The sequence below is a fragment of the Isoptericola cucumis genome, assembly GCF_014635665.1.
Lineage (GTDB): Bacteria > Actinomycetota > Actinomycetes > Actinomycetales > Cellulomonadaceae > Isoptericola > Isoptericola cucumis.
Genome location: NZ_BMDG01000003.1, coordinates 226,371 through 282,287 on the forward strand (window position 1 = coordinate 226,371; position 55,917 = coordinate 282,287).

The 55,917-nt window shown below is 74.4% G+C and carries 54 protein-coding genes (2 of these 54 running past the window's edge); 28 read left to right on the top strand and 26 right to left on the bottom strand.

The features are described from left to right. On the top strand, position 1 holds a 1-nt sliver of the coding sequence (doeA, locus tag IEW03_RS05285; RefSeq protein ID WP_188522610.1) for an ectoine hydrolase. The gene continues 1,232 nt to the left of window position 1, outside the view; just 1 of its 1,233 coding nucleotides falls inside the window; the start codon falls outside the window, past its left edge; only part of the stop codon is in view: it crosses the left edge, with 1 base visible at position 1. Between the two features lie 53 nt (positions 2-54). Then, entirely contained in the window at positions 55-1,437 is a 1,383-nt protein-coding gene (locus IEW03_RS05290) for an NAD-dependent succinate-semialdehyde dehydrogenase (RefSeq protein WP_229737515.1), read from the top strand. A gap of 30 nt (positions 1,438-1,467) precedes the next feature. Here the strand turns inward: IEW03_RS05290 and IEW03_RS05295 are convergent, their stop codons facing one another. Then, the gene (locus tag IEW03_RS05295) at positions 1,468-2,466 is read right to left on the bottom strand and encodes a LacI family DNA-binding transcriptional regulator (RefSeq protein WP_229737523.1); all 999 of its coding nucleotides are present in this window, start codon (positions 2,464-2,466) and stop codon (positions 1,468-1,470) included. A 236-nt stretch (positions 2,467-2,702) separates the two neighbouring features. Between IEW03_RS05295 and IEW03_RS05300 the strand changes: the two genes are divergently transcribed. The 5 genes from IEW03_RS05300 (at position 2,703) to IEW03_RS05320 (ending at position 11,807) form a co-directional block, all read left to right on the top strand. Beyond that, entirely contained in the window at positions 2,703-4,022 is a 1,320-nt protein-coding gene (locus IEW03_RS05300) for an ABC transporter substrate-binding protein (RefSeq protein ID WP_188522612.1), read from the top strand. Next, entirely contained in the window at positions 4,019-4,975 is a 957-nt protein-coding gene (locus tag IEW03_RS05305; protein ID WP_188522613.1) for a carbohydrate ABC transporter permease, read from the top strand. The genes IEW03_RS05300 and IEW03_RS05305 overlap by 4 nt, the downstream gene beginning before the upstream one ends. After that, positions 4,972-5,925 (top strand): carbohydrate ABC transporter permease, encoded by a 954-nt coding sequence (locus tag IEW03_RS05310; RefSeq protein ID WP_229737525.1) that lies wholly within the window; start codon positions 4,972-4,974, stop codon positions 5,923-5,925. Before IEW03_RS05305 ends, IEW03_RS05310 begins: the two co-directional genes overlap by 4 nt. Further along, entirely contained in the window at positions 5,922-7,733 is a 1,812-nt protein-coding gene (locus IEW03_RS05315; protein WP_188522614.1) for a glycoside hydrolase family 35 protein, read from the top strand. Before IEW03_RS05310 ends, IEW03_RS05315 begins: the two co-directional genes overlap by 4 nt. Positions 7,734-7,808: 75 nt before the next feature. Further along, a complete protein-coding gene (locus IEW03_RS05320; RefSeq protein ID WP_188522615.1) occupies positions 7,809-11,807 on the top strand; it encodes an endo-alpha-N-acetylgalactosaminidase family protein in 3,999 nt (1,332 codons plus the stop codon). 30 nt (positions 11,808-11,837) lie between these two features. Here IEW03_RS05320 and IEW03_RS05325 read toward each other — a convergent pair whose 3' ends face one another. Beyond that, complete coding sequence (locus IEW03_RS05325; RefSeq protein WP_308808198.1) at positions 11,838-12,044, bottom strand: helix-turn-helix domain-containing protein; 207 nt, start codon at positions 12,042-12,044, stop codon at positions 11,838-11,840. Positions 12,045-12,198: 154 nt separating this feature from the next. Between IEW03_RS05325 and IEW03_RS05330 the strand changes: the two genes are divergently transcribed. From IEW03_RS05330 to IEW03_RS05345, 4 genes are read left to right on the top strand one after another with little or no spacing between them, the layout of a single operon-like run. Next, complete coding sequence (locus IEW03_RS05330; protein WP_229737534.1) at positions 12,199-13,113, top strand: SIS domain-containing protein; 915 nt, start codon at positions 12,199-12,201, stop codon at positions 13,111-13,113. After that, positions 13,110-14,081 carry an ROK family protein gene (locus tag IEW03_RS05335; RefSeq protein WP_229737541.1) on the top strand — a complete coding sequence of 324 codons (972 nt, stop codon included), beginning with the start codon at positions 13,110-13,112 and terminating at the stop codon, positions 14,079-14,081. The genes IEW03_RS05330 and IEW03_RS05335 overlap by 4 nt, the downstream gene beginning before the upstream one ends. Next, a complete protein-coding gene (locus IEW03_RS05340) occupies positions 14,078-15,121 on the top strand; it encodes a 1-phosphofructokinase family hexose kinase (protein ID WP_188522616.1) in 1,044 nt (347 codons plus the stop codon). The genes IEW03_RS05335 and IEW03_RS05340 overlap by 4 nt, the downstream gene beginning before the upstream one ends. Next, positions 15,112-15,948 carry a class II fructose-bisphosphate aldolase gene (locus IEW03_RS05345; RefSeq protein WP_188522617.1) on the top strand — a complete coding sequence of 279 codons (837 nt, stop codon included), beginning with the start codon at positions 15,112-15,114 and terminating at the stop codon, positions 15,946-15,948. The genes IEW03_RS05340 and IEW03_RS05345 overlap by 10 nt, the downstream gene beginning before the upstream one ends. Before the next feature lie 31 nt (positions 15,949-15,979). On the opposite strand, the gene IEW03_RS05350 is transcribed toward IEW03_RS05345, so the two are convergent. The 5 genes from IEW03_RS05350 to IEW03_RS05370 form a co-directional block, all read right to left on the bottom strand. Continuing rightward, positions 15,980-16,324, bottom strand: coding sequence for a cupin domain-containing protein (locus IEW03_RS05350; RefSeq protein ID WP_188522618.1), 345 nt, complete (start codon positions 16,322-16,324; stop codon positions 15,980-15,982). Between the two features lie 21 nt (positions 16,325-16,345). Further along, a complete protein-coding gene (locus IEW03_RS05355; RefSeq protein ID WP_188522619.1) occupies positions 16,346-17,182 on the bottom strand; it encodes an HAD hydrolase family protein in 837 nt (278 codons plus the stop codon). A gap of 97 nt (positions 17,183-17,279) precedes the next feature. Next, positions 17,280-18,929, bottom strand: coding sequence for a fucose isomerase (locus IEW03_RS05360; RefSeq protein ID WP_188522620.1), 1,650 nt, complete (start codon positions 18,927-18,929; stop codon positions 17,280-17,282). After that, positions 18,926-20,440, bottom strand: coding sequence for an FGGY-family carbohydrate kinase (locus IEW03_RS05365; RefSeq protein WP_188522621.1), 1,515 nt, complete (start codon positions 20,438-20,440; stop codon positions 18,926-18,928). The genes IEW03_RS05360 and IEW03_RS05365 overlap by 4 nt, the downstream gene beginning before the upstream one ends. A gap of 99 nt (positions 20,441-20,539) precedes the next feature. Next, a complete protein-coding gene (locus IEW03_RS05370; RefSeq protein WP_188522622.1) occupies positions 20,540-21,517 on the bottom strand; it encodes a LacI family DNA-binding transcriptional regulator in 978 nt (325 codons plus the stop codon). A 238-nt stretch (positions 21,518-21,755) separates the two neighbouring features. Between IEW03_RS05370 and IEW03_RS05375 the strand changes: the two genes are divergently transcribed. The 7 genes from IEW03_RS05375 to IEW03_RS05405 all read left to right on the top strand — a co-directional run bounded on the left by IEW03_RS05375 (position 21,756) and on the right by IEW03_RS05405 (position 29,870). Then, on the top strand, positions 21,756-22,856 hold the full coding sequence (locus IEW03_RS05375; RefSeq protein WP_188522623.1) for a glycoside hydrolase family 172 protein: 1,101 nt from the start codon (positions 21,756-21,758) through the stop codon (positions 22,854-22,856). Positions 22,857-22,873: 17 nt separating this feature from the next. Beyond that, positions 22,874-24,262 (top strand): ABC transporter substrate-binding protein, encoded by a 1,389-nt coding sequence (locus tag IEW03_RS05380; RefSeq protein ID WP_188522624.1) that lies wholly within the window; start codon positions 22,874-22,876, stop codon positions 24,260-24,262. Next, positions 24,259-25,209, top strand: coding sequence for a carbohydrate ABC transporter permease (locus IEW03_RS05385; protein ID WP_188522625.1), 951 nt, complete (start codon positions 24,259-24,261; stop codon positions 25,207-25,209). Before IEW03_RS05380 ends, IEW03_RS05385 begins: the two co-directional genes overlap by 4 nt. Next, complete coding sequence (locus IEW03_RS05390; RefSeq protein WP_229737550.1) at positions 25,202-26,095, top strand: carbohydrate ABC transporter permease; 894 nt, start codon at positions 25,202-25,204, stop codon at positions 26,093-26,095. The genes IEW03_RS05385 and IEW03_RS05390 overlap by 8 nt, the downstream gene beginning before the upstream one ends. 160 nt (positions 26,096-26,255) lie before the next feature. After that, on the top strand, positions 26,256-27,794 hold the full coding sequence (locus IEW03_RS05395; RefSeq protein WP_188522626.1) for a sugar ABC transporter ATP-binding protein: 1,539 nt from the start codon (positions 26,256-26,258) through the stop codon (positions 27,792-27,794). After that, a complete protein-coding gene (locus tag IEW03_RS05400; RefSeq protein ID WP_188522627.1) occupies positions 27,791-28,804 on the top strand; it encodes an ABC transporter permease in 1,014 nt (337 codons plus the stop codon). The genes IEW03_RS05395 and IEW03_RS05400 overlap by 4 nt, the downstream gene beginning before the upstream one ends. 67 nt (positions 28,805-28,871) lie before the next feature. After that, positions 28,872-29,870 carry an ABC transporter substrate-binding protein gene (locus IEW03_RS05405; protein ID WP_188522628.1) on the top strand — a complete coding sequence of 333 codons (999 nt, stop codon included), beginning with the start codon at positions 28,872-28,874 and terminating at the stop codon, positions 29,868-29,870. Between the two features lie 3 nt (positions 29,871-29,873). Here the strand turns inward: IEW03_RS05405 and IEW03_RS05410 are convergent, their stop codons facing one another. Then, a complete protein-coding gene (locus tag IEW03_RS05410) occupies positions 29,874-30,275 on the bottom strand; it encodes a VOC family protein (protein WP_188522629.1) in 402 nt (133 codons plus the stop codon). 80 nt (positions 30,276-30,355) lie between these two features. Between IEW03_RS05410 and IEW03_RS05415 the strand changes: the two genes are divergently transcribed. Then, complete coding sequence (locus tag IEW03_RS05415; RefSeq protein ID WP_188522630.1) at positions 30,356-30,943, top strand: TetR/AcrR family transcriptional regulator; 588 nt, start codon at positions 30,356-30,358, stop codon at positions 30,941-30,943. Between the two features lie 53 nt (positions 30,944-30,996). Here IEW03_RS05415 and IEW03_RS05420 read toward each other — a convergent pair whose 3' ends face one another. Together IEW03_RS05420 and IEW03_RS05425 are read right to left on the bottom strand one after the other, a co-directional pair. Then, positions 30,997-32,640 (bottom strand): UxaA family hydrolase, encoded by a 1,644-nt coding sequence (locus IEW03_RS05420; RefSeq protein ID WP_188522631.1) that lies wholly within the window; start codon positions 32,638-32,640, stop codon positions 30,997-30,999. Beyond that, positions 32,637-33,668, bottom strand: coding sequence for a LacI family DNA-binding transcriptional regulator (locus IEW03_RS05425; RefSeq protein WP_188522632.1), 1,032 nt, complete (start codon positions 33,666-33,668; stop codon positions 32,637-32,639). The genes IEW03_RS05420 and IEW03_RS05425 overlap by 4 nt, the downstream gene beginning before the upstream one ends. A 228-nt stretch (positions 33,669-33,896) precedes the next feature. Between IEW03_RS05425 and IEW03_RS05430 the strand changes: the two genes are divergently transcribed. From IEW03_RS05430 to pntB, 3 genes are read left to right on the top strand one after another with little or no spacing between them, the layout of a single operon-like run. Further along, positions 33,897-34,346: a TIGR03618 family F420-dependent PPOX class oxidoreductase gene (locus tag IEW03_RS05430; protein WP_188522633.1), complete on the top strand. Its 450-nt coding sequence runs from the start codon at positions 33,897-33,899 to the stop codon at positions 34,344-34,346. Positions 34,347-34,355: 9 nt separating this feature from the next. Next, positions 34,356-35,918 (top strand): Re/Si-specific NAD(P)(+) transhydrogenase subunit alpha, encoded by a 1,563-nt coding sequence (locus tag IEW03_RS05435; protein ID WP_188522634.1) that lies wholly within the window; start codon positions 34,356-34,358, stop codon positions 35,916-35,918. After that, the gene (pntB, locus tag IEW03_RS05440; RefSeq protein WP_188522635.1) at positions 35,915-37,324 is read left to right on the top strand and encodes a Re/Si-specific NAD(P)(+) transhydrogenase subunit beta; all 1,410 of its coding nucleotides are present in this window, start codon (positions 35,915-35,917) and stop codon (positions 37,322-37,324) included. Before IEW03_RS05435 ends, pntB begins: the two co-directional genes overlap by 4 nt. Before the next feature lie 3 nt (positions 37,325-37,327). On the opposite strand, the gene mqo is transcribed toward pntB, so the two are convergent. The 5 genes from mqo to IEW03_RS05465 form a co-directional block, all read right to left on the bottom strand. Next, entirely contained in the window at positions 37,328-38,890 is a 1,563-nt protein-coding gene (gene mqo / locus IEW03_RS05445; protein WP_229737556.1) for a malate dehydrogenase (quinone), read from the bottom strand. Positions 38,891-39,002: 112 nt separating this feature from the next. After that, a complete protein-coding gene (locus IEW03_RS05450; protein WP_229737558.1) occupies positions 39,003-39,707 on the bottom strand; it encodes a maleylpyruvate isomerase family mycothiol-dependent enzyme in 705 nt (234 codons plus the stop codon). After that, on the bottom strand, positions 39,698-40,417 hold the full coding sequence (locus tag IEW03_RS05455; RefSeq protein WP_188522636.1) for a pyridoxine/pyridoxamine 5'-phosphate oxidase: 720 nt from the start codon (positions 40,415-40,417) through the stop codon (positions 39,698-39,700). The genes IEW03_RS05450 and IEW03_RS05455 overlap by 10 nt, the downstream gene beginning before the upstream one ends. Further along, positions 40,414-40,998: a TetR/AcrR family transcriptional regulator gene (locus IEW03_RS05460; RefSeq protein ID WP_188522637.1), complete on the bottom strand. Its 585-nt coding sequence runs from the start codon at positions 40,996-40,998 to the stop codon at positions 40,414-40,416. The genes IEW03_RS05455 and IEW03_RS05460 overlap by 4 nt, the downstream gene beginning before the upstream one ends. A 71-nt stretch (positions 40,999-41,069) precedes the next feature. Next, positions 41,070-41,528 carry a hypothetical protein gene (locus IEW03_RS05465; protein WP_188522638.1) on the bottom strand — a complete coding sequence of 153 codons (459 nt, stop codon included), beginning with the start codon at positions 41,526-41,528 and terminating at the stop codon, positions 41,070-41,072. A gap of 74 nt (positions 41,529-41,602) precedes the next feature. On the opposite strand from IEW03_RS05465, the gene IEW03_RS05470 reads away from it, so the two are divergent. Continuing rightward, positions 41,603-41,800 carry a hypothetical protein gene (locus IEW03_RS05470; RefSeq protein ID WP_188522639.1) on the top strand — a complete coding sequence of 66 codons (198 nt, stop codon included), beginning with the start codon at positions 41,603-41,605 and terminating at the stop codon, positions 41,798-41,800. 1 nt (position 41,801) lies between these two features. Here IEW03_RS05470 and IEW03_RS05475 read toward each other — a convergent pair whose 3' ends face one another. Next, the gene (locus IEW03_RS05475) at positions 41,802-43,040 is read right to left on the bottom strand and encodes a GNAT family N-acetyltransferase (RefSeq protein WP_188522640.1); all 1,239 of its coding nucleotides are present in this window, start codon (positions 43,038-43,040) and stop codon (positions 41,802-41,804) included. A gap of 155 nt (positions 43,041-43,195) precedes the next feature. Between IEW03_RS05475 and IEW03_RS05480 the strand changes: the two genes are divergently transcribed. Then, positions 43,196-44,539 carry an MFS transporter gene (locus IEW03_RS05480; RefSeq protein ID WP_188522792.1) on the top strand — a complete coding sequence of 448 codons (1,344 nt, stop codon included), beginning with the start codon at positions 43,196-43,198 and terminating at the stop codon, positions 44,537-44,539. Here the strand turns inward: IEW03_RS05480 and IEW03_RS05485 are convergent. Then, entirely contained in the window at positions 44,523-44,993 is a 471-nt protein-coding gene (locus IEW03_RS05485; RefSeq protein WP_188522641.1) for a GNAT family N-acetyltransferase, read from the bottom strand. The genes IEW03_RS05480 and IEW03_RS05485 overlap by 17 nt on opposite strands. A gap of 149 nt (positions 44,994-45,142) precedes the next feature. Here IEW03_RS05485 and IEW03_RS05490 point away from each other — a divergent pair, with 149 nt between their 5' ends. Beyond that, positions 45,143-46,153: a Rossmann-fold NAD(P)-binding domain-containing protein gene (locus IEW03_RS05490; protein ID WP_188522642.1), complete on the top strand. Its 1,011-nt coding sequence runs from the start codon at positions 45,143-45,145 to the stop codon at positions 46,151-46,153. A gap of 185 nt (positions 46,154-46,338) precedes the next feature. After that, on the top strand, positions 46,339-47,106 hold the full coding sequence (locus IEW03_RS05495; protein ID WP_188522643.1) for an SDR family NAD(P)-dependent oxidoreductase: 768 nt from the start codon (positions 46,339-46,341) through the stop codon (positions 47,104-47,106). Between the two features lie 59 nt (positions 47,107-47,165). On the opposite strand, the gene IEW03_RS05500 is transcribed toward IEW03_RS05495, so the two are convergent. From IEW03_RS05500 to IEW03_RS20320, 3 genes are read right to left on the bottom strand one after another with little or no spacing between them, the layout of a single operon-like run. Continuing rightward, a complete protein-coding gene (locus IEW03_RS05500) occupies positions 47,166-47,678 on the bottom strand; it encodes an SRPBCC family protein (RefSeq protein WP_188522644.1) in 513 nt (170 codons plus the stop codon). Continuing rightward, on the bottom strand, positions 47,675-48,040 hold the full coding sequence (locus tag IEW03_RS05505; RefSeq protein ID WP_188522645.1) for an ArsR/SmtB family transcription factor: 366 nt from the start codon (positions 48,038-48,040) through the stop codon (positions 47,675-47,677). The genes IEW03_RS05500 and IEW03_RS05505 overlap by 4 nt, the downstream gene beginning before the upstream one ends. Positions 48,041-48,071: 31 nt before the next feature. Then, complete coding sequence (locus tag IEW03_RS20320) at positions 48,072-48,935, bottom strand: DUF2599 domain-containing protein (RefSeq protein ID WP_229737560.1); 864 nt, start codon at positions 48,933-48,935, stop codon at positions 48,072-48,074. Positions 48,936-49,007: 72 nt separating this feature from the next. Between IEW03_RS20320 and IEW03_RS05515 the strand changes: the two genes are divergently transcribed. Beyond that, entirely contained in the window at positions 49,008-49,850 is an 843-nt protein-coding gene (locus IEW03_RS05515) for a siderophore-interacting protein (RefSeq protein ID WP_229737562.1), read from the top strand. A 28-nt stretch (positions 49,851-49,878) separates the two neighbouring features. On the opposite strand, the gene IEW03_RS05520 is transcribed toward IEW03_RS05515, so the two are convergent. The 3 genes from IEW03_RS05520 to IEW03_RS05530 form a co-directional block, all read right to left on the bottom strand. After that, positions 49,879-51,018 carry a M24 family metallopeptidase gene (locus IEW03_RS05520; RefSeq protein WP_188522646.1) on the bottom strand — a complete coding sequence of 380 codons (1,140 nt, stop codon included), beginning with the start codon at positions 51,016-51,018 and terminating at the stop codon, positions 49,879-49,881. Positions 51,019-51,087: 69 nt separating this feature from the next. After that, positions 51,088-52,011: an NADP-dependent oxidoreductase gene (locus IEW03_RS05525; RefSeq protein WP_188522647.1), complete on the bottom strand. Its 924-nt coding sequence runs from the start codon at positions 52,009-52,011 to the stop codon at positions 51,088-51,090. Positions 52,012-52,096: 85 nt separating this feature from the next. Further along, entirely contained in the window at positions 52,097-52,849 is a 753-nt protein-coding gene (locus IEW03_RS05530; RefSeq protein ID WP_229737564.1) for a DUF981 domain-containing protein, read from the bottom strand. Between the two features lie 68 nt (positions 52,850-52,917). Between IEW03_RS05530 and IEW03_RS05535 the strand changes: the two genes are divergently transcribed. Then, positions 52,918-53,553 (top strand): TetR/AcrR family transcriptional regulator, encoded by a 636-nt coding sequence (locus tag IEW03_RS05535; protein WP_188522648.1) that lies wholly within the window; start codon positions 52,918-52,920, stop codon positions 53,551-53,553. Between the two features lie 46 nt (positions 53,554-53,599). Here IEW03_RS05535 and IEW03_RS05540 read toward each other — a convergent pair whose 3' ends face one another. From IEW03_RS05540 to IEW03_RS05550, 3 genes are all read right to left on the bottom strand, one after another. Further along, positions 53,600-54,451 (bottom strand): alpha/beta fold hydrolase, encoded by an 852-nt coding sequence (locus IEW03_RS05540; RefSeq protein ID WP_229737565.1) that lies wholly within the window; start codon positions 54,449-54,451, stop codon positions 53,600-53,602. 117 nt (positions 54,452-54,568) lie between these two features. Beyond that, positions 54,569-55,801 carry an amidohydrolase gene (locus tag IEW03_RS05545; protein ID WP_188522650.1) on the bottom strand — a complete coding sequence of 411 codons (1,233 nt, stop codon included), beginning with the start codon at positions 55,799-55,801 and terminating at the stop codon, positions 54,569-54,571. Further along, positions 55,798-55,917, bottom strand: partial view of a YncE family protein gene (locus tag IEW03_RS05550; protein WP_188522651.1) — the end only. It continues 1,083 nt past the right edge of the window; 120 of the gene's 1,203 nt are visible here — the last part of the coding sequence; its start codon lies beyond the right edge, outside the window; it ends in the stop codon at positions 55,798-55,800. Before IEW03_RS05550 ends, IEW03_RS05545 begins: the two co-directional genes overlap by 4 nt.

Genomic DNA, 55,917 nt, shown 5'->3' on the forward strand with positions numbered 1-55,917 from the left:
ACCCCGCGGCACCGACCTGACGACATGACGACCTGACGACCCGAGGAGGTGCACGTGCTGACCGTGACCGATCCGAGCACCGGCATGGTGGTCCGCGAGCTGCCCGCCGCGAGCCCCGCCGAGGTGGAGGCCACCCTGTCCGCCGCGGAACAGGCCCGCGGGCCGTGGGTGGCGCGCGGCGTCGCCGGCAGGGCCGAGGTCCTGCACGCCGTCGCCGCCCACCTGCGCGCGCACGTCGACGAGCTCGCCCCCCTGATGACGCTGGAGATGGGCAAGCCGGTCAAGGAGGCCCGGGGCGAGGTCGAGAAGGCGGCGTGGTGCGCCGAGCACTACGCCGAGCACGCGGCGGCGTACCTGGCCGACGAGGTCATCGCCTCGGACGCGACCCGCAGCTACGTGCAGCACCTGCCGCTCGGCACCGTGCTCGGCATCCTGCCGTGGAACGCGCCGTTCTGGCTGGCGCTGCGGTTCGCCGCCCCGGCGCTGATGGCGGGCAACACGTGCGTGCTGAAGCACGACCCGCACGTGCCGGGCTGCGCGGCGGCGATCGAGGAGGTCTTCGCCCGCGTGCTGGAGCAGGCAGGGGCGCCCGCGGGCGTGTTCGGCAGCCTGCCCATCGAGACGCCGGCGGTCGCCGACGTCATCCGCGACCGCCGGGTGCAGGCGGTGTCGTTCACGGGGTCGTCGCGCGGCGGCAGCGCCGTCGCGTCCGTCGCCGCGGGGGAGATCAAGCCCGCCGTCCTGGAGCTCGGCGGCTCGGACCCGTGCATCGTCCTGGCCGACGCGGACCTCGACGCCGCGGCCGACACCATCGCCCTGTCCCGGATCATCAACGCCGGGCAGTCCTGCATCGCGGCCAAGCGGATCATCGTCGAGGACGCGGTCTACGAGCCGATGGTCGCGCGCCTCACCGAGCGCCTCGCGGCGCTGAAGGTGGGCGACCCGAACGACCCGGCGACCGACGTCGGCCCGATCGCCCGCGCCGACCTGCGGGACAACCTGCACCGGCAGGTGACCGAGACGGTGGCCGCGGGCGCGCGGCTCCTGCTCGGCGGCGAGCTCCCGGAGGGGCCGGGGTTCTTCTACCCGCCGACGCTGCTGGCCGACGTCACCGACGAGATGACGGCCGCGTGCGAGGAGACGTTCGGCCCGGTGCTCGCGGTGATGCGGGCGGCCGACGCCGACGAGGCGCTCGCGACGGCCAACGGCACCGAGTACGGGCTCGCCGCGAGCGTCTGGACGACCGCCGAGCGCGGGGAGGCGATGGCCCGGGAGATCGCCGCGGGCCAGGTGTCGGTGAACGGCATCGTGAAGACCGACCCGCGCCTGCCCTCCGGGGGGATCAAGCGGTCCGGGTACGGGCGCGAGCTGGGCCCGCACGGCATCAAGGAGTTCGTCAACGCCCAGCAGGTCTGGGTCGGCCCCAAGCGGGGGTGACGACGGGCGGCGGGTGCCGCCCGGCTGCCGTCAGCCCCGCGGCGCCGTGGAGGACCGCTCGACGAGGCGCGGGAGCACCACCTCGGGCTCGTGCACCGTCTCGGGGTCGGTGACCAGCGCGAGCACGTGCTCGACGGCGCGCCGCCCCATGTCGCGGAACGGCTGGCGCACGGTGGTCAGCGGGGGAGCGGCGTAGGGGGCGAGCGCGATGTCGTCCATCCCGACGACGGACACGTCCTCGGGCACGCGACGCCCGAGCTCGGCCAGGGCCCGGATCACGCCGAACGCCATCTCGTCGCTGGCGACGAACACCGCGGTGACCTCCGGCATGCGGCCGAGGATGGTCCCGTTGCGGTGCCCGGACGCGGGGGTCCAGTCGCCGTACAGCACGGGCGGGACGAGGCGGCCGGCGTCCTCGAGGGCGGCGCGCCAGCCGGAGGTGCGGCCCATCGCGTCGTTCCACGTGTCGGGCCCGGCCACGTGCCACACCGTGTCGTGGCCGAGGCCCAGGAGGTGGTCGGTGGCGACGCGCCCCGCCTCGACCTGGTCGACGGCGACGACCTCCGTCGCGGACGAGCGCATGCCGTCGACGACGACGGTCGGCAGGTCGTGGGTGAGGTCGCCGAGAGAGACGTCCTCGCGGACCGGCACCGCGAGGACGAGCCCGTCGACGCCCTGGTCCATGAGCCGCTCGACGGCGGTGGCGATCGCGTCGAGCGACAGCGACGGGGTGGTCGCCGTCGACACGAAGTAGCCGCTCGCGCGGGCCGCGGTCTGGATGCCGAGCAGGATCGCGGAGGCGGAGTAGAAGTCGGTCTCGTGCGTGACCACGCCGATGGTGCGGCTGCGGCCGGTGACGAGGGCGCGCGCGAGCCGGTTGCGGCGGTAGCCGGTCTGCTCGACGGCGGCCCGGACCCTGGCGCGGGTGGCCGCGCCCACGTTCGGGTGGTCGGAGAGCACGCGGGACACGGTCTGCGCGGAGACGCCGGCGACGCGCGCCACGTCGCTCATCGACGATGCCCTGGACACGGGTCACCTCCTGGTTCGTCGCCCGGTGCGGCCGGCTCGCCGCGACCGTGCATCGGATGCACCTTACCGCCCGGGATGGTGACGATCACATGATGGTGTGCCACGGATCGCCACGATGGCCGTGGATCTGGCGACCACGGGGCTTGTTATGGATATCAACTCGTGTCTAGAGTGTGCGCCATCCCCGCGGCGTCGGCGCCGCTCCTCAGCACAGAGTGGTCAGAAGGAGTTCGACAATGAAGCGTTCGACGGTGCGCGTCCCCGTCCGTGCGACCGGAGCGGCGTGCGTCGCCGCCCTCGCGGCGGTGGGCCTGACCGCCTGCGGGTCCCCGGCCGAGGGAGGTTCGTCCGCCGGTGGCGACGGCGGTCCCGTCGAGATCGAGGTGTGGACCTGGGCCCAGGGGTACGACAAGGCCGCGGAGGCGTTCAACGCCGCCCACGACGACGTGCAGGTGACGTACACGGAGATCGAGCCCGGAGCCAAGGGCGGCTACGACAAGATCCGCAACGCCATCAAGGCGGGTAGCGCGCCCTGCCTCGCACAGGTCGGCTACGAGACGATGCCCAGCTTCGCCTCCGAGGGCAACCTGCTCGACGTCACCGAGTTCGCCGCGGCGGACGCCGACGCCTACGCGCCGGCGGGCTGGTCCGGCGTGACGGTGGGCGACCGCGTCTACGCCGCGCCGCAGGACCAGGGCCCGATGGTCCTGTTCTACAACAAGGACGTGTTCGCCGAGCACGGCATCGAGGTCCCCACCACCTGGGACGAGTACCGCGCCGCGGGCGAGAAGCTCAAGGAGGCGGGCGTCGCGCTCACCGGGACCTACGAGGACTTCGACTACACGGGCTTCGCCTGGCAGGCGGGCGCGCCCTGGTACGCCGTGGCCGACGGGCAGTGGTCGATCACGAACGACTCGCCCGAGAACCAGGAGGTCGCCGCCTACTGGCAGGGGCTCGTCGACGACGGCCTCGTCGGCGCCGGCATCTGGAGCGACGAGTGGGCCGCGGGCCTGTCGGACGGCAGCATCGCGACGATCGCGGGAGCCGCCTGGTTCAAGGGCATCCTCAAGGACTCGGCCGCCGGCGCCGCGGGCCGGTGGGCCGTCGCGCCGTTGCCGACCTGGGAGGCGGGCGAGACCGTGACGGGCAACGTCGGAGGCAGCGGCACGGCGGTCCTGGCCGGCTGCGAGAACCCCGAGGCCGCGTGGGAGGTCGCGCACTTCATGTCGACGGACCCCACCGCCGTGGACGCCGTCATCGAGGGCGCGGGCATCCTGCCGGCGTCGGTCGAGGGGCTGAAGTCCGACCTGCTGACGCAGGGCGACGACTACTTCGGCGGGCAGGTCGTGGACGAGGTCGCGATCGCCGCCTCCGCGGACGTCGCCGAAGGGTGGGTGTGGGGGCCCGGCGTCTCGACGCTCATCGACACCTTCGCGGCCGACATGAAGAAGGCCTACGACCAGCAGGGCACCGCCACCGTCGCGGACGCCCTGACGAGCTCCCGGACCGCGGCCGTCGACGGTCTGGCCAAGCAGGGCATCACCGTCGGCGAATGACCTCCGTGACCTCCTCGACCCCCGTCCTCACGCCCGCCGGCCGGCGCGACTCCCGCGCCGCCCGGAGGGCCCCCGGCCGGCCCCGCACCGCCCGGTACGCGCTGTGGTTCGTCGCCCCCTTCGTGGTGCTGTTCGTCGGCGTGTACGTCGCGCCCATCTGCTACGCGATCTACCAGAGCCTGTTCCGCATCGAGCGCGACCCGCTCGGCCTGACCCCGCCCACGGAGGTCCTCGACCCGCTGTTCAACTACGCCGCGGTCCTCCAGGACGCCGCGTTCGTGGCGTCGCTGGGGCGCGTGCTGCTGTTCGGCGCGGTCCAGGTGCCGCTCATGCTCGGGTTCGCCCTCGCGCTGGCGCTGCTCATCGACTCCGCCTCGGCGCGCGGCAAGGGCTTCTTCCGGCTGGCGAGCTTCGCGCCGTACGCGGTGCCGACGGTCGTGTCGGCGCTCATGTGGTCGTTCCTCTATTCGCCGACGAACAGCCCGATCAACCGGCTGCTCGAGCCCGCGGGGATCACGGTGGACTTCCTCGGCGCCGACCTCACGCTCTGGTCGGTCGCGAACGTCGTGACCTGGGGGTGGACCGGCTACAACATGATCATCATCTACGCCGCGCTGCAGGGGATCCCGGGCGAGGTGCTGGAGGCCGCCAGGCTCGACGGCGCGTCCCCGTGGCGCACCGCGTGGCACGTCAAGGTGCCGCTCGTGCGGCCGGCGATCCTGCTGACCGCGGTGTTCTCGATCATCGGCTCGGCGCAGCTCTACAACGAGCCCTTCGTGCTGTCGTCGAGCACGGGGACCATCGGCCCGCAGTACACGCCCCTCATGGCGGCGCAGTCGTCGATCACCGCCGCCAACTACCCGTACGCCGCCGCCCAGTCCGTGGTGCTCGCCCTCGGCGTCGCGGTGCTGTCCGTCCTCTTCTTCCGCCTCACCTCCCGGAGGTCCTCGTGAGCGCCGCCGCGCCCGCCCTCGCCGATGCCGGCGCCCGACCCGACGGAGCGGCGCCCGGCGCGCCGGCCGGCGGGGGCCCGCGCCGCGCGGTCCGGCCCCGCCGCGACACGGTGGAGTCGACCGTCGGGAGCCGCGTGCTCGTCACCGGGGTCCTGGTGCTGACGAGCGTCTACTTCCTGCTCCCGCTGTGGTGGCTGCTGGTGGCGGCGACGAAGGACGCCGGCCACACGTTCGCCGGCAGCCCGCTGTGGTTCAGCCACTTCGACCTGTTCGGCAACATCGCCGACCTGTTCGCGTACAAGGGCGGCATCTTCGCGCTGTGGCTCGGCAACGCCGGCCTGTACTCGATCGTGGGCGCCGGGGTCGGCACCCTGGTCGCGGCGGCCACCGGGTACGCCGTCGCCAAGTACGAGTTCCCCGGGCGGCGCACGCTCTTCGCGGTCGTGCTGGGGGCGGTGCTCGTGCCCAAGGTGCTCTTCACGCTGCCACTGTTCCTCATGTTCTCGCAGGTCGGCATCGTGAACACGTATCTCGCGGTGCTGCTGCCGAGCATCGTCAGCCCGTTCGGCGTCTACCTCGCCCGCATCTTCGCGGCGTCCTCGGTGCCCGACGAGGTGATCGAGGCGGCGCGGCTGGACGGCGCGAACGAGGGGCGGATCTTCTTCCGGGTGAGCCTGCGGATGATGTCGCCGGCGCTCGTGACCATCTTCCTCTTCCAGTTCGTCGAGATCTGGAACAACTTCCTGCTGCCCTCGCAGGTGCTGATCGACGAGCAGCTCAAGCCCGTCACGGTCGGGCTCGTCTCCTGGAACGCGCTGGTGCAGTCCGGCCAGATCGAGCGGCACATGGTGCTCGTCGGCGCGTTCGTCGCCGTCGTGCCGCTGATCGTCGCGTTCCTGTCGCTGCAGCGCTTCTGGCGCTCGGGCCTGGCGACGGGGGCGGTCAAGTGACGGCCGCGCCGACGCTCGGCGCGGCGGGCACGACGCTCCTGCGCCGCGGCGTCCCGCACCGGGTCCTGTCCGGCTCGGTGCACTACTTCCGCGTCCACCCCGACCTGTGGCCCGACCGGCTGCGGCGCGTGCGGGCGATGGGGCTCAACACGATCGACACGTACGTCCCGTGGAACTGGCACGAGCCGGAGCCGGGCCGCTTCGACCTCGCCGGCGACCGCGACCTCGAGCGCTTCCTGCGCCTGGTGGGCGAGCTCGGCATGGACGCCGTCGTGCGGCCAGGGCCGTACATCTGCGCCGAGTGGTCGAACGGCGGGCTGCCCGCCTGGCTCACGGCGACGCCGGGCATCGCGCTGCGCACGAGCGACCCGGCGTTCACCGCCCCGGTGGCGCGCTGGTTCGACGAGCTCGTCCCGCGCCTCGCGGCGCTGCAGGCGAACCGCGGCGGACCGGTCGTCGCGGTCCAGGTGGAGAACGAGTACGGCAGCTACGGCGAGGACCACGCCTACATGGCCTGGGTCGAGCGCGCGCTCGCCGAGCGCGGCATCGACGAGCTCGTCTTCACCGCCGACGGACCCACCGACCTCATGCTCGACGGCGGGACGGTCCCGGGCGTGCTCGCCGCGGCGACGCTGGGCTCCCGGCCGGGCCCGGCCCGCGACCTGCTCGCCGCGCGGCGCCCGCCCGGCGAGCCGTTCCTCGTCGCCGAGCTGTGGAACGGCTGGTTCGACCACTGGGGCGAGGCGCACCACACCCGCGACCCGCAGGACGCCGCCCGCACGGTGCGCGAGGTCCTCGACCTCGGCGGCTCCGTCAGCCTGTACATGGCGCACGGCGGGTCGAACCCCGGTCTGTGGGCGGGCGCGAACCACGACGGCGACGTGCTGCAGCCCACCGTGACGAGCTACGACAGCGACGCGCCGGTGGCGGAGGACGGCACCGTCACCGCGAAGTTCCACGCCCTGCGGGAGGTCTTCGCCCCGTACCGGTCCGCCCACCTGCCGGCCGACGCGCTCGACGAGGGGTGGACGGCCCCGCGCCGGCGCCTGGCACCCCGCACGCTGCCGACCGTCCACCGGGCGGCCGTGCCCGCGCTCCGCGAGCTGGCGGGCGCGGGGGAGCGCAGCCCGCGGTCCCGCACCTTCGAGGACCTCGGCCTGGACGCGGGGCTCGTGCTGCACCGCGCGACGACCCGGCTGCCGGCGGGGGAGTCGGTGCTCAGCGTGCTCGGCCTGCACGACCGCGCCGTGGTGCACGTCGACGGCGTCCCGGTCGGCACCCTGGAGCGACGCACGGCGCACGAGGGCCTCGTCGTCGTCGGCACCGGGGCCGAGGTGGAGCTCGAGCTGGTGGTGGAGCACCTCGGCCGGGTGAACTACGGCCCGCGCCTCGGCGAGCCCAAGGGCCTCGTCGGCGACGTCCTCGTGGGCCGCCGCATCGTGCACGACTGGGAGTCCCGGCCGGTCCCGCTCGACCACATCTCCCCGGACGCCCTGTGGGCCGCGGCCGACGGGCCCGTCACCGGCGGCCGCGCCGTCGTCGCCCGCGCGACGCTCGACGTCGACGAGCCGGCCGACACGTACCTCGCGCTGCCCGGCTGGGCCAAGGGCTTCGTGTGGGTGAACGACGTGCTGCTCGGTCGCTACTGGGAGGTCGGCCCGCAACGCACCCTCTACGTCCCCGCGCCGCTGCTGCGGCCCGGTGCCAACACCCTCACGGTGCTCGAGCAGCACCGCGGGGGCACCGACCTCGAGCTGCTCGCCGAGCCCGACCTGGGCCCGGCCGAGGAGTACGTCGAGGAGCTCTGACCAGCAGTTCCGCACGCACAGCACGGACCGCCACGGCGGGTCGTCGTCGACCCGCCCGATCGAAGGAGATCTCGCATGGCACGACGATCCGTCCGTCCGCGCACCGCGCGCAGCGCCGTGGCCCTCGCCACGGCGCTCGCGGCGGGATGCGCCGGCCTCTCGGTGGCCCCGGCGGCTGCCGCGGGCCCCGACCCCCACATAGCGACCGGCACGACGACCGGCACGACCGGCGCCGCGGCCGACGTCGCCACCGCGGCCGACCCGCTCACCCTGCGCTCGGCCGCGCTCGAGGTGCGCGTCGCCGACGACTTCCCCCGCGTCCTGAGCTACACGGACCGGGCCAGCGGGGCGACCCTGACCGGCAGCACCCGCCCGGTGACCTCGGTGACCATCGACGGGACGGCGCACGACGTCGCCGTCGCGCGCACCGGGTCCACCGCCGACACCGCGACGTACGGGCTGACGTTCCCCGACCTGCCGGGCGTGCGCATCGACGCCGCGCTGCGCGTGGCCGGCCAGCAGGTGCGCTTCGAGGTCACGAAGATCGTCGACACGGCCGACCACCGAGTCGGCACCCTCGAGATCCCCGGTCACGACCTGCTCACCGTCTCCTCGTCGGACGCCGGGGCCACGGTGGCCAGCGCGATCATCTCGCCGGACCGTGGCAGCACCGGCGACACGTTCGAGAAGGTCACGGCGGACACGGCACCCGACGCGAAGCCCGTCGGCTCCGCCTACGCGATCGTCAGCGCGGGCGGCCTCGCGGCGTCCGTCGTCACCAACAGCGTCTACGACGAGGCGCAGGGCAGGGCGACGCGGGAGGGCAACCGCGTGCAGCGGCAGGCCTTCGCCGACGGCGACGTGAAGAGGGTCGGGGTGTGGTCCGGCGCCTGGACCTATCGCGCGAAAGGCTCGACCGTCACCGAGGAGCTGCCGTCGGCCACAGTCGTCGTAACGGGGGACGCCAACGACGACGGCGCCACCGACTGGCAGGACGGCGCGATCGCCTACCGTGACGCCGCGCCGAAGGCGCAGGGCGCCGACCAGGTGCCCGACCGGGTCGTCACGCACATCCCGTTCAACTTCGCGTCGCAGGCCACGCACCCGTTCCTGCGCACGCTCGACGACGTCAAGCGCATCTCGCTGGCCACCGACGGCCTCGGCCAGATGGCGCTCCTGAAGGGCTACGGCTCGGAGGGCCACGACTCGGCCCACCCCGACTACGGCGGCCACTACAACGAGCGCGCCGGCGGCCTGGCGGACATGCGCCGGCTCCTGGCGTCGGGCGGCGACTGGAACGCCGACTTCGGCGTGCACATCAACGCCACCGAGGCGTACGCCAACGCGCACGCGTTCTCCGAGGAGCTGGTCGACCCCGACTCCGAGGGCTGGAACTGGCTCGGGCAGTCGTACTACATGGACCAGCGCCGCGACATCACCAGCGGTGACCTCGCGTCGCGGATCGGCCGGCTCGCGGACGAGACCGGCGGCGACCTCGACATGCTGTACGTCGACGTCTACTACAACTTCGGCTGGCAGGCGCGGGCGCTCGCGGACGCCGCGAAGGACTCCGGCTTCGAGCTCGCGACCGAGTGGTCGGACAAGTTCGAGGCGGACTCGCTGTGGAGCCACTGGTCGGCCGACGAGAACTACGGCGGCGCGTCGAACAAGGGGCTGAACTCGCAGATCGTGCGGTTCATCCGCAACGCGGAGAAGGACACCTGGAACCCGCACCCGCTGCTCGGCAACGCCCGCATCGTCGAGTGGGAGGGCTGGACCGGCCAGGTGGACTGGAACGCCTTCTACGAGAACGTCTGGGCGAACAACGTCACCACCAAGTTCCTCCAGCACCACGAGATCCAGCGCTGGGACGACGAGGAGATCGCCTTCTCGGACGGCGTGACGGCGCGCGGCACCAGCGCGGCGGACCGGGAGATCCTCGTCGGGGACGCGGTCGTCGCGCGCGGCGACACCTACCTGCTGCCCTGGGGTGCGGGCGACGCGCCGGGCGCGGAGGGCAAGGTCGCGGAGGGCGACAAGCTGTACCACTACAACCCGGACGGCGGGTCGACCACGTGGACCCTGCCGGGCGAGCTGGCCGGCGCCTCCGGGCTGAGCCTCTACCGCCTCACCGACACCGGCCGCGAGAAGGTCGGCGTCGTGCCGGTCACGGGTGGCGAGGTGACGGTCGAGGCCGAGGCGGGGCAGCCGTACGTGCTCTTCCCGGACGTCCCCGGCAACGCGTTCCGCGCCCCGGGGGCGAAGCAGGTCGGCTGGGGCGAGGGCACTCCCGTCACCAACCCCGGTTTCGACGCCGGCGACCTGGCCGCCTACGACACCACCGGTGCCGTGACGCGCGAGCGGCTCAGCAACGGCCAGCACGTCGCGCAGCTGGGCGCCGGCCCTGCGGCCCTGTCGCAGCGGCTCGGCGAGCTCGAGCCGGGCACGTACGCGGCGAGCGCCTGGGTCGAGGTCCAGCCGGGCGCGTCCCGCCCCACGACGCTGGAGGTCTCCGGCCCGGGCCGGGCGGTCCGCGGCGCGTCGGTCGACCTGGAGCGCTCGACGGCTCGCAACGAGGTGGCGGCCGACGACAAGCACAGCCGCTACTACCAGCGCGTGCAGGTCGTGTTCGACGTCGTGGACACGACGCGCCCGACGTTCACCGTGCGGGCGGGCGAGGGCGATGCCGTCGTCCGGCTCGACGACCTGCGGGTCGTGACCACGAAGCGCGCGCAGGCCCCGGACGCCGACGGCGACGTGGTCGCCTTCGACGACTTCGAGTCCGTCCCGCAGGGCTGGGGGCCGTTCGTCAAGGGTGACGCCGGCGGCGTCACCGACCCGCGCACGCACCTGGCGGAGCGGAACGCGCCGTACACGCAGGCCGGCTGGAACGACAAGCTGGTCGACGACGTCATCGACGGCGAGTGGTCGCTCAAGGCGCACGAGGAGAACCGCGGCCTGGTGTACCGGACGACGCCGGCCACGGTGCGGTTCGAGCCCGGCCACGCGTACCGCGTCTCCTTCGACCACCAGTCGGGTCGCGGCGGCCACTACTCATGGGTGACCGGGTACGACTCGGTCGCGACCGGGAAGCCGGAGAGCGTCGAGACCCGCAGCACGCCGCTCGGCGAGCAGCGCGAGACGGCGACCTTCACCGAGGAGGTCGTGGCCTCGGCCTGCGGCGACACCTGGGTCGGGCTGCGCAAGGCGACCGGCGGCGGGAACGAGGCGGACCTCGTCCTCGACAACTTCCTCGTGACCGATCTCGGCGTCGCGGACGAGGTGCCGGCGTGCGCGTCGCTCGACGTCGAGCCCTCGACGGCGTCCCTGGAGCCCGACGTCGCGAACACCGTGACGACCACGCTGCAGGTCTTCGAGCCGGCCGACGTCGCCGACGTCTCCGTCGGGCTCGACGTCCCCGAGGGCTGGGAGGTCACCGCCACCGACGCCGCGGAGGCCGGGTCGCTGCCGAGCGGCGGCGAGCTCGTCACGACGTGGGAGGTCACGCCGCGCGGCGACGTCACCACCGACGCGTACCGGCTGACGGCCGCCGCGACGTACACCACCACGGCGGACCCGGTCGGCCCGCGCACGGTCGAGGCGCGCTCGGACGTGCACGTCGTGGTGCCGCCCGCGGCAGGAGAGCACTGGGCGAGCGACCTGCCGTTCGTGGAGACGACGAACGGCTGGGGCCCTGTGGAGCGCGACCTGTCGAACGGCGAGCAGGGGCAGGGCGACGGCACGCCCCTCAGCCTGCGCGGCACGGTGCACGACAAGGGCATCGGGGTGCACGCGCCGTCGAGCGTCCGGCTCTTCCTCGGGGAGCGGTGCGCGACGTTCACCGCGACCGTGGGGGTCGACGACGTGCAGTCCCGCGGCTCCGTGGCGTTCGAGGTGCTCGGCGACGGCACGTCGCTCGCGAGCACGCCCGTGCTGCGCGGCGGCGGCGCGACGGAGGACCTCGCGGTCGACGTCGGCGGCGTGCGCTACCTCGACCTGGTGGTGACCGACGGCGGTGACGGCGTCGGCAACGACCACGCCGACTGGGCGAGCGCGAAGCTGTCCTGCGGCTGAGCCGCCGCGGGACGTGGACGCCCGGTGCGGTCAGGCCTCGGCCGGCCGCATCGGGCGTCCCGTCTCCAGCAGGGGCTTGAGGTCGGCCAGGGCGGAGACCCGGCCCCCGGTGTACTTGTCGATCCACCGGTCGTGGACCAGCCGGATCGGCACCGGGTTGAGGTGGTGCAGGGTCCGTCGGCCCTGCTTGCGGGTGACGACGAGCCCGGCGTCCGCGAGCCCCCGCAGGTGCTTCATCACGCCGAACCGAGAGGTGCCCGCAGGGTCACATGTCGATGACGACGATCCCGCGTGCAGTAGTGACCGTTCCCTGGGCCAAACAATCATTTTCGCTCACTTCTATGGTTGGATGTGCAGGAGACGGACCACCGAGACCTTGGCGAGGAGAACGATGACCCAGGCAGCATCGACGGGACGTGTCCCGGGCGCGGACATGGCGGCAGAGCTGGCGTCCCAGCCCGAGACGTGGGAGCGCGCCGCAGGCCTTGCGGCCGCCGGGGGAGCGGCCCCGGCGGCGGGCGCGCGCGTCGCCGTGATCGGCTGCGGCACCTCGTGGTTCATGGCGCAGTCGTACGCGGTCGCTCGTGAGGCCTCGGGCCAGGGCGAGACCGACGCGTTCACGGCGTCCGAGGCCTTCGTCGACCGCGGCTACGACGCGGTCGTGGCGATCACCCGGTCGGGGACCACGACCGAGGTGCTCGAGCTCGTCGAGCACCTGCGCGGCCGGGTGCGCACCCTGGGGATCGTCGGCGACGAGGGCTCGCCGTTCGTCGACATGGTCGACGAGGTGGTCGCGCTGCCCTTCGCCGACGAGCGATCCGTGGTCCAGACCCGGTTCGCCACCACGGCGCTGGCCTACCTGCGGGCCACCCTCGGTCATGACCTCGCGCCCGCCGTCGCGGACGCTCGTGCCGCCCTCGTCGAGCCCCTGGCCGACGTGCTGGTGGACGCCGAGCAGCACACGTTCCTCGGCGCCGGGTGGACCGTCGGCCTGGCGCACGAGGCGGCGCTGAAGATGCGCGAGTCGTCCCAGTCGTGGACCGAGTCGTACCCCGCGATGGAGTACCGCCACGGGCCGATCGCGATCGCCGCGCCCGGGCGCGTGACCTGGGCCTTCGGCGAGATGCCCGCCGGGATCGACCGCGACACCGCGGCGACGGGCGCGCACTTCGAGCACCGCACGGCCGACCCCCTCGCCGAGCTGGCGCGGGTGCACGCGGTCGCCCTGGAGCGGGCGCGGCGCCGGGGCCTCGACCCCGACCAGCCGCGCAACCTCACCCGCTCCGTCGTGCTCGAGGACTCGTGACCGGCGACGTGTCGCCGTCGGCCGGGCCCTCCCTCGGGCCGGGGCCGGCGGTCCTCGCCGTCGACGTCGGCGGCACGGACACGAAGTCCGCGCTCGTCGACGAGGCCGGCGTCGTCCGCGAGATCCTGCGGCGCCCCACCCCGCACGACGGCGCCCGCACGGGCGAGCGCGTGGTCGACGAGGCCGTCGAGGTCGCCGCCGAGCTGCGCGCACGGCACCCCGACGTGGTCCCGGCGGCCGTCGGCATGGTCGTGCCGGGCGTCGTCGACGACGAGCGCGGCGTCGGCGTGTGGTCCGAGAACCTCGGCTGGCGGGACATGCCCTTCGCCGACGTGGCCACCGCGCGGCTCGGCGTCCCGGTGTCGCTCGGCCACGACGTCGCCGCCGCGGGCTGGGCCGAGTACCAGCTGGGTGCCGCCGCCGGGTACCGCGACGCGCTCGTCGTGACTCTGGGGACGGGGATCGCCGCCGCCGTGCTGCTCGACGGGCGGCCGTACCGCGGGGGCGGCCTCGCGGGCGAGATCGGCCATGCGCGCGTCGCCGACGGTCCCGACTGCGTCTGCGGGGGACGCGGCTGCCTGGAGGCCGTCGCCTCCGCGGCGGCGATCGCCCGCCGCTACACCGCGGCCACCGGCCGGCCGGCCGCCGGGTCGCGCGAGGTCCTCGCCGCGGCCGACGCCGGCGACCGGGACGCGCAGACGGTGCGGGACGAGGCGTTCGACGCGCTCGCCTTGGGCCTGTCGCACGCCGTCGCGCTGCTCGCGCCCCAGGTGATCGTCCTCGGCGGCGGCCTCTCCCACGCGGGGGAGGCGCTCCTGGCGCCGCTGGGCCGGCGCCTGGACGACCTGCTGACGTTCCACCGCCGCCCCGTCCTGCTGCGCGCCCGCCTCGGCGGCGACGCCGGGGTCCTGGGCGCCGCCCTGCGGGCCCGGTCCGCGGTCGGCGGCGCGCCCGGAGGGGCCCCATGATCCTCACGGTCACCCCGAACCCGGCGATCGACGTCACCTACGAGGTGGACGCCCTGGCGCCCGGCGCCTCGTTGCGCGTCGAGACGCCGGTCGCGCGTGCCGGGGGCAAGGGCGTCAACGTGGCCCGCGTGCTGCGTCAGGTCGGCCTCGACGCGCTGGCGGTCGTGACCGCGGGCGGGTCGTCCGGCGACGACCTGGTGGCCGACCTCGTGGCGTCCGGCCTGCCGCACCGCGTGGTGCGGACCGGGGCCCCGACGCGGCGCAGCGTCGCGATCGTCGACCGCGCCGCCGGCGACACCACCATCCTCAACGAGCGCGGCGGCCCGCTCGCCGCGCCCGAGGCGGCGGCGCTGCTCCGGGCCGTGGCCGACGGCCTCGGCGCCGGAGGCCTCGGCACCGGAAGCCTCGGCACCGGAAGCCTCGGCACCGGAAGCCCTGGTCGGCCGTCGTGCCTCGTCGTGTCCGGCAGCCTGCCGCCCGGCGCGCCCGAGTCGCTCGACGCCGACCTCGTCCGGGCGGCCCACGACGCGGGCGTCCCGGCGATCGTCGACGCCGTCGGCCCGGCGCTGCTGGCCGCGTGCGCCGCGGGCGCCGACCTGGTCAAGCCCAACCGGGAGGAGCTGGCGGCCACCACCGGCGCCACCGACCCGGTGGCCGGGGCGCGTGCGCTGCTCGACGCGGGGGCCCGGCGGGTCGTCGTGACGCTCGGTGCCGAGGGGATGCTCGCCGTGGACGCCGCCCGCCCGGGCGACGTCACGCGCGCCCGGCTGCCGCGCACGCTGCGGGGCAACCCCACGGGGGCGGGCGACGCGGCCGTGGCCGCGGCCGCCGTGTCACTCGCCGGGCACGGGCCGGCCGCCCTGGACGACCTGCTGCGGCGCGCCGTGGCGTGGTCCGCGGCGGCCGTGCTCGCGCCGCTCGCCGGCGAGCTGGACCCGGGCCACCGCGAGCTCGAGCGCGACGTCGTCCTCACCCACCAGCCGGCCGGCCCTCCGGCCGGCAGCCCCGACCCGACGAGCACGGAGTCCCGATGCCACTGACCCGCACCGCCGACGTCCTCACCGCCGCCGCCACCGCAGGCCGGGGGGTGGGAGCCTTCAACGTCATCCACCTCGAGACCGCCGAGGCGCTCGTCGCCGCGGCGGAGGAGACGGGGCTGCCCGTCGTCCTGCAGGTCTCGGAGAACTGCGTGACGTACCATGGCGCGCTCGACCCGCTGGCGATGGCGTGCCTGGAGCTCGCGCACTCCTCGGCCGCCGACGTCGCCGTGCACCTGGACCACGCCGAGGACGAGGACCTCGCCCGCGCCGCGGTCGACCTCGGCCTCGGGTCGGTGATGTTCGACGGTTCGACGCTCGAGTACGACCGGAACGTCGCCGCCACCGCGCGGGTCGTTCAGTACGCGCACGCCGCGCAGGTCGTCGTCGAGGCGGAGCTCGGCCGGATCGGCGGCAAGGACGGTGCGCACGCGCCGGGCGTGCGCACCGACCCCGCCGAGGCGGTCCGGTTCGTCGCGGAGACGGGCGTGGACTCCCTCGCCGTGGCCGTCGGCTCCTCGCACGCGATGACGGAGCGCACCGCCACGCTGGACCTCGAGCTGATCGCGGCCCTGCGCGACGCGCTCGACGTGCCGCTGGTGCTGCACGGGTCGTCCGGCGTGCCCGACGACGTGCTCGCGGCGGCCGTCCGGGCGGGGATGACGAAGATCAACGTGTCGACCCAGCTCAACAAGCACTTCACCGCGGCGGTGCGCGGCTACCTGGACGCCCACCCCGACGTCGTCGACTCCCGCAAGTACGTGCGGGCCGGCCGGGACGCCGTCACCGCGGAGGCCGCCCGACTGCTGAGGCTCTTCGCCGGGGAGTGAGCCGCCGGTCGCGCGACCCGCTGTGGGGTCGTCACGGGGTTGTCGTCACGGGGTTGTCGACGCCCGTCACGGTGGTGAGGAGGAAGACCGCGTCGGTGAGCGCGAGCACCGCGTGCCGGTGGTGCGTGAGCACGCGCAGCTCGCCGGCGGACACCTCCTCGTCGCCCGCCAGGGCGGTCACCCGCAGCCGGCCGTGCAGCACCAGGATCGAGGCGGCCGGCGGCGAGTTGTGCTCGCCGAGCTCGACCCCCTCCGCGAGCGCCAGCACGGTCTGGCGCAGCGGGCCGTCGTGCACGAGGATCTCGGCGCTGCGGCCGTTCTCCGCGGTGCGGGCGGTCGCGAGGTGGGTCTCGGTGAGCTGGTCGAGGTCGGGCATCGTCGCTCCCTCGTCAGGGTCTCAGGCGGTCTCCCCGGCGATGCTAGCCGTGCCGAGCAGCCCGAGGCGCTCGAACGCGCGCGCCACGCCGCCGCCGGCCGGTCCGGGGACCACGAGGTCGGCCTCCGCGAGGAGCGGCGCCGGTGCCGCCTCGACCGCCACCGCGGTGCCCGCGTAGGCCAGCATCTCCAGGTCGTTGTGCCCGTCGCCGACGGCGACGACGTCGGCCCGGTCGAGGCCGAGGTGGTCCACGACCGCCTCGATCCCGACGGCCTTGTGGACGTGTGCCAGGTGGATCTCGCCCGCCGTGTCGCCCGCGTCCAGCGCGTACGAGCTGGGCAGCACGCCGATCTCGGGCCCGAAGAGCCCCCGCAGCGTCGCGATCGGCACGCGCGCGCCGAAGTAGCTGATCTTGGCGAACCGGACGGCGGCCAGGTCGCCCGGCATCCGCAGGATGTCGAGGATCTCGCGCGGCGCGGCCGAGCCCCGCGCGGCGAGCCGGTCGTCGACGCCGACGGGCCCGTACACCGCCTCCGGCGCCTCGAGCAGGTAGGCGACGTCGTGCTCGTCGAGCACGTGCCGCACCCGGGTGGCCAGGTCGTCGGGGAACCGCACGTCCGCGACGACCTGGCCGCCCAGGCTCACGTACGCCCCGGCGGAGGCGACGATCCCGTCGAAGCCCGCCGCCAGCAGCGGGTCGGGGAGCATCGACACGGGCCGGCCCGTGCACAGCAGCACCCGGTGCCCGGCCGCCCGGGCGGCGCGCACCGCGTCGGCGTGCACCTCGGGTACCGTCCCGTGGTCGGCGTACGTGCCGTCCACGTCCAGGAAGATCGTCCGCGTCCTCGAACCAGTCACGTGCGCCAGACCTCCAGAGCTTCGACGGCGCGGGAGGGCCAGCCTAGCCGTGACCGGCGGGCGTCTCCGCCGCCGGTCGGCCGGCGGTCGCCCGGCGTCAGCCGGCGAGCGACGTCTCCCCGCACAGGTGCACGGGCATCCCGAGCCGGTGGAACAGGGCGGCCTTCGCCTCGAGCGCGCGGTCGGCGGTCGCGGCGTCGGGGGCGTAGGCCACGTTGAGGTGGTTCGCCTTGTGCCGCGCCATGAACTGGTCGCGCGAGACGCCGTGCAGCACGGCGTGCATGATCGGCCACTCCGGGTTGGTCGCCTCCTTGCGGCGCGTGGTCTCGGCGGCCGGCAGCGCGACGGCGGAGCCGCGGCCGAGGTCGACCTGGAGGCGACCGTCGGCGAGGTACACGCGGGACCACACGATCTCGCCCGGCCGGGAGACGCCGTTGAGGGTCGAGCCGCCCGCCGGGAAGAACACCGGGTCCTGGCGCCACCCCTCGGCGCCCGCGTAGCCGCCCTCGAGGTGCGAGGCCGGGACGGAGCCGGAGATCTCGAAGACCCACACGAAGCGCCCGTCGTAGTCCTCGCCCCAGCGCACGTCGTGCAGGGTGGTCGCGGGGTCCAGGCCCATCGCCTTCCACAGCCGGTGGGTCACCAGCGCGTCGACCGCCACGCCCTCGTCGGCCTCGTTGAAGTGCGGGAACGCCTGCCCGTCCCACAGGACGCGCGCGCCGTCGCGCGAGCGGACCGGCGGACGCTGCACGTTGTTCATCAGGCCCTCGGCCAGGTCGGACGCGGGGGAGAGGTCCTTGAGGCCCTGCTGGTACTGGATGCCCACCGCGTCGAGGCCGAAGTCGTCGGCGATGCGCAGCGCGGCGATGTACATCTTGTGCTGCCAGCGCAGCTGGGCGGCCGTGAGCTCGGTGGCCTCGTCGGTGCCGAGCCGGAACGTCATGCCCGCGTCCTCGAGCCACGCCTGCACCTCGTCGGCCTCGGCGTCGGGCACGCGCTGCATCTCGGCCCACAGCGCGGACTGCGACAGGCGCTCCTTGTAGATGCCGATCCCGTTGAGGAGCTCGTCGTCGAAGATCGCGTTGTACATGCCCATGCAGCCCTCGTCGAAGACGCCGATGATGGCCTTCTCCGTGAGCAGCTGGGCGGCCAGCGCCTCGCCGAGCCCGGTCTCCGGGGTGGCCGGCAGCTCCGGCAGCGGGTGCACGTGGGACGCGTCGTGCGTGATGGTGCCGGTGGCCAGCCACTCGCCGATCGCGTCGGCGAACCAGGCGTCGGTGCCGTCGACGGTCCAGACCGTCGAGTAGTCCTTGCCCATCTTGGTCAGGCCGGCGTTGAGCCCGAGCAGGCCCACGAGGCCGGGCCAGTCGGCGGCGAAGTTCGCCGCGGTGAGGATCGGGCCGCGGTGGGTGCGCAGCCCGGCGAGCACGTGATGGCTGTACTGCCAGACCGCCTCGGCCACGACCAGCGGCGCCTCCGGCGGGATGCCGCGGAAGACCTCGAGCCCCATGCGCTGGCTGCTGATGAACCCGTGCCCGGTGGCGGGGTCGACGTCGTTGGCGCGCACCACCTTCCGGCCGTGGGCCGCGAACGCGTCGGTGAGGATGCGCTCCAGGCCGACCTGGGTGGACCAGCCCGCCGCGTTCGCGGACTCGCGCAGGTCGCCCGACGCGACGAGGTAGACGGTGTTCTCCGGCGCGGCGGGCGGGTCGGTGACGGTGGGGACGGCGTAGGCGTGGCTGGTCACGGGTGTGCTCCTTCGGGGCGTCGGTGGTGGGCCGGCCGGGGCCGGGCCAGGGCGTGCACGACCTCGCGGCTCGCCGGGTAGAGGTCGCGGTAGAGGTCGTAGAGCTCGTCGTAGCGGGCGCGCCGGTCGGGGTCGGGCTCGACGGCGGCGGCGGGCGGGTTCCAGGCGGCGACTTCCGCCCGGCCGCCGGTCTCGGGGACGAGGCCGGCGGCGAGCGCGGCGGCGCCGTAGCTCGCCCCGACGGTGTGGGTCGGCACCACCTGGGGCAGCCCGGTGACGTCGGAGACGATCTGCGTCCACAGCCCGCCCCGCGTCCCCCCGCCCACGGCGACGACGCGCTCGATCGTGGCGCCCGCGTCGCGCATGGCCTCGACGTTGTGCCGGACGCCGAACGCCGTGGCCTCGAGCGCGGCCCGGTACAGGTCGCCGCGGGTGTGGCTCAGGGTGAGGCCGGCGACGACACCACGGGCGTCGGGGTCCTGCACCGGGGTGCGCTCGCCGGCGAAGTACGGCAGCACCAGCAGCCCGTTCGCGCCCGGTCCCGAGCGCGTCGCCTCCGCGAGGAGCGTGGGATAGTCGGCCCCGGTGAGGTCGCGCAGCCACGACGTGATCGCGCCCGACGTGGCCATGCCGCCTGCCAGGTTGTGCGTCCCGGGGTACGCGCCGACGGTGCCCCACATCGTCTCGCTGCGCAGCGGCTCGGCCACGGTGGCCACGAGGAACATCGTGGTCCCGTACATGAGCATGAGGTCCCCGACGTTCTGGGCGTCGACGCTCACGGCCTCCGACCAGGCGTCGATCGTCCCGGTGATCACGGGCGTGCCGGCCGGTACGCCGGGGATCGCCTCCCGCGTCACGCCCGCGGCCTCGCCGGGCCAGCGCAGCTCCGGCAGCTCCAGGCCGGGCGCGACGAGCCCGGCCCAGCGGTCGTGCCAGCGGTGGGCCCGCGGGTCGTAGAGGGGGGTCGCCTGGGACGCCGAGTGGTGGTCGAGCACGTAGGCGCCGGTGAGCCGGAAGGCGAGGAACGACGCCGGCATGAACAGGTGCCGGGCCCGGGCGTAGACGTCGGGCTCGTGGTCGCGGACCCAGGCGATCTTCGGGCCCGCGGCCTGCGACGACAGGGCCGACCCGCAGGTCTCGAGGACGGTGCGCCTGCCGAGCGCGGCGTCGAGCGCCTCGACCTGCGCCGTCGCCCGCGTGTCCACGCCGTAGAGGATCGCCGGGCGCAGGGGCGTCCCGGGGTCGTCGGTGAGCAGGACGCAGGGTCCCATGCCCGAGACGCCGAGGGCGGCGACCTGCGTGCCCGGGCCCAGGCCGGAGGTGAGCTCGGCGGTGATGTCGAGGAGCTCGGTCCACCAGGTCTCGGCGTCCATCTCCACGTGGCCGGGGGCGGGACGGCTGACGTCGTGGGTCCGCACGGCGGTGCGGAGGATGGCGCCGTCGGGACCGACGAGCACGCCCTTGCTGCTCGAGGTGCCGATGTCGACGCCGAGGAAGGCGCGGTCTGGCATGACGGTCACTGTGGCAGAAATCGATTACAGCCGCAAGCGTCCTCCCGCACCCGCAGCACCCCGCGGGTGTGCGGATAGGCGTGCGGGCCGGCGTGCCGGTCAGGAAGGGGAGGCGCCCAGCAGCACCGGCCGCGAGGGCTGGACCACGCGCTGCGCCGGCCCTGCCTCGCCCCGGATGCGCGACACGAGCAGGCGCGCGGCGGTGAGGCCCATCTCGCGCGGGTGCAGCCGCAGCAGGAACGTGTCGTCGATGTGCGACGTCGCGAACGGGAGGTCGCCGATGATGCCCAGCTGCGCGCGCGGGCCGCGCTCGGCCGAGAGCATCCGCAGGGCGCCCACGCCGACGAGGTTGTTCGTCGCCAGCACGGCGTCCGGCGGCTCGGCGGCGGCCAGCAGCCGCGTCATCGCGGCCTCCCCGCCGTCGACGCGGTAGTTGGCGTGCACGAGGAGGTCGTCCGGGGCGGGCAGGCCGGCCGCCGTCAGCGCCGCGCGCCAGCCGTCCGCCCGGGCCTCGGCCGTGGGCGTCTCGCGCGGGCCGGTGACGCACGCGATGCGCCGGTGGCCCCGGTCCAGGAGCGCCTGGGTCGCGCGGCGCCCGAGGTCCTCGTTGTCGAAGAGGACCTGGTCGACGTCGTCGGCCACGGCACGGTCGACGACCACCACCGCACGGTGGCGCTCGGTGAGGCGGGCCAGGAACCCCGACGGGCCGGCCGGGGCCACGATCACCCCGGCCATGTTCTCGTCGTCGGCGATCCGCAGGTAGTGCTCCTGGGTCTCGACGTCCTCGTCGGTGTTGCACAGCACCACGGAGAGCCCCGCCGTGCGGGCCACGTCCTCGACGCCGCGGGCGAGGGAGGTGAAGAACGGGTTCTCGATGTCGGGCAGCACGAGGGCGATGAGCTCCGAGTGCTGGCGCCGCAGCGAGCGGGCCGTGCGGTTGGGGGTGTACCCGAGCTCGGTGACCGCGCGGCGCACCGCGGCCGCGAGGTCGGGGCTCACCGTCTTGTCGTTGAGCACGCGGGACACGGTCGCCGTCGAGACGCCCGCCAGCGCCGCGACGTCCTTGATCCTCGTCATCTCGCCCCTTCTGGTGACCTGAGCACACCTTATGGCAGGGGGCCGCGCGGGGGGTTGACACCCCCGAGGGTGACTTCTACGATCCCCTGTAATCGATTACACCCTAGCGCACGCGGCCCACCACCGGCGCCGCGTGGCGCGCTCAGCCATGCCCGCTCAGCCCGGACGGTTCGACGACGACGCCGTCGGTCCGACGGCGTCCCCGGCCCGCCCACGTCCCTGTCGAAGGAGACACGACATGTTCCGCACCGACGTCGCCGCACTGCGGTCGGTCGCCACCCGATCCATCAGCCCGGAGAACTTCACCGGCCGCAAGGGCGGCGGCGGGCGCGCCGTCGAGGGCACCGGCGCCGGGCCCGCCCGCGACCTGGGCCAGGGCTGGAAGGTGTCGCCGAGCGTCGAGATCCCCGCCGGGGCGACGTTCGACCTGGCGCAGATCGAGGGCCCCGGCCGGATCACCCACGTCTGGCTCACCACCCACACCGACCACTGGCGCTCGCTGCTGCTGCGCGCCTTCTGGGACGGCGCGTCCGAGCCCGCCGTCGAGGTGCCCGTCGGCGACTTCTTCGGCCAGGGATGGGGCGAGTTCGCCCAGCTCAGCTCGTCGATGGTCGCCGTCAACCCGCAGGGCGGGTTCAACAGCTACTGGCCGATGCCGTTCCGCGAGGCCGCGCACCTGACCGTCGAGAACCTGGGCACCGAGACCGCGGTCGTCTACTACCAGGTGACCTACGAGACCGGTACCGGGGCGGCGGGGGACGACGCCGGCTACCTGCACGCGCAGTGGCGGCGCAGCAACCCGCTGCCCGACGCCGTCACCCACCCGATCCTCACCGGCGTCGAGGGGCACGGCCACTACGTCGGCACCTACCTGGCCTGGGGCGTGAACAGCTCCGGCTGGTGGGGCGAGGGGGAGATGAAGTTCTACCTCGACGGCGACCTCGGCACGGAGCGCGGTGCGGACGGAGGCGAGGACGGCGGGTTCCCGACCATCTGCGGCACCGGCACCGAGGACTACTTCGGCGGCGCGTGGAACTTCGACGTCCCGGGCGCCGGATACACGGCGTTCACCACGCCGTACCTCGGTCTGCACCAGGTGCTGCGGCCCGACGGCCTCTACCGCTCCCAGCAGCGGTTCGGCATGTACCGCTGGCACGTCGCCGACCCGATCCACTTCGCCGAGGACCTGAGCGTCGAGGTCCAGGCCCTGGGCTGGCGCTCGGGGCACCGCTACCTGCCGCTGCACGACGACATCGCGTCGACCGCGTTCTTCTACCTCGACCGCCCGACCGCACAGCGCCCCGAGACCCCGGGCGCCGACGCGCTCGAGGTGCTCTGAGCGACGACGGAGGCCCCATGAGCACGTCGAACAGCCCCGTGCGCCGCGGCTCGCCCGCCGCCGCGCACCTCACCCGCCGCGACATGCTGCGGCTCGGCGCCGCCGGTGCGGGCACGCTCGCGGCGGCCTGGGCGGTGGCCGGGTGCACGCCGTCGGCCTCGGCCCGGTCCGCGCCGCTGCAGTTCTGGCAGCAGTACGCGCCGGCGCCGCAGCAGGACCCGAACCTCGTCGCCCAGAGCCAGTGGTTCCTGGACAACGTGGACCGGTGGGCCAAGGCCGGCGAGCGACCGGTGGACATGGTCTACATCCCGGCCTACACCGACCCGACGAACACCCGGCTGACCACGGCGTTCGCGTCCGGCGACGGGCCCGACCTCTTCCTCATCTCGCCCGGCGACTTCCTGCGGTACTACAACGGCGGGGTCCTGACGGACCTCACGCCCTACCTCACCCAGGAGGCGATCGACGACTTCTACCCGGAGGCGCTCGCCACCCGCACGGTCGACGGCAAGATCTACGGCCTGCCGATGGAACAGGAGCCGCTCGCGATCTTCTACGACGTCCCCGCCTTCGAGGAGGCCGGGCTGTCCGAGGGGGACCTGCCGACCACCTGGGAGGAGATGCTCGAGCTCGGCCGACGGCTCAGCGGCGGCCAGCGCACCGGGCTGGTGCTCGACACCACCCCCAGCTACTACCAGAACTTCACGTTCTACCCGTGGGTCTGGCAGGGCGGCGGCGACGTCGTCGACCCGCGCACGCAGCAGGCGACCTTCGACTCCGACGCCGCGACGGCGGCCCTCGCCCTGTTCGGCGACGCCGTCGGGTCCGGCGCCGCCTCCCGGACGCTGCCGGCCGGCGGCGACATGGTCGGGGCCTTCACCAACGGGTACGCCGCGATGTGGCAGACCGGCATCTGGCAGGTCGAGGCGATGCGGCAGAACGCCCCCGACCACCCGTACGGGATCTTCCGGCTGCCGGCCCCGCCCGGCGGCGAGTCGGTGACGGCCCTCGGTGGCTGGGCGTGGGTCGTCAACGCCCGGGGCCGGGACCCCGAGTCCGCCGCGCGGTTCGCGGCCGAGGTCATGGGCTCGATGTCGGCCGAGTCGGTCGACCGTGCCGTCCAGTGGAACGGGGTCGACAAGGGCAACATCCCCGCGCGCCGCTCGGTCACCGAGGCGATCGGCGACAGCGGCGCGTTCGAGGACCCCGTGCTGCAGCAGTTCCGCGACGAGATCCTGCCGACCGGGCGTGCCGAGCCGCGGTACCCGCCCGTCATCTACAAGGCCGTCTCCAACGCCATCCAGAACTCCATGCTCGGCGGGGCCGACCCGCGCCAGCAGGCGGAGACGGCCCAGGCGGCCATCTCCAGCTACCTGGAGACCTACGAGGGAGGGTCGCTCGTATGAGTGCCGTCACCGTCTCGCGCACGGCCGGGCGCGCCCGGGCCGGGGCGCCCGCGCCCACCGGCAAGGCCGCGCAGGAGCGCCGCCAGCGCCGCGCCGCGTTCTGGTTCCTGCTGCCCGACTCGCTCGGGCTCTTCGTCTTCGTCGCCGTCCCGATGGTCCTGTCGGTGGTGCTCGGCTTCTTCCGCATGGACGGGTTCGGCTCGTTCGACTTCATCGGGCTCGGCAACTACGTCCGGATGGCGGGCGACCCGCAGTTCTGGAGCAGCGTGCGGATCACCCTGCTGTACCTCGTGGGCGTGGTCCCGGCGATCTTCGTGGTCGGGCTCGGGCTCGCGCTGCTCGTGCAGCAGAAGATCCCGTTCGTGGGCGCCATCCGCAGCATGTTGTTCGTCCCGTACGTCATCAGCCTCGTCGTCGTGGCCATGGTGTGGGAGTTCATGCTCTCGGAGCGCACGGGGGTGATCAGCCGGCTGCTCGGGCTCTTCGGTGTCGACGACGTCGCGTTCCTCGGTGAACCGAGCCTCGCCCTCGGCACGGTGGTCGTGATCACGGTGTGGTTCCAGATGGGCTACTACATGATCATCTTCCTCGCCGGGCTGCAGGACATCCCGGGCGAGTACTACGAGGCGGCGCGCATCGACGGCGCGGGCGCCTGGCAGCGGTTCCGGCAGATCACCCTGCCGCTCCTGCGCCCCACGAGCTTCTTCGTCGTCGTCACGGCGACGGTCGCCGTCATCACCGGCGGGCTCGACCTCGTGTTCGTCCTCACCGGCGGCGGCCCCGCCGGGGCGACGACGCTGCTCATCTTCTACGTCTACGAGCAGGCGTTCCTGTTCGGCGAGCTCGGCTACGCCGCCGCGATCGGCTCGGTGCTCGTCCTCGTGATGCTCGCGTGGTCGGCGCTCATGTTCGCGGTGACCCGAGGAGGTCGGTTCGACAATGACTGAGACCCTGCCTGCAGCCACGCACGACACCGCGGCGCCGGCGGCCGGGGCCGGGCGGGCACGCCGCCGCCAGGACAGCCGCTGGACCCGCCCCCGCGTCGCCCTCATGGTCCTCGGGATCGTGCTCGGGCTGGCGACGATCTTCCCGCTGGCCTGGATGGTCACCGGGTCGTTCAAGACGGCGGCGGAGGTCAACAGCGCCGCGCTGCTGCCGTCGGAGCCGACGCTGGACAACTACCGGTACGTCTTCACCCAGGTGCCGTTCCTGCGGTACATGCTCAACAGCCTCGTCGTGTCGGCCACGGTGACGGTCGTCGCGCTGTGGTTCCACTCCATGGCCGCGTACGCGCTGGCCCGCCTGAAGTTCAAGGGCCGGGACACGATCTTCCTGCTGATCTTCTCGACGCTGCTGGTGAGCCTGCCGGTCATCCTCATCCCGACGTTCGTCGTGGTGCGCAGCCTCGGGCTCCTGGACAGCTACGCCGGGCTCATCGTGCCGGCGATCTTCAACGCCTTCGGAATCTTCCTGCTGCGACAGTTCTACGTGTCGCTGCCGGCCGAGCTGGAGGAGGCGGCGCTCGTCGACGGCGCGAGCTACTGGCGGATCTACCGCAGCGTGATCCTGCCGCTGTCCAAGCCGATCCTGTCGGCGCTCGCGGTGTTCTTCTTCCTCGCGAACTGGAACTCGTTCGTCTGGCCGCTGACGATCACGTCCGACCCCGACCTGCGCGTCGTGCAGCTCGGCATCGCGACCTTCGGGCAGCAGTACCTGGGGGACTGGAACTACGTGCTCGCCGCGGCGACCGTCGCCGCGCTGCCCACGCTGCTGATCTTCTTCTTCTTCCAGCGACAGATCGTCGAGTCGATCAAGAACGCCGGCTTCAAGTAGGCCGTTCTGCGGTGAATCATCCGATGTTGCAGGGCGCTGAGGCCGGTCAACACGGATGATTCACCGCGGATCGGGATGCCGACGGCGTGAACGCTTGTGAGGCATCCGATGACTACGCTAGACATGGCTGCGTCACATCGTGAGGCGAAGGGGCTTCCACGTGAGCACGACACCGCTGCTGCGCGCCTCGGGCGTCAGCAAGGAGTTCCCCGGCGTGCGGGCGCTCGACGACGTGCAGCTCGAGCTGCGCCACGGCGAGGTCCTGGCGCTGGTCGGGGAGAACGGCGCCGGCAAGTCGACCCTCATGAAGATCCTCTCCGGCATCCACCCGGCGGACGCCGGGACGCTGGAGATCGAGGGCGCCCCGTTCGCGCCGAGCGGCCCGCGGGCCGCGAACGAGCTGGGCATCAGCACCATCCACCAGGAGTTCCACCTGATGCCGGACCTGTCGGTGGCGCAGAACGTCTTCGCGGGGCGCGAGCCGCGCCGCGCGGGCTTCATGGACGACCGGGCCCTGGTGCGCCAGGCGGCCGACCTGCTGCGCCGGCTCGACATCCCGCTGGACCCGCGCCGTCGGGTGTCGGAGCTGAGCGTGGCCGAGCAGCAGATGGTGGAGATCGCCAAGGCGCTGTCGTTCGACACGCGCGTGCTCATCATGGACGAGCCGACCGCCGCGCTGAACGACGCGGAGGTGCGCACCCTGTTCCGCCTGGTGCGCGACTTCGTCACGCCGCGCACCGGCGTCGTGTACATCTCTCACCGCATGGACGAGATCAACGAGATCTCGGACCGCATCACCGTGCTGCGCGACGGCCGGTACATCGACACGCTCGACACGCCCGCGACCACCACGCGCGAGGTCATCGCCCTGATGGTGGGCCGTCAGATCGCCACCGACGTGCGCCCGGCGCCGGCGCCGGCGGACCGGCCCGTGGTGCTGCGCGTCGAGGGCCTGAGCACGAAGAAGCTGCTGCGCGACGTCTCCTTCGACCTGCACGAGGGGGAGATCCTGGGGTTCGCCGGCCTCATGGGTGCGGGACGCACCGAGGTCGCCCGCGCGCTCGTCGGGGCCGACCCGAGCACCGGCGCCGTCGAGGTGCGCGGGCGCCGGGTCACGATCCGCAACCCCGCCGACGCGGTCGGGCACGGCATCGGCTACCTGTCGGAGGACCGCAAGCGCTACGGCCTGCTGCTGGACCAGGACGTCGCGTCGAACGTCATGCTCTCCTCGCTGCGGCGCGAGACCCGCGCCGGCTTCGTCCGGGACGGCGCCGTGCGCCGCACGGCCGCCGACATGGTGCGCCGGCTCGGTATCAAGACGCCGTCGGTGCGGCAGCGGGCGAAGAACCTCTCCGGGGGCAACCAGCAGAAGATCGTGCTGGCCAAGTGGCTCGTGCGCGACTGCGACGTGCTGGTCGTGGACGAGCCGACCCGCGGCATCGACGTGGGCGCCAAGGAGGAGATCTACGAGCTCCTGGAGTCCCTCGCCGCCCAGGGCAAGGCGATCGTCATGATCTCGTCCGAGCTGCCGGAGGTGCTCCGGCTGGCGGAGCGGATCGTCGTGATGTGCGAGGGCCGCGTCACCGGCGTCCGGGACAACGCGGGCACCACCCAGCACGACCTCATGGAGCTCGCGACCCGCTTCGGCGGCACGGCCGGCGAGCCTCACCCCTCCGCCACGACGGGAGACGCCCGATGACTTCCCCCACGACACCGACGACGTCCACGGCAGGCCCGGCCCCGGCGACCGGGACGACCCGCGGTCCGCGGTACCGCCAGCAGCTGCAGCAGATCCTCGCGTTCGCGGGCCTGGTGGTGATCTTCGCCTTCTTCTCGTTCGCCAGCCCGTTCTTCCTCGAGTGGGCCAACATCAAGGGCATCCTGCTCGCCACGGCGGTCACGGGGATCATGGCGCTCGGCGCCACGTTCGTCATCGCCACGGGCGGCATCGACCTGTCGGTGGGCACCGGGATGACGCTGTGCGCGGTCATGACCGGCGTCTTCCTGACGAACCTGGGCCTGCCCCTGGCCGTGGGGGTGCTCGGCGGCATCGCGACCGGCGCGCTGCTGGGCCTCCTGAACGGCCTCAACGTGTCGTTCCTGCGGATCCCGCCGTTCATCGCGACGCTGGCGATGATGATGGTCGCCCAGGGCCTGTCCCTGATCATCTCGGGCACCAAGCCGATCTACTTCTCGGACGTCGCCGGCTTCTCGCAGATCGCGCTCGGGGAGCTGGTCCCCGGCCTGCCGAACGCGGTGCTGATCTTCTTCGTCGCTGCCGTCGTGGCCGGGGTGCTGCTGAGCAAGTCGCTCATCGGGCGCTACGCCCTGTCGATCGGCTCCAACGAGGAGGCCACGGCGATCTCCGGCATCAACGTGCGGCGGTGGAAGGTGGCGGTGTACACCCTCGCCGGGACGTTCACGGGCCTGGCCGGCGTGGTCATGGCCTCCCGGCTGAACTCCGCCCAGCCGGGCCTCGGCCTGGGGTACGAGCTCGAGGCGATCGCCGCGGTCGTCATCGGCGGCACGTCGCTGCGCGGCGGGCGCGGCACGATCCTCGGCACCGTGATCGGCGCCCTCATCATGAGCACGCTCACCAACGGCCTGCGGATCATGTCCATCCCGCAGGAGTGGCAGAAGGTCGCGGTGGGCGTCGTGATCCTCCTGGCCGTCTACGCCGACATCCTGCGGCGGGGCAAGGACGCCTGACCGCCCGCACCCCTGTTCCGACGACGACTCTTCCGACGACGACGTCCGCACCGAAGGAGCGCCACCCATGAGTGTCACGAGGTTCACGAAGTCCGCGCCGAAGTACGTCGCCGTCGCGGCGGCGACCACGCTTCTCCTCTCGCTCGGCGCGTGCGCCGACGACGGCGGGGGCAGCGGGGGCGGCGGCGAGGGCGACAAGCCGTACGTCGCCCTGGTGTCCAAGGGGTTCCAGCACCAGTTCTGGCAGGCCGTGAAGAAGGGCGCGGACGAGGCCGCCGCCGAGCTCGACGTCGAGGTCACCTTCGAGGGGCCGGAGACGGAGACCGAGGTGGACAAGCAGCTGTCGATGCTGCAGACCGCGCTCGACAAGAGCCCCGACGCGCTCGGGTTCGCCGCCCTCGACTCCGAGGCGTCGATCCCCCTCATGACCGACGCCCAGTCGCGCGGCATCCCGGTGATCGCCTTCGACTCCGGCGTCGACTCCGAGGTCCCGCTCACGACGGTCTCCACCGACAACGTCGCGGCGGCCGCCGAGGCGGCGAAGCACATGGTCGAGCTCACGGGCGGCAAGGGCAAGATCGCCGTGCTCGGTCACGACCAGACGTCGCAGACGGGCCAGCAGCGCGTCAGCGGGTTCGTCGACTACATCGAGGAGAACGCGCCCGACCTGGAGATCGTCGACACCCAGTATGCGGGCGGCGACCAGCTCAAGTCGGCCGACGCGGCCAAGTCCATCCTGCAGGCCAACCCCGACCTCAAGGGGCTGTACGGCACCAACGAGGGCGCGGCCACCGGCGTCGTCAAGGCGGTGCAGGAGCTGGGCAAGGCGGGCGACCTCACGGTGATCGGCTTCGACTCCGGCAAGGCGCAGCTCGACGCCATCAAGGACGGCGTGATGGCGGGCGCGATCACGCAGAACCCCGTCGGGATCGGGTACGAGACGGTCAAGGCAGCCGTCGCCGCGATCGACGGCGAGGAGGTCGAGCCCGTCATCGACTCCGGCTTCTTCTGGTACGACAAGGAGACGATGGACGACCCGGAGATCGCCGAGGTCCTCTACGAGTAGGGCTCACGCGTAGAGGGCCGCGAACTCGCCGGACGGCGCGATCGGCGTGACCACGTCGACGAGCGCGCCGTCCGGCCCGGCCACGATGAAGTGCCGCTGGCCGAACTCCTCGTCCCGCAGCGGCAGCACGACGTCGTGGCTCCCGGCGGTGACGACCCGGGCGTGCACCGCGTCGACGTCGTCCACCTCCACGGTGACGAGGACGCCGGCAGTGCGCGCGCCCCGGGCGCGCTCGGGGATGGTGGCGTGATCGGCGTCGACGACGGCGATCTCCGCGTCGTCGGCGCGCAGACTGACGTACCAGTCGGAGGTGAACGTGGGCGTCATGCCGAGCAGGTCGGCGTAGAACCGGGCGGTCGCCGGCACGTCGGACGTGGCGAGGACGGGGTAGAGGCTCGTGATCATCGGGGCTCCTTCGGGGGACCGACAAGATACATACGGCGTGTACGTATCTATACATTCACGATGTCGGTAACCTGTCAACCATGCCCAGGAGGACGAAGGCCGAGAGCGAGGCCACGGCGGCCGCGATCCTGGCCGCCGCCCGCGACCTGTACGCCCGGCGGGGATACGCCGCCGTCGCCGTCGAGGAGGTCGCCGCGGCCTGCGGCGTCACGCGGGGCGCCGTCTACCACCACTTCGGCAGCAGGGTGGGCCTCTTCGCCGCGGTGCACGCGAGCGTGACGGCCGCCGTCGCGGCCGAGATCGAACGAGCGACCGACCATGTGCACGACCCCTGGGAAGGTCTCGAGGCCGGGTGCCACGCGTTCCTGCGGGCCGTCGTGGCCGACGACGCGCGGCAGGTCGTGCTGGTGGACGGCCCCGCCGTGCTCGGCTGGGCGCGCTGGCGGCAGGACGACGCCCGCAGCTCGGGGCGCCTGCTCGACGCCGTCCTCACCGAGCTCGCCGACGCCGGCCGGGTGCGTCGTGACGGCGTCGCCGCGACGTCCGCGCTGCTCTCGGGCGCCATGAACGAGGCCGCGCTGTGGGTGGCCGACGCCCCTGACCGCGAGCGTGCTCTGGCGCAGGCATGGCAGGCGCTGCGTCGCCTGCTGCGCGGCGTCCGGGCCTGACCCGGCACCGGGCGCACCTCGACGGCACCTCGACGGCACCGCGGCGGCCGGTGTCAGGTGACCGCGCCGAGCTGCCACGGCACGAACTCGTCCGCGCCGAGGTCCAGCTCCTCGGAGACGGTCTGCTCGCCGGACGCGACGGCGAGGATCTTCTCGAAGAGCTCGTCGCCCACGTCCTCCACCGACAGCCCGTCCTCCACGATGCGCCCGGCGTCCAGGTCCATGTCCTCGCGCATGCGGCGGTACGTGTCGGAGTTGGTCGCGACCTTGATCGACGGGGACGGCTTGCAGCCCAGCACCGAGCCGCGCCCCGTGGTGAAGACGACGACGTTGGCACCGCCCGCGACGATGCCGGTCACCGACACCGGGTCGTAGCCGGGGGTGTCCATGAACGTCATGCCGCGCTCGGTGACGGGCTCGGCGTACTCGTGCACGGCCACGAGGTCGGCGGTGCCGGCCTTGGCGACGGCGCCGAGCGACTTCTCGAGGATGGTGGTGAGGCCGCCGGCCTTGTTGCCGGGTGACGGGTTGTTGTCGAGGGTGCCGCCGCCGGCGGCCGCGTACCCCTGCCACCAGTCGATGCGGTCGAGCAGCCGCTGCCCCACCTCCTCCGAGACGGCGCGGCGCAGGAGCAGGTGCTCGGCGCCGAAGACCTCGGGCGTCTCGGCGAGGATCGACGTGCCGCCCTGCGCCACCAGCAGGTCGGACGCGTGCCCCAGGGCGGGGTTCGCGGTGATCCCGGAGAACCCGTCCGAGCCGCCGCAGTTCAGGCCCAGCACCAGCTCGGACGCGGGCGCCTCCGCGCGGCGCAGCGCGTCGATCCCCGGCAGCATCTCGGTGATCGCGGCGACCCCGGCGCGCACGGTGGCGCGGATGCCGCCCGTGTCCTGGATGGTCAGCGTGCGCACGGGGAGGTCCTCGCGCAGCTCCAGGCCGCCGAGGACGGACGTGACCGGGAGCATCTCGCAGCCGAGCCCGACGACGAGCAGGCCCGCCATGTTGGCGTGCGACGCGTAGCCGCGCAGCGTGCGCAGCGTCACCTGGGCGCCCTCGGAGGTCGGCACGAGGCCGCAGCCGGTGTCGTGGGTGAGGGCGACGACACCGTCGACGTGCGGGTAGGCGTCCAGCACCGGGCCGCGGAACTGGTCGGCGATCATGCGCGCCGTCGACGCGGAGCAGTTCACCGACGTGAGGATGCCGACGTAGTTGCGGGTGCCCCAGCGGCCGTCCGAGCGCCGGTACCCCCGGAACGTCCGGCGCGTCGCGGGCTCGGGGAGCGTCGTGCGGGCCGTGCCGAACTCGTGCTCCTGGGCGCCGTCGTCGCTCGCCTCGGCGCCGGGGTCGGCGAAGCCGAGGTTGTGCGTGTGCACGTGGTCGCCCGGCGCGACGTCGCGCTTCGCGCGGCCGATCGACTGCCCGTACTTGCGCACCTCGGCGCCCGCGGTGACCGGCCGGACGGCGAGCTTGTGCCCGCGCGGCAGCGTCGACGTCGTCGTCACCGCGGTGCCGTCCGGCAGCCGCACCGTCGTCCCCGCGGGTACCTGGCGCGTGGCGACGGCGACGTCGTCGGCGGGCCGCAGCAGCAGCGCGACGTCCGCCAGCTCGACGACGCCGGGCAGCGGGTGCTCGGCGGACCGGGACCCGTGCCCGGGCGCGGCCGCGAGGGGCAGGAGCGGGTGGTGCGGGGCGGTGCTCATCGGATCACGACCTCGGGATCGGCGGCGGGTGCGGTGGAGCGGGAGGGAGCGGGAGCGGTCGACGCGCGCACGACGAGCTCGACAGGCAGGCGCCGGTGCGCGGCGGCGAGCCCGGCGTCGGACCCGGCGTCAGGCCCGGGCCCCAGCAGGTCGACGGCGTCGCGCCCGGCGCGCGCGAGCGGCAGCGCGACGGTGGTGAGCGCCGGTGTCACGAGGGTGGCCGCCGGGACGTCGTCGAAGCCGACGACCGAGACGTCGCGGCCGGCGCGCACGCCGCGGGCGTGCAGGCGGGCGAGGACGCCGAGGGCGACCAGGTCGTTGAAGCACAGCACGGCGGTCGCGCCGGCGGCGAGGGCGAGGTCGGCGGCCTGGACGCCGCCGCCGTGGGTGGGGCGGAACGCCCCGAGGTCGATCGTCCGTCGAGCGCCCCCGTCGTCGAGCGCGTCGAGCGCCGTGCGGCGCTCCGCGTCCGACCACGAGGAGCGCGGCCCGCCCGCGTACGCGACGGCCTCGTGCCCGAGCGCCCGCAGGTGGTCGACCGCCTGCCGCACGCCGTCGGGCACGTCGAACGAGACCGACGGCACGCCGGGCGCCTCCCGGTTGACGAGCACCACCCGCCCGGTCGCGGTCAGGGCGGCGAGGGCGTCGGCGGGCATGCGCGGCGAGCAGAGCACGAGACCGTCCACCCGGCCGAGCAGCCGTGCGACCTGCTCGTGCTCCTGTGCCGCGTCCTCGTCGGTGTCGGCCACGATGACCTCGCGCCCGGTCTCGCGGGCGCGGCCCTGCACCCCCTTGGCGACGGTGGCGAAGAACGGGTTCGCGAGGTCGGGCAGCACCAGGCCGACGGTGGCGGTGCTGCCGGTCGTCAGGGTCCGGGCCGCGTGGTGCGGGCGGTAGCCGAGCTCGCGCGCGGTGCGCACGACGTGCTCGCGGTTGCCGGCGGAGACGTGGGGCGCGTCGCTGAGCGCCCGCGACGCCGTCGCCAGCGAGACGCCCGCCGCCCGCGCGACCTCGCGCAGCGTGACCATGGGACCTCCGGGCTCGTGGGGACGACGAGGGGATACGACGACTGGAACCGGTTCCAGCGTGTTTCAGCGTAGCGCACCTGCGAGGACGCGGGCCGGAACGCGTGAACGGGACGCGCCGAAGGCGTACCGTCGGTGCCGACGTGCTCGGCCGGTGCTCGACGAGGGCCACATCCAGGCCCTGTCCAGCCCGGCCGACGACCGCTCGCCGCCCGACCGGAGGAGTCAACGATGCCCCGTCCGCCGTTTCCCGCCGCCGTCCTCGACCTGCTGCGCCGCCCGCAACCCGCGGTGATGGCGGTCGTCCGCCCGGACGGCAGCCCCGTGACCGCCGCGACCTGGTACCTGTGGGTCGACGACGACTCGCCGGCCGGCGGGCACGTGCTCGTGAACCTCGACGCCGGTCGCAAGCGGCTGGAGCACCTGCGCGGCAACCCGCACGTGAGCCTCACCGTGCTGGGGGAGGACTGGTACACCCACGTCACCCTGCTGGGCCGTGCGACCGCGCTGACCGACGACGCCGACCTCGCCGACACCGACCGGATCTCGCGGCACTACGGCGGCCAGCCGTACCCCGTGCGCGACCGTCCCCGCGTCACCGCCCGGGTCGAGGTCGACCGCTGGACGGCGTGGGGCGCCCTGCACGACGCGGCCGACGGTGCTGCCGGCGACGCCCGCTGAGGGGGCGCCATGCGTCTCGGAGCTCCCCGCAACCCCGGCGACGAGCACCGTCTGGTCGCGGTCACCCCCGACGCGGCGGGCCGCCTGACCGGCCTCGGGTACGACGTCGTCGTCGAGCCGGGCGCCGGCGACGGGGCGCGGCTGGCCGCCCACGAGTACGTCGCGGCGGGGGCGCGCGTCGCCGAGCGCGCGGAGGTCTGGTCGGCGGACGTCGTCGTGACGCTCGACCCGCCCGGCCCCGCCGAGCTCGACCTGCTGCGTCCCGGCGCGGTCCTGGTGGCCCGGCTGGCGCCCGCGGCCGAGCCCGGGCTGCTCGCGGACCTGGCGGCGCGCGGCGTCACTGCCCTGGCGCTGGACGCCGTGCCGCGGATCTCCCGCGCCCAGTCGCTCGACGTGCTCTCCGCCCTGTCGAACGTGGCGGGTTACCGCGCCGTCGTGGAGGCGGCGGAGGAGTTCGGCGGGATGTTCACCGGCCAGGTCACGGCCGCGGGCACGACGCCGCCCGCCCGCGTGTTCGTCATCGGCGCGGGGGTGGCCGGGCTGGCCGCCATCGGCACGGCCGCCAGCCTCGGCGCCGACGTGCACGCGTTCGACGTGCGACCCGAGGCCGCCGACCAGATCGAGTCCCTCGGCGCGCGCGTGGTCCGCGCGGACGCCGCCACCCAGCAGGTCAGCACGGACGGCTACGCCGGCGCGCTCACCGCCGACCAGGAGGCGGCGGCGCTGCGCGCCTACGCCGAGCAGTCGGCGGCGGCCGACGTCGTCGTCACCACCGCGCTCGTGCGCGGCACCGCGCCGACCACGATCACCCGCGCCATGGTGGACGCCATGCGGCCCGGCTCGGTGGTGGTCGACCTCGCGGCGCCGGGCGGCGGCAACTGCGAGCTCACGGTGCCGGGCGAGCGCGTCGTGACCGACCGGGGCGTGGTCGTCCTCGGGTACACCGACCTGCCGGCGCGGCTGCCGCAGCACAGCTCGCGGCTGGTCGGCACGGTCGTCGGCAACCTCCTGGAGCTCCTGACGCCCGGACGCGACGGGCGGGTGGTGCTCGACCTCGAGGACCCGGTGGTGCGCGGGATGACCGTGGCCGGCGAGGGCCGCGTGCTGTGGCCGCCGCCGCCCGTGCAGGTCTCGGCGGCCCCGCCGCAGCCCGCCGATCAGGCCGGGCCCCCGGCGGTCCCGCCGGCCGCGTCGCCGGCGCTGCGCCGGCGCCGCCGTGCCGTGCTCGGCGCGCTCGGTGCCGTCGTCGCCGGCGCGCTGGTGGCGCTCTCCCCGCCGGAGCTCGTGGGGCACTACACCGTCTTCGCCCTGGCCGTGGTGGTCGGGTTCTACGTGATCTCGAACGTCACGCACGCGCTGCACACGCCGCTGATGGCCCAGACCAACGCGATCAGCGGGATCATCATGGTCGGCGCGCTGCTGCAGATCGGCGACCCGTCGCCCGTCGTGACGACGATCGCGGTCGTCGCCGCGGCGCTGGCGAGCGTCAACGTCTTCGGCGGGTTCCTGGTCACGCGGCGCATGCTCGGCATGTTCCGGCGCGAGGACCCGGCGAGCGGGGGAGCGTCGTGACCGTGACCTCCGTGGTGCTCGCCGCCTACCTGGTCGCGGGCATCCTGTTCATCCTGTCCCTGGCGGGCCTGTCGGCGCAGGCCTCCGCCCGGCGCGGCACCGTGCTCGGGATGCTGGGGATGGGCCTGGCCCTCGCCGCCACGGTCGCCCTCGCGCTCGAGCGGTCGGCCCGCCCGTGGCCCGTGACCGCCGGCCTGATCCTGCTGGTGCTGGTGGTGGGCGCGGCGGTGGGCACCTGGCGTGCCCGGCGGGTCGAGATGACCCAGATGCCGGAGCTCATCGCGCTGCTGCACTCGTTCGTGGGGCTGTCCGCCGTGCTGGTGGGGTACGGGTCGTACCTGGGAGAGCCGGCGGCCGGCGGGGGCGACGCCGTCCACCGGGTGGAGGTGTTCCTCGGCGTCCTCATCGGGGCCGTCACCTTCACGGGCTCGGTGGTCGCGTTCGGCAAGCTCTCGGGCCGGCTGTCGTCCGCGCCGCTCACGCTGCCGGCGCGCCACCTGCTCAACCTCGCCGCCCTGGTGGGCTGCGGCGCCCTGCTGGCCTGGTTCCTCGGCGCGGGGACGACGGCGGCCGGGCTGGCGCCGCTGCTGCTCATGACCGTCGTCGCGCTCGCGCTGGGCTGGCACCTGGTGGCGGCGATCGGCGGCGGGGACATGCCCGTCGTGGTGTCGATGCTCAACTCGTACTCGGGCTGGGCGGCCGCGGCGGCCGGGTTCACCCTCGGCAACGACCTGCTCATCGTCACCGGCGCGCTCGTCGGGGCGTCCGGCGCCATCCTCAGCTACCTCATGTGCCGCGCCATGAACCGGTCGTTCTGGTCGGTGGTGCTGGGCGGCTTCGGCAGCGCGGGCGGCGCCGCCCCGGCCGGCGGGACCGACCAGGGCGAGGTGCGGGAGACGTCGCCGGACGCCGTCGCCGCGCTGCTGACCGCCGCGCGGTCGGTCGTCGTCGTGCCCGGGTACGGGATGGCCGTCGCGAAGGCGCAGCACCCGGTGGCCGACCTCGTCGGGCGGCTGCGGGAGCGGGGCGTCACGGTGCGCTTCGGCGTGCACCCGGTGGCGGGCCGGCTCCCCGGCCACATGAACGTGCTGCTGGCCGAGGCGCGGGTGCCGTACGACATCGTGCTGGGGATGGAGGAGGTCAACCCGGACCTGCCCGGTACCGACGTCGTGCTCGTCATCGGCGCCAACGACACGGTGAACCCCGCCGCGCAGGACGACCCGTCGTCGCCGATCGCGGGCATGCCGGTGATCGAGGCGTGGAAGGCGCGCGACGTCGTGGTCTTCAAGCGCTCGCTGGCCACCGGCTACGCCGGCGTGGGCAACCCGCTGTTCTTCCGCGAGAACACGGCCATGCTCTTCGGCGACGCCAAGGAGCAGGTGGACAAGATCGTCCAGGCGCTCTGACCGTCAGACCCGGGAGTCGGCCTGCGACTCGTAGACCTCCGCGTCGAGCACGCCGTCGGCGTGCACGAAGGCCGACTCCGGCACGGCGGTCCCGGCGCTCTCGATGCTGCGGGCGTCGGTGGGGACGCCGCCGTCGAGGCTCGGCATGACGCTCGCGAGCTCGGAGCGCCACTTGGTGAACCGGAACGGGAAGCACCGCTCGAGCAGCCCGACCATCGCCGACGCGGCGGTCGAGGCGCCCGGGGACGCGCCGAGCAGGCCGGCGATCGAGCCGTCCGACGCGGCGACGATCTCCGTGCCGAACTGCAGCACGCCCTTGCCGTCGGCGTCGCGCTTGATGACCTGGACACGCTGGCCCGCCGTGATCCGCTCCCAGTCCTTGGGGTGGGCGGTCGGCATGAACTGCTGCAGCGCGTGGAACTTGGTCTCCGGCGCGGCGGCGAGCTGGCCCACCAGGTACTGGGTGAGGTCGAGGTTCTTCAGGCCCGCGCCGAGCATCGACGTGAGGTTGTGCAGGCGCATCGAGGTGATCAGGCCCAGGTACTTGCCCTTCTTGAGGTACTTGGGGCTGAACCCGGCGTAGGGGCCGAACATGAGGTACGACCTGCCGTCGACCACGCGGGTGTCGAGGTGCGGCACGGACATCGGCGGGGCGCCGACGTCGGCCTTGCCGTAGACCTTCGCCTGGTGGCGGGCCACGATCTCGGGGTTGGAGGTGCGCAGGAACTCCCCAGAGATCGGGAAGCCGCCGAAGCCCTTGATCTCGGGGATGCCGGCCGACTGCAGCAGGGGGAGGGCGCCGCCGCCGGCGCCGACGAAGACGAACTTCGCGGTGACGGTGCTCGTCCGGTCGTCCGCGTTCCAGGAGCGGTCCTTGACGCGCAGCTTCCAGCGCCCGTCCTTGGTCTTCTTGAGGCTCTTGACCTCGTGCTGCAGCCGCAGCTCGGCGCCGCCGGCGACGAGCCCGTCGATGAGCTGGCGGGTGAGGTTGCCGAAGTCGACGTCGGTGCCGGCGGTCGCGCGCGTCGCCGCGACGGCCTCGTCGGCGTCGCGCTCCTCGGTGAGCAACGGCGCCCAGGACCGGATGGTGGAGCGGTCGGCCGTGAACTCGAGGTCGCGGAACAGCGGGTGGGCGCTGAGGGTCTCGTACCGGCGGCGCAGGTAGTCGACGTTCTTCTCGCCGCGCACGAACGTCATGTGCGGGGTGCGGCTGAGGAACGAATCGTCCTTGAGGCGGCCGGTGGCCACGAGATGCTGCCAGAGCTCGCGCGAGATCTCGAACTCCTCGTTGATCTTCACCGCCTTGGAGATGTCGATCGAGCCGTCCTTGCGCTCCGGGGTGTAGTTGAGCTCGCAGAGCGCGGCGTGCCCGGTACCCGCGTTGTTCCACGGGTTCGAGGACTCCTGCGCGACGTCGTCGAGCCGCTCGTAGATGCGGATCGTCCAGCTCGGCTCGAGCTGCTGGAGCAGCGTGCCGAGCGTGGCGCTCATGATGCCGCCCCCGATGAGGACGACGTCGACGTCGGCCCGCGCGGGGCCACCGGAAGTCACAGCACCTGAAGTCACCGGGCCACCATACGCCGCGCGTGAAAAGTGTCACAAAGAATGAGAGCAACCTCACACGGGCCTCTGACCTGCAGTGACGCAGGTCACATCGCCGCTGGGACAGGCCCGCAGGTCAGCGCGTCGGGGCGGTCGCCGAGGGCCAGGGGCCGAGCTCGGGCAGCGGCACCCGGGCGCCGCCGCGGAGTGCCCCGACGGGGCCGGCGGGCTCCCGCCCGGCGAGCCACGCGGCGACGTCGCGCGGGTCGCCGTCGAGCTCGAGGCCGTCGTCGCGGGGGCCGGGGAGCCGGACGGCGAGGAAGTCGCGCAGGTGGGCACAGAAGCGGTCGCCCCAGGTGTCGGACCCGATCGCGGTGCTCGTGCCCGCGGTCGCGTCCACGGCGTGGATGCGCGCCTCGCGCCACCACGCGAGCAGGGCGTCGGCGACGACGCCGTCGCGGTACGCGACCGGTGCCGACCACGCCGCGGCGTCGTCCGGGTCGGGCCAGGCCGCCGCGAGCCGCTCGCGCGCGGCGAGGAGCGCCTCGACGTGCTCGACCGCCGTGCGGGACGCGCCGGCCTCGATGGCGGCGTCCCGGCCCGCCTGGCCGCCGTCGTACGGGGCGACCTTCTCGCCGCGGGCGGCGTACTCCGCCTGCCGGGCGAGCGCGGCCCCGACGTTCGCGACGTGGGACAGCACGTGCCCCCGGGTCCAGCCGGGCAGTGCCGATGGCTCGGCGACGACGTCGTCGCCCCACTGGCGGACCGCCTCGGTCAGCGCGTCCAGCGCGTGCTGCGCGTCGGTGAGGGCATGGTCGACGAGGGCAGGGTTCACGGCCACAACAGCTCCTTGGTCCAGGGGTTCATGGTGGTCATCGAGGTGGTGGTCGGGGTGGCGGGAGTGGCGCCCGAGGTGGCGGGGCTGCTCCGGTAGCGCAGGCGGGCCTGCCCCTTGTCGTCGCTCGCCTGCCAGAACTCGACCTCGGCCGGGACGAGCGTCCACGCGGTCCAGGTGGGCGCGACGGCGCCGGGGTCCGCGCGGGCCTCCTCGAGGCGCTCGGCGAAGGCGTGCCGGTACTCCGCCGGCGAGCCCAGCGGCTCGCTCTGGTGCCCGACCAGCCCGGCGGCGCGCGACCCCTCGGGCCGGGCCCGGAAGTCGGCCGCGCCGGCGTCGCCGCCCGCCGGGCGCGCGGAGCCCTGTACGCGCACCTGGCGACCCAGGTCGCGCCAGAAGAAGGTGAGCGACGCGTGCGGGTTGGCCGTCAGGTCGTGGCCCTTGGGGCTGGCGGCGTGCCCGGCGAACCACCAGCCGTCGGCGGTGACGTCCTTCAGCACGAGCGTGCGGGCGTGCACCCGGCCGCCGGCGTCGGCGGTGGACAGGGTCGCGGCGTGCGGGGCGCCGACCCCGGCCGCGAGGGCGTCGTCGAACCAGCGGGTGAACAGGGCCTGGGGCGTGGCGGGCGCGGCGTCGAGGTCGTCCAGGTCGACGCCGAACGGCGGCAGGCCGGGCGGGAACGTGGGCAGGGCGCGGAGCCGGTCGCGGAAGGTCATCGGCGTGCCTCCGGCGCCAGCAGCGCGACGAAGCCGCGGACCGCCGCGCGCATCGCGTCCTCGTCGCCCGTCGCGCGGGCGAGCACGTAGCCGCCCTGCACCACGGCGACCGCGGCGTGCGCCCGGTCGCGGGCGGCGTCGGCGGGCAGGCCCGCCTCCCGCAGGGTGGCCGTGACGGCGGCGAGCAGCCGGACGAAGTAGGCGGTCACGACGTCGCGGAGGCCGTCGTCGTCCATGACGGCCTGGTCGCTGGTGAGCCGCCCGACCTTGCACCCGGCGAGGGCCTCGCGGGGCCGCGTCACGTAGGCGACGACGCGGTCGAGCGCCTCGACGCCGCCGCCCGGGTCGCCGCTCCCGTCGCCCTCCAGGTCGCGGCGCGCGGCGGTGAGCGCCTGCTCCACCGTGGCGCCCACGGCGGCGACGGCGAGGTCGTGCTTGGTGGGGAAGTGGTGGTACAGGCTGCCCTGCCCCACGCCGCTGGCCTCGAGGACCTGGCGCGGGCTGGTCGGCCCGACGCCCTGGGAGGCGAACAGGCGCTGCGCGGTGGTGACGAGACGCTCGCGGGTGCCGGTGGTGACCATGGCCGCGACCATACCTACCTCTAGGTATGGTCGCAAGACCCCGGGGGCTTCGGGGGTCACGGCGCCCGTCGTCAGGCGTGCGCGCGGACGAGCTCGGCGTACGCCGTGAATGCCGGCTTGGGCGCGTAGCCGACGTCGGTGAGCCCGAACCCGCCGAAGAGCGAGCCGTCGGCGGTCGCGTCCCGCAACGAGAAGTGGGAGTACGACGCGACGCCGGCGGCGGGATCCAGTGCCGCGGTGATCATCGCGCGCAGCACGTCGGCCTGGCGTCCCTCGCCGCGCTCGGGCCCGGTCGGCCAGCCGTGCTCGGTGACGTGCAGCGGCAGGTGGTCCAGGCCGGCGGGGGCCAGTGCGGCGCGCCGGTGCTCGGCGAGCAGCCACGCGCACGCCCCGAGCGGGTCGGCGCCCGGCGGCAGCGGGAAGAAGACGCCCGGGAACGCGTCGAGACCGATGTCGTCCAGGGCGTCCCGGAGCTCCTGCCCGCCCGTCGAGACCAGGCGCGCGTCGTAGCCGGGGTCGCCGAACAGCACCGTGGTGTTGGTGTCGACGGCAACGCGCAGCCCTCGCGCACCAGGTCGCCGACGTCGGCGCCGACCACGACCACATGGCGCAGGCCGTCGCCTACCTCGGCCTGCTGGACCGCGCCCGGGCAGTGGAGATGTTGCGGCGGCGCGCCGCCGGCGTGCGCGAGGTGGTCGCCGGCATCGAGGCCGGGGTCGCGGGTGCCGCGGACGCAGGCCTCCCGGAGCTGTACGTCGTCGAGGGCGGCTACGCGCTCGCGCTGCGGAGGGCCGGGAGGTGACTCAGAAGTAGTCGCGCACGTGCACCTGACGGCCGCCCCACAGGGCGTCCCAGGTGGCGTCGTGGTCCGCCGGCCCGGTGAGGTGTCCCGCGAGCCGCAGGTTCGCGCACGACTGCGCGCCCGCGTACGACTGGGCCAGACCCGCCGACGTGAACGTCGGGCGGTCTCCCGGCGTCGCCCGGTGGTCGGCCTCGACGCGCACCGCGCCGCCGTCGACCACGAGGGTCCAGGCGCCCTCGAGGTCGGGGGTGGCCGGGTCGACGACGGCGAACGGCACGCGGGCGTCGACCGGCGCGAGGCGGGCGGCACCGAGCGCGCCTGGCACGTCGAGCAGCCGCAGCATGTACGGGCGGCTGCTGGTCCGCTCGGCGTGGTCGGGCAGCACGAGCCGGGAGACGTCGGCGCCCGCCCAGCCGCCGGAGGTCGCGAGCCGGACCTCGCCGACGACGGCGGAGAACGACCCGAGCAGCCGCCACAGCGCCCGCGCCGCGTCGGGGGTCAGGGCGACCAGGTCGTCCACCTCGAGGGCGCTCTGGCGGTCGTACCCCGACCCGCGCGACCAGCTCACGAAGCCGACCAGCCGCTCGTCGTCACCCGCGCCGGTCACGGCCAGGCTCACCCCGGTGTAGCCGGCGTCCGGACCCACCAGCTCGTCGGCCTCCATGACGAACGGCTTCTCCGCGCGCGTCAGCGGGCCGTTCTGCGCCGACGCCCAGGCGTCGTACGTGCGGCGGACCGCGGGCACGTCGGCCGCCGTCGCCCGCCGGGTGCGCACGCCGTGCGGCGCGCGGACCGCGGCGAGGGCCGACATCGGGATGCGCACGTCGTCGAACGACCCGACCACCTCGTAGCCCAGGTGACGGTAGATGCCGGCCGCGGACGGATAGAGCGTCGAGACCACCTCGCCGCGGGCGCGGGCCTCGTCGAGCGCGGCGTCGAAGAGTCGGCGCAGGACCCCGGAGCCGCGTCGCTCCGCGGCCACGGTGACGCCCGCGAACCCCGCCGTCGGCACCGGCACGCCGTGGAACCAGGAGGTGAACCGCCGCACCCCGAGCGCGGCGACGAGCTCGTCCGCCCCGCCCTCGTCGTCGACGGCCACCCACGGGCGGGTGTTCGCCGACGGCCACGACTCGGGGGTGGGGTCGGGCTGCGGCGTGGACGGGACGCCGAACGCCTCCGCCCCCAGCCGTCGGGCGGCGGGGACGTCGGCGAAGGTGGTGCGACGGATCGTCAGGGTCACGCGCGCAGCGTAGCGTTGCCGGGGTGAGCGAGCCGCCCGAGTCGCGCGCCGGTCAGCCGGACGGTCAGCCGGACGGTCAGCCGGTCGATCAGCCGCGCGACCAGCAGGGGAGTCAGGAGAGCCGGCAGCGCGACCGCCGGAGGGTCCAGCAACGGGTGCTCGTCGTGGCGATCCTGGCCTCGTTCGTCTCGTTCCTCGACGGGACGGTCGTCAACGTGGCGCTGCCCGCGATCGCGGACGAGCTGGGCGGGCCCGGCGCCGCGGGGCTGAGCCTGCAGCAGTGGGTGGTGGACGGCTACCTCGTCACCCTCGGGTCGCTGATCCTCGTGGCAGGCTCCCTGTCGGACGTGCACGGCCGCAAGCGCGTGCTCGGGCTCGGGCTCGTCGGCTTCGCGGTCGCGTCGGCGCTGTGCGCGCTCGCGCCGACCGGCCCGGTGCTGGTGGTCGCACGGATGCTGCAGGGCGTCGCCGGCGCCCTCCTGGTGCCGAGCTCGCTGGCGCTCATCATCTCCACCTTCGACGGCGAGGCGCAGGGGCGCGCGATCGGCCGGTGGACGGCCTGGACCGGGACCGCCATGATCGTCGGCCCGTTCGTCGGCGGCGGGCTCGTGGACCTGGCGTCGTGGCGCTGGGTCTTCTGGATCAATCTGCCGGTCGTCGTGGTCACCCTGGTCCTGCTGCGCAAGGTGCCGTCGCCGGAGGCCGCCGTCGCGGGCCGCCGGGTCGACGTGCCCGGCGCGGTGCTCGCGGCGGTCGGGCTCGCCGCGGCGGTGTTCGGGCTCATCGAGCGCATCTGGCCCGCCGTCGTCGCCGGCGGTGTCCTGCTCGTCGTCTTCGTCCTCTGGGAGCGCAGGGCGCGCGACCCGATGCTGCCGTTGCGCCTGTTCGCGGCCCGCAACTTCGCCTGGGGGAACGTCGCCACGTTCGCCGTCTACGGGGCGCTGTCGCTCGGCGGCTTCGTGCTCACCCTGTTCCTCCAGCAGGTCGCCGGGTACTCGGCCACGGCCGCGGGGGTGGCCCAGCTCCCGACGACGATCGCGATGCTGGCGCTGTCCACCCGCTTCGGCACGCTCGCCGGCCGCTACGGCGCGCGCTGGTTCATGACGATCGGGCCGGTCGTGGCGGGCGTCGGGTACCTGCTCATGCTCACGATGGACGAGAGCGCCGACTACCTGACCCAGGTGCTGCCCGGCCTGCTCGTGTTCGGGCTCGGCCTGTCGATCACGGTGGCGCCCCTGACCGCCGCGATCCTCGGCGCGGCTCCGACCGCGGACGCCGGCATCGCGTCCGCGGTCAACAACGCGGTGTCCCGGGTGGCCGGGCTCGTCACCGTGGCCCTCGTCGGGGTGATCGTCGGCGGGACGCTCGACGTCGACTCGTTCCACCGGGCGCTGATCGTGACCGCGGGCCTGCTCGTCGCCGGCGGCCTGGTGAGCCTGGCCGGCATCCGCGACCCCCGGCGGTCCGCGGGGGACCGGGCGGTCACAGGGGCAGCTTGAAGCCCTCGTGCGACTGCGCGTAGCCGAGCGACCGGTAGAACCGGTGCGCCTCCGGGCGCTGCTTGTCGGACGTGAGCTGCGCGAGGGCGCAGCCGCGCTCGCGGCCACGGGAGTGCGCGTGCTCCATGAGCGCCCGGCCCAGGCCCCGCCCGCGCAGCCGCGCGTCCACCCGCACGGCCTCGACCAGCAGCCGGGTGGCGCCGTTGCGGGAGATGCCGGGCACGAACGTCAGCTGCATGACGCCGACGACCTCGCCGTCCAGCTCCGCGACGACGAGCTCGTCGTTCCCGCTGGCCTCGATCGCCTCGAAGCCCGCGACGTGCGCGGGCCCGAACGACCCGGTGCGGGCGGCGGCGACGGCGTCGTCGGCGATGAGCTCGACGACGCGCGCGAGGTCGTCGCGGACGGCGGGGCGGAAGGCGACGCGCGCGGGGTCGGCGGGGGAGTCGGGCACGGCCTGGAGAATACCGGGCCGTACGCCGGCTCCTCGGCTGGGCGCGGCGCCTGCCGGAACGGGACGGCCGTCCGGCAGCGAGGGACGCGCCGTCTGCCACGGGCGTACGTCCGCGACAGGCGTGCCGGGGACGGGGCAGGCTGGGCGGCATGAGACTCCTGGTGCTGGGTGGGTCCGCGTTCCTGTCGAGGGCGGTCGCGGCGGACGCCGCGGCGCGCGGCCACGAGGTGGTCGCGGTGAACCGCGGGCGGTCGGGTGCGGTGCCCGACGGCGTCCGCCACGTCGTCGCCGACCGCGACGGCCCGTTCCCCGCCGCGACGGCCGCAGAGGCGTTCGACGCCGTCGTCGACGTCTCGCGCACGCCGTCGCACGTGCGCAAGGCGGTGGCCGCGCTGCCGGAGGCGCACTGGGTGTTCGTGTCGACGATCAACGTCTACGCGGACGACTCCGACCCGGGCGGCCCGGGCGCCGGCCGGCTGCGCGACCCGGAGCCCGACGACGTCGACGCCGCGGGGAGCCCCGAGGCCTACGGGGCGATGAAGGTCGCGTGCGAGAACCTCGTGCTCGAGGGTGCCGGCAGCGCCGCCGTCGTGCGGCCCGGGCTGGTCGTGGGGCCCGAGGACCCGAGCGGCCGGTTCGCCTACTGGCCCGCGCGGATGGCTCGGCTGCTCGACGACGACGCGACCGAGGTGCTGGCACCCGGTCACCCGGACGACCCCATGCACGTGATCGACGCGCGCGACCTCGCCGCCTGGCTGGTCGACCTCGCCGAGCGGCGCGTCGAGGGGGTGTTCGACGGCGTCGGTCCGGCCTCGACGGTCGGGGAGCTGCTCGCCGCGGTGGCGCGCGGGTGCGGCGCCGAGCCCCGCTGGCGATGGGCCGACGACGCGACGCTCGAGGCGGCCGACGTCCGGCCCTGGTCGGGGGAGCGCTCGCTGCCGCTGTGGCTGCCGCGGCCCGAGTACGACGGGATGCGGGCGCACGACCCCGCCCCGGCGCTCGCGGCGGGGCTGACGACGCGTCCCGTCGCCGACACGGCCCGCGACACGCTCGCGTGGCTGCGCGCGACGCCGGACGCTGCCGTCACCGGGCTCACCGCCGCCGAGGAGGCGGAGGTTCTTGCCGGCCTGCCGGGCGGACGCCGGCCCGACCGGTCCTGACGCCGGAGTCTCGTTCGTCACTTTCCGTCCCGGCCGGCGCCCGCGGGCCGCGGCACGGGCTTACGGTCGAAGGGTCAGCGCCCCTTCCCTCACGAGGGCGACGGGGCGGCCGTTCCGTCCCGTCCGGGCCGTCGTCACGCAGGTCGCGTCCCGCCCGCCGGGCCGGGGTGCGAAGGAGGATGGACATGACGACAGGCAGCGGTCTCGCGGGTCGGGTGGCGCTCGTGACGGGCGGCGGTTCGGGCATCGGCGAGGCGGTGAGCAAGGAGCTCGCGGCGCACGGCGCCCAGGTCGTGGTGACGGACATCCGCCTCGACGCCGCCCAGCGCGTGGCCGACGAGATCAAGGCCGCCGGCGGCGAGGCCGCCGCGTTCGAGCAGGACACGGCGGTCAAGGAGGACTCCGTCAGGGCCGTCGAGTTCGCGAAGGCCACCTTCGGCGGGCTGAACTACGCGGTGAACAACGCAGGCATCGGCGGCAAGCAGGCGCCGGCAGGGGAGACCGACCTCGACGACTGGGACCGCGTCATCGACATCAACCTCAACGGCGTGCTCTACGGGATGCGGGCCCAGATCCCGGCGATGCTGGAGCAGGGCGCGGCGCAGAGCGCCATCGTCAACATGGCGTCGATCCACGGCACCGTGGCGGCCCTCGGGAACGGCGCGTACACGGCCGCCAAGCACGGCGTCGTCGGCCTCACGAAGAACGCCGCCGCCGAGTACGGCCCGCAGGGCCTGCGCGTCAACGCCGTCGGCCCGGCGTACATCAAGACGCCGCTGGTCGAGTCGAGCCTGCCGCCCGAGGCGCGCGAGGCGCTCGTCGCCAAGCACCCGCTCGGCCGGCTGGGCGAGCCCGAGGAGGTCGCCCAGGTGGTGCGGTTTCTGTTGTCCGACGACGCGTCCTTCGTCACGGGCGCGTACTGGCTCGTGGACGGCGGCTACACGGCCGTCTGACCCGTGCGCACGACGACGGCCCGCCCCGGTCCCGGGGCCGGCCGTCGTCGTGCGTGCGCTCAGGCCTGCGCCAGGCCGGCGGCGAGCTCGTCGACGAGGTCGAAGCCCTCCTGCAGGCCGCCCTCCATGCCGGAGGACACGATCGCGTCGCGGACCTCGGTGCTGGGGGCCCGGGTGATCAGCGTGAGCGTGGTGCGGCCGTCGTGCTCCACGAAGGAGTACGTGTTGAGGGTGGCCGCCGAGTCGCCGTCGGGCATGCCCTCGAAGACCTCCGTGTGCACGAGGCGCTCGGTGGGGACCACCTCCGTGAACTCGCCGTGGAAGGCGACCTCGAAGCCGCCCTCCGCCTCCATGACGTAGCGGTAGGCGCCGCCCGGTCGCGGGTCGATCTCGACGCTCGTGACGGTGCCGCGCAGCCCGGCCCACCAGCGGGCGATCAGGTCGGGCTCGGTGAACACCCGCCAGACGGCGGCCGCCGGCGCGGCGAACTCGCGCGTGACCTGGATGTCGGTGTCGTTCGGCAGCGTCAGGACGGCGCTGCCCTTGCGTGATGACGGGGTCGTGCTGGTCATGGTCGTTCTCCTCGTGCGTCAGGTCGGTCGTCAGGTGACTCGTCCATCTCGTCGAGCAGCTCGTCGATGAGCGCGAACCGCTCCTCCCAGAGCCGCTCGAACCGCCCGGCCCACTCGTGGATCTCCTGCAGGGGCCGGGCGTCGGTGCGGTAGAGGCGACGACGGCCGTCGTCGCGGACCTCGACCAGCCCGACCTCGCGCAGCACCCGCAGGTGCTTGGAGACGACGGGCTGGGCGACGTGGAGCAGCTCGACGAGCTCGCCGACGCTGCGTTCCTGCTGAGCCAGGGCGTCGAGGATCTCGCGGCGCCGGGGCTCGGCCACCGCGTTGAACGCGTCCGTCGTCGTCGCTGCTCGTGCCATGACCCCTAATGTATTCCGATATCGGAATGTGTCAAGAGGTGGGGTTGCAGCGGGCCGCCATCGTGGCGAGCAGACCGACGTCGGGGCGCCACGGCTCGAGGTTCCAGGTGGCCTTGTCCGGCGCCCCGATCGCGTGGCACTCGAGCTGGTCGCGCATGGTCGCGGTGTCCACCTCGGGGTCCGAGGCCGTCAGCTCGGCCCAGGCGACGTCGACCCCCGCCTGCCCCGCCTCGCGCGTCCAGTCGCTCGGCGTGACGGCGAGCGAGCGGCCGCCCTCGCGCTCGCCCCAGTCGGCGCCCGACACCCCTGCCGTGCCGAGGACGGTCGTGACCTCGTCCGGCGGCTCGTCGCCCGCCGCGCGCACCTCGAGGCGCGTGTCGTCGACGGCGACGAGGCGGGCACCACGTGGCGCCGTCAGCCCGCCGACGGGGACGCCGTCGTCGAGCACCGTGACGCTGCCGTCCGGGTGGGTCGCGAACGCGCCCGGCGACGTCAGCGTGACGAGGGGTGCGGGCGGGTCGGGCGTGCCGCCGGGAGTCGGCTCGACCCCGCTGGGCGTCTCCTCGACGAGAGTGCCCGGCCGCAGGGTCATCGTCGCCGTGCCGTCGTCGCGCGCGGGGGAGACCTGCACCGCGGGGTCGCCGGCCGCCGACGCAGGGACGGTCGCCTCCAGCGTGACCGCACCCGCCGAGACCCGGACGCTCTCCGGCGTCGGGGTGGGCGTGGCCGGCGACGTCGCGGTGGTCGGCGGTGGTGTCCGGTCGGGCGCCGGGTCGGCCGGGCTGCACGCGCCGAGGGCGAGGGCGGCAAGGAGCGGGGGCGTCAGCACGGCGGCGCGCAGTGCCGGGCGGGGAGGTGATCGACGGCCGGGGTGCACGCCGTCAGTCTCCGTCACGAGCGGCCGGTCGTGCGCGACCTGTGGGCAAGACCCTGGCCAACGAAGTGAGGGTCGCCTAACCTTACCTGTGTGAGCACCAACGGCCCCCGCAAGCCCGTCGACCCGCACGTCCTCGTGGCGCAGGTCGTGACGACCAAGCAGGTGAGCCCGCACCTGCGGCGCGTCACCCTCGGCATCGACGACATCGACCGCCTGACCCTCGTCGGCGACGACCAGTGGTTCCGGCTCTTCCTCCCGCGACCGGGGCAGGACGCGCTGCGCCTGCCGTCGCGCACCTCGAGCCTCGGTTGGTACGCGCAGTACCTCGCCATGCCGCGGCCCCGGCGGCCCCTCGTGCGCAACTACACGATCCGCGCCGCCCGGCCGGAGCTGCGCGAGATCGACGTGGACCTCGTGCTGCACGGCGACGACGACGCCCACGCGGGGCCGGGCGCCACGTTCGCCCGCACCGCCCGCCCGGGGGACACGGTCGGGATCCTCGACCAGGGCGCCTACCACCGCCCGCGCGCGGAGTGCGGCTGGACGCTGCTCGTGGCCGACGAGAGCGGGCTGCCTGCCGTCGCCGGCATCTGCGAGTCCCTGCCCGACGACGCGCGCGGGGTCGCCGTCGTCGAGGTGCCCACCGCCGACGACCGGCAGGACTTCCGGGTGCCCGACGGCGTGGACCTGCGGTGGGTCGAGCGCGACCGCGCGGCGGCCGACGACCCGGCCCTCGGCGCGGTCCCTGGCAGGGCCGCCCTCGCGTTCGTGCGGCAGGCCGAGGTCCCCGCGGGCACCGGGTACGCGCTGGTGGCGGGCGAGCAGGCGCTCGCCGCGGGCGTGCGGCGGCACCTCGTCAACGAGCGGCAGTGGTCGAAGGCGCACGTCGACTTCGTCGGGTACTGGCGGCACGGCAAGGCGTCGCCCAGCTGAGCGGCGCCCGGGCGGAGCGAGCGCCGGGCTACTCCACCAGCACGACCTCGTGCGGCGACGTGTTGAGCCGCACGGCGGCGCCGGGGGTGTCGGCCAGGCCGGGCACGCCGGTGGGGAAGGCGACGACGATGTCCTCGATGCGGACGCCGAACTCGCCGGGCAGGTAGATCCCGGGCTCCACGGAGAAGCACATGCCGGGCTCGATCGGTGTCTCCTCGCCCTCGACCATGTACGGAGGTTCGTGCGTCGTCAGGCCGATGCCGTGCCCCGTGCGGTGCACGAAGAACTCGCCGAACCCGGCGGCGTCGACGACGGCGCGCGCGGCGCGGTCCACGTCCTGGCACGTCGCGCCCGGCAGGACGGCGTCCACGCCGGCCTGCTGCGCGGCCCGCACGACGTCGTGCACCTCGCGCTCCCGGTCCGTGAGCGGGCCCACGTGCACGGTGCGGGTGGTGTCGGAGCCGTAGCCGTCCGCGAGGCCGCCGAAGTCCATCACGACCATGTCGCCCGCGCGGATCACCCGGTCGCCGGCCTCGTGGTGCGGGTCGGCGCCGTTCTCGCCCGCGCAGACCAGGGTGAAGTCGACCTGCTCGTGCCCGTGGTCGCGCAGCAGCGCGTCCAGGTCGGCCGCGACCTCGCACTCGGCGCGGCCCGCGAACGGTCGCCGGACGATCTCCGCGAAGACGGCGTCGGCGCCCGCCCCGGCCGCGGCGAGCCGGGCGACCTCCTCGGGCGACTTGGACGCACGCAGCATCGGCAGCGCCGTGGTCACGGCCGCGTACGACGACGCCGGCAGCGCCCGCTGCAGCCCCAGCACGTGCAGCGCCCACGCGGCGTCGCTGATCGCGTACCGGCCGTCGGGCCGCAGCAGCCGCGCGGCCACCTGGTGCTCGTCCTCGCCGTCCGACCACGGGACGGCCTCCACGCCGCCGACCGCGCCGACCTCGAGGTCGTGGGCCTCGAGCCGGGGGACGACCGCGACCGGGTCGCCGCCCGCGGGCAGCACGAGCATCGTGAGCCGCTCGAGGTCGGCGGCGGGCGTGTAGCCGAGGAAGTAGCGCAGGTCCGGGCCGGGCGTCAGGAGGAGGCCCGCGAGCCCGGCGGCCGCGGCCTGGGCGGAGGCACGCGCGCGGCGGTCGGAGTAGACGGAGGCGTCGAAGGGCGTCATGGGCCCAGGGTGCCGCCTGGCGCCCCGCGGCGCACCCAGGCACGCGCCCGGACGCACCCCGACGCGCCGTCAGACGCGCACGACGACCTTGCCGCGGGTGTGGCCGGACTCGTTGGCGCGGTGCGCGTCGGCGGCGTCGGCCAGGTCGAAGACCTGGTCCACCTCGACCGCGACCTTGCCCGCGTCGATCAGCGCGGCGAGCGCCTCGAGGTCGGCCACCGACGGGCGCACCCACACGTAGTGGCCGCCGTGGTCGTCGCGGGCGGCGTCGTCGACGACGGAGGCGATGGTGCCGCCGTCGGCCAGGACCGCGGCGCTGGTGGCGACGGCGTCGCCGCCGACGTAGTCCAGCGCGACGTCGACGCCGTCCGGGGCGAGCGCCCGGACGCGGTCCGCGAGGCCGTCGCCATAGGTCAGCGGCTCGGCGCCGAGGCCGCGCAGGAAGTCGTGGTTGCGCTCGCTGGCGGTGCCGAGCACCCGGGCGCCCAGCGCGCGGGCGATCTGCACCGCGAACGCGCCCACGCCGCCCGCGGCGGCGTGCACCAGGACGGTCTGCCCCTCGTGGACCCCGGCGCGGCGGATCGTCTGGTAGGCGGTCAGCCCGGCGAGCGGGACAGCCGCGGCCTCCTCGAACGTCAGCGAGGCGGGCTTGCGGGCGAGGGTCCGCACGGGCGCGGCGACGAGCTCGGCGAACGCGCCGCCCTGCACCACGTCCTTGCGCACGTAGCCGTAGACCTCGTCCCCGACGGCGTACTCGGTGGCGTCCAGGCCCACCTGCTCGACGACACCGGCGACGTCCCAGCCGGGCACGGCGGGGAAGTGGGTGTCGAGGATCGCGTCGAGGTAGCCGCCACGGACCTTCCAGTCCACGGGGTTGACGCTCGCGGCCCGGACGCGGACCAGGACGGAGTCGGGGGCGACCTTCGGGGTCGGCTGGTCGGTGAGCTCGAGGACGTCGGCGCCGCCGAAGCGGGAGTAGGTGATCGCTCGCATGCCGGGGCAACCCGGACGGGGCCGCGGAACTTCCCGCGGCCCGGTCCGAGCTGCCCGGTCCGAGCTGCCGGGCGCCGCCGGCAGGTCAGCCCATCGTGTTGACGATGAGCCCGATGTGGGTGAAGAAGTTCATCGCCCCGAACAGCAGGAACGCCACGCCCGCGAGGCCCCACGCCCAGCCGATGACGACGCGCAGCCCCCGCGCGGCACCGTCGCGCAGCGCGAACGGGAAGAGGATCGCCCCGAGCCCGACCAGCGCGATCAGGCCGGACATGAAGATCGCCTCGACGAGGGGGTAGGCGGCGAAGGCGCCGGAGATCGGCTCCTCGGGCGGCGCGGCGAAGAGCTGGTACGTCACGCCGGCGACCGCGATGGCGATCAGGCCGAGACCCATGCCGAGCACGAAGACGGAGACCGGCCGGGCGACGGCGCGCAGGTGGTCGGTGGCGTCCTCGCGGGCGAGCGCGGCCCGGCCCCGGGTCCACAGGTAGAACGCGGCGGCGAGGAGCAGGACGCCGAACGCGAGGCTCGTCTCGCCGAAGATGATGTTGTCGAACGGGAAGCCGCCGGCGGCCAGCGGCCACGTGAGCGTCATGTGCAGGCCGGTGGCCGTGAGGATGAGGCCGAGGACGCCGAACGCGAGCGACCAGCCCTCGACGACGACCTTGCCCGGCGAGCGGAGCAGGTCGCGGCCCAGCATGACCAGCAGGATCAGGCCGGCGCCCACGGCGACGGACATCACGGTGTTGTAGGTGGGCATCTGCGCCCAGTCGATCACGAGCCCCTGCGCAGGCATGGTCGTCCTTTCTCGGGTGGTGCCGCCGTCGGCGGCTGTCATTCCCATAAACCATACGTGCGTATGAATAATTCCAACGGTGCTCCCCGATGGCGCCTACGATGGGTCGCGTGACCCGGCCCGACCGTGCGACCGGCGCCACCGCGCCCCGGTCGCGCCGGATGGTGCAGGGGCGCGGCGCCGACAAGCAGCGTCTGATGACGGACGCGGCCGCCGTGCTGCTCATCGAGGAGGGCTTCGCCGCCCTGACCCACCGGCGGGTCGCCGAGGCGGCCGGGCTCCCGCAGGGCTCGGCGTCCTACTACTTCCCCAGCAGCGGAGCGCTCGTGGCCGCCGCGGTCGAGGCGGCGGAGGACGTGCGCGCCGCGTCGGCGACCGCGGCCGCCGACGCCCTGCCGCGCCGGCGCCGGTCGGCGGCGACGACGGCGCGGCTGCTGGTCGAGGTGCTGTACGCGCCGCACGTCGACGACGCCGTCGTCGCCCGGCGGCTCGACCCGATGATGACGGCGATGCGCGACCCCGCGCTGCAGCCGATCATGCGCCGGTCCCGCCCTCGCCTGCTCGCCGCGGCCCGCACCGTGCTCGACGCGTCCGGGTTTGCGTCCGTGTGCGCCGACCCCCAGGACGTCGACCTGGTTGCCCACCTGGTCGATGCCGCCTTGCTGACGGCGGCGTCGTCGGGGGCCGAGCGCGTGCTCGACCGTGCGACCGGCACCGTGGCCCGGCTGCTCGAACGGTGGGGCTGACGCATGTCCTGGGTGCGCGCCCGGCCGGCCGCGGCCGGCGTGCCGATCACGGCCGGCCGGCGGCGACCTTCGCGAGCAGCTCCGCGGCGGCGCGCGGGCGGACCAGCCAGCCCAGGTGGCTGGAGGTCAGGGTGTGCACGGCGTAGGGGTTGTCGGGCGTGAGGGCGTCGCCCTCACGGATCAGCCGGTCCTGCATCGCGAGGGGCAGGCTCGCGTCCTCGCTCAGCCGCACGTAGGTGCGGGGCACCGTGCCCCAGGTCTCGGCCCGGGCCACGTCGTCGGCGGTGCCCGGGTCGAGGTTCTCGTCGGGCTGGAACGTGCTGAGGAAGGTGCGGAACTCGTCGTCGGTGCCGTCGGCGAGGAAGACGGCCTTGAGCCGGGCGAGGAGCTGCGGGTCGGCGGTGCGGAAGTTGCAGCGCAGCAGCCCGACGTCGGCCGGGTCCGCCGCGAGCGCCCCGGCGAGCGCCGCCGCGTCGACCGACGCCATCTCCGGCTCGGCGTTGTAGGCGGCCGCGTCGAGCACGACCGGCGCCCAGGCGGACACGTACACGAGCCGGTCGACGAGGTCGGGGCGGGAGTTCGTGACGGCCGTGGCCGTGACGCCGCCGCGGCTGTGGGCGACGAGAACCACCGGGCCGTGCTCGCGTGCCCGCTCGAGGACGTCGATCACGTGGGCGGCGTTGTCGGCCAGCGTGACGCCCTTGAGGACGCCGGGCGTCGTGGCCAGGGCGGCGAGGTCCTGCGGGGCCTGGTAGGCGCCGGGGTAGGTCGCCGCGAAGCCGTGGCCGGGCAGGTCGACCGCGAGCGAGCGCAGCCCCAGCAGGGCGAGCTCCGCCTGCAGCGGCGCGAACGAGAACGAGTTGGCGAAGGCGCCGTGGACGAGCACGAACGTCGGCATGGGCGGCATGGGGCCTCCAGTCGGGGATGTCGGTGCCGTCAGCATCCGTGGCCGAGCGGGCGGGATCAAGGACGGAAGTCCGCACCGGCGTGAACCGGTGCTTCACGATCCGCGCCGTCAGACCAGCACGTCGCCGTCGCGGGCGACGACCCTCCCGCCCGCGACGACCAGGGCGCGCCGCGGGGCGCGGACCACCGCGTCGGGCACGTTCTCGGCGTCGACGAGGACGACGTCGGCGGGCGCGCCGACGACGAGGTCGTGCGCCGGGCGCCCGACGAAGCGCGCGGCGTCGCACGACGCGACGCGCGCCGCGGTGACCAGCTCCTCGTCGTGGCGGAAGCCGGAGAGCCGCGCGAGCTGCGTGGTGAGGGCGAGCAGGTCGCCCGTGCCGTAGGGCGACCACAGGTCGCGGATGCCGTCGGTGCCCAGGCCGACGGGCACGCCGGCGGCGCGCAGCGCGAGCAGCGGCAGGGGAGCGGCCCCGATCGGGGCCACCGTGGTCATGGTGATCCCGGCCTCGCCCATCGTCGCGACCAGGTCCGCCTGGCGGGCGGCGGGCAGCTGGCCGACGGCGAAGCCGTGCGCCACGTTGACCCGGCCCTGCAGCCCGGCGCGCAGGGTGCGGTCGATCATCAGCTCGACCTGGAACGCGCCGAGCTCGCCGCCGTCGTGCAGGTGCACGTCGATCCCGACGCCGCGCCGCTCCGCGATCGCGAACAGCCCGTCGAGCTGGCCGACCGGGTCGCGGTCGATCGACGCCGGGTCGAGCCCGCCCACGTGCTCGGCCCCGGCCACGGCCGCACGGTCGAGCAGGTCCAGCACGCCCGGCCGCCGCAGCACGCCGTCCTGCGGGAAGGCGACGATCTCGGCGTGCACGGCGCCGCCCAGGGCGGCGACCGCCTCGCGCACCGCCTCGATGCCGCGCAACCCGACGCCGAGGTCGACGTCCACGTGCGTGCGCAGGGCGGTCGTGCCGGTGCGGACGGACTCGCGCAGCACGGCCAGCGTGACGTCCACGCCAGGGATGCCGAGCTCGTCGCGGTGCGCCCGCTCGTGCGCGATCCGGCCCAGGACGCCGCCCTCGCCGCCGTAGCTCACCCACGGCTTGCCCCACCACGACTTGTCCACGTGCGCGTGCGCGTTCACCAGCCCCGGCAGCGCCAGCAGGCCGCGGCCGTCGACGACGCCGTCGACGGCGCCTTCCCCGGCGTCGGCGGAGCCCTCGGCTCGGTCCGCGTCGTGCGGGACGACGGCGGTGATGACGCCGTCGGCCACGTGCAGGTCGCTGTGCCCGCCGCCCCAGGGGCGGACGTCGCGCAGGACGGTGACGGCGGTGGGGGAGCTGGTCATGAGGCGTCTTCCTCGTCTGTCGTGTCGGGGAGCGTGACCGGGACGACCGTCTCCGGCCGGCCCGGGACGCGGATCTCGTAGGACGTGTCGGTGCCGGCGAGGGCGTCGTCGAGCGG

Bases quoted from the DNA above. Each gene is read 5' to 3' on its own strand.
- IEW03_RS05300 (WP_188522612.1), top strand. From the start codon at position 2,703: ATGAAGCGTTCGACGGTGCGCGTCCCCGTCCGTGCGACCGGAGCGGCG.
- IEW03_RS05305 (WP_188522613.1), top strand. From the start codon at position 4,019: ATGACCTCCGTGACCTCCTCGACCCCCGTCCTCACGCCCGCCGGCCGG.
- IEW03_RS05320 (WP_188522615.1), top strand. From the start codon at position 7,809: ATGGCACGACGATCCGTCCGTCCGCGCACCGCGCGCAGCGCCGTGGCC.
- IEW03_RS05325 (WP_308808198.1), bottom strand. From the start codon at position 12,044: ATGAAGCACCTGCGGGGGCTCGCGGACGCCGGGCTCGTCGTCACCCGC.
- IEW03_RS05330 (WP_229737534.1), top strand. From the start codon at position 12,199: ATGACCCAGGCAGCATCGACGGGACGTGTCCCGGGCGCGGACATGGCG.
- IEW03_RS05340 (WP_188522616.1), top strand. From the start codon at position 14,078: ATGATCCTCACGGTCACCCCGAACCCGGCGATCGACGTCACCTACGAG.
- IEW03_RS05345 (WP_188522617.1), top strand. From the start codon at position 15,112: ATGCCACTGACCCGCACCGCCGACGTCCTCACCGCCGCCGCCACCGCA.
- IEW03_RS05350 (WP_188522618.1), bottom strand. From the start codon at position 16,324: ATGCCCGACCTCGACCAGCTCACCGAGACCCACCTCGCGACCGCCCGC.
- IEW03_RS05365 (WP_188522621.1), bottom strand. From the start codon at position 20,440: ATGCCAGACCGCGCCTTCCTCGGCGTCGACATCGGCACCTCGAGCAGC.
- IEW03_RS05370 (WP_188522622.1), bottom strand. From the start codon at position 21,517: ATGACGAGGATCAAGGACGTCGCGGCGCTGGCGGGCGTCTCGACGGCG.
- IEW03_RS05375 (WP_188522623.1), top strand. From the start codon at position 21,756: ATGTTCCGCACCGACGTCGCCGCACTGCGGTCGGTCGCCACCCGATCC.
- IEW03_RS05380 (WP_188522624.1), top strand. From the start codon at position 22,874: ATGAGCACGTCGAACAGCCCCGTGCGCCGCGGCTCGCCCGCCGCCGCG.
- IEW03_RS05385 (WP_188522625.1), top strand. From the start codon at position 24,259: ATGAGTGCCGTCACCGTCTCGCGCACGGCCGGGCGCGCCCGGGCCGGG.
- IEW03_RS05390 (WP_229737550.1), top strand. From the start codon at position 25,202: ATGACTGAGACCCTGCCTGCAGCCACGCACGACACCGCGGCGCCGGCG.
- IEW03_RS05400 (WP_188522627.1), top strand. From the start codon at position 27,791: ATGACTTCCCCCACGACACCGACGACGTCCACGGCAGGCCCGGCCCCG.
- IEW03_RS05405 (WP_188522628.1), top strand. From the start codon at position 28,872: ATGAGTGTCACGAGGTTCACGAAGTCCGCGCCGAAGTACGTCGCCGTC.
- IEW03_RS05410 (WP_188522629.1), bottom strand. From the start codon at position 30,275: ATGATCACGAGCCTCTACCCCGTCCTCGCCACGTCCGACGTGCCGGCG.
- IEW03_RS05415 (WP_188522630.1), top strand. From the start codon at position 30,356: ATGCCCAGGAGGACGAAGGCCGAGAGCGAGGCCACGGCGGCCGCGATC.
- IEW03_RS05420 (WP_188522631.1), bottom strand. From the start codon at position 32,640: ATGAGCACCGCCCCGCACCACCCGCTCCTGCCCCTCGCGGCCGCGCCC.
- IEW03_RS05425 (WP_188522632.1), bottom strand. From the start codon at position 33,668: ATGGTCACGCTGCGCGAGGTCGCGCGGGCGGCGGGCGTCTCGCTGGCG.
- IEW03_RS05430 (WP_188522633.1), top strand. From the start codon at position 33,897: ATGCCCCGTCCGCCGTTTCCCGCCGCCGTCCTCGACCTGCTGCGCCGC.
- IEW03_RS05435 (WP_188522634.1), top strand. From the start codon at position 34,356: ATGCGTCTCGGAGCTCCCCGCAACCCCGGCGACGAGCACCGTCTGGTC.
- IEW03_RS05455 (WP_188522636.1), bottom strand. From the start codon at position 40,417: ATGACCTTCCGCGACCGGCTCCGCGCCCTGCCCACGTTCCCGCCCGGC.
- IEW03_RS05460 (WP_188522637.1), bottom strand. From the start codon at position 40,998: ATGGTCACCACCGGCACCCGCGAGCGTCTCGTCACCACCGCGCAGCGC.
- IEW03_RS05470 (WP_188522639.1), top strand. From the start codon at position 41,603: ATGGCGCAGGCCGTCGCCTACCTCGGCCTGCTGGACCGCGCCCGGGCA.
- IEW03_RS05490 (WP_188522642.1), top strand. From the start codon at position 45,143: ATGAGACTCCTGGTGCTGGGTGGGTCCGCGTTCCTGTCGAGGGCGGTC.
- IEW03_RS05495 (WP_188522643.1), top strand. From the start codon at position 46,339: ATGACGACAGGCAGCGGTCTCGCGGGTCGGGTGGCGCTCGTGACGGGC.
- IEW03_RS05500 (WP_188522644.1), bottom strand. From the start codon at position 47,678: ATGACCAGCACGACCCCGTCATCACGCAAGGGCAGCGCCGTCCTGACG.
- IEW03_RS05505 (WP_188522645.1), bottom strand. From the start codon at position 48,040: ATGGCACGAGCAGCGACGACGACGGACGCGTTCAACGCGGTGGCCGAG.
- IEW03_RS05520 (WP_188522646.1), bottom strand. From the start codon at position 51,018: ATGACGCCCTTCGACGCCTCCGTCTACTCCGACCGCCGCGCGCGTGCC.
- IEW03_RS05525 (WP_188522647.1), bottom strand. From the start codon at position 52,011: ATGCGAGCGATCACCTACTCCCGCTTCGGCGGCGCCGACGTCCTCGAG.
- IEW03_RS05530 (WP_229737564.1), bottom strand. From the start codon at position 52,849: ATGACAGCCGCCGACGGCGGCACCACCCGAGAAAGGACGACCATGCCT.
- IEW03_RS05540 (WP_229737565.1), bottom strand. From the start codon at position 54,451: ATGCCGACGTTCGTGCTCGTCCACGGCGCCTTCGCCAACTCGTTCTCG.
- IEW03_RS05545 (WP_188522650.1), bottom strand. From the start codon at position 55,801: ATGACCAGCTCCCCCACCGCCGTCACCGTCCTGCGCGACGTCCGCCCC.